The 57,671-nt window shown below is 47.9% G+C and carries 38 protein-coding genes, 1 pseudogene and 1 riboswitch (2 of these 40 only partly in view); of the genes and pseudogenes, 18 read left to right on the top strand and 21 right to left on the bottom strand.

From position 1 onward, the window contains the following. The 6 genes from trpC to M1D30_RS09390 form a co-directional block, all read right to left on the bottom strand. Positions 1–266: the start of an indole-3-glycerol phosphate synthase TrpC gene (gene trpC, locus M1D30_RS09415; protein ID WP_248503333.1), read on the bottom strand. Its footprint begins 469 nt before the window's first position; 266 of the gene's 735 nt are visible here — the first part of the coding sequence; its start codon is at positions 264–266; its stop codon lies off the left edge, out of view. Positions 267–269: 3 nt separating this feature from the next. Further along, on the bottom strand, positions 270–1,268 hold the full coding sequence (gene trpD, locus M1D30_RS09410) for an anthranilate phosphoribosyltransferase (protein ID WP_248507805.1): 999 nt from the start codon (positions 1,266–1,268) through the stop codon (positions 270–272). Positions 1,269–1,292: 24 nt separating this feature from the next. After that, the gene (locus tag M1D30_RS09405; RefSeq protein ID WP_248503332.1) at positions 1,293–1,856 is read right to left on the bottom strand and encodes an aminodeoxychorismate/anthranilate synthase component II; all 564 of its coding nucleotides are present in this window, start codon (positions 1,854–1,856) and stop codon (positions 1,293–1,295) included. 20 nt (positions 1,857–1,876) lie between these two features. Continuing rightward, positions 1,877–3,283, bottom strand: a complete 1,407-nt coding sequence (locus tag M1D30_RS09400) for an anthranilate synthase component I family protein (RefSeq protein WP_248503330.1) — start codon at positions 3,281–3,283, stop codon at positions 1,877–1,879. Between the two features lie 2 nt (positions 3,284–3,285). After that, on the bottom strand, positions 3,286–4,476 hold the full coding sequence (trpB, locus tag M1D30_RS09395; protein ID WP_248503328.1) for a tryptophan synthase subunit beta: 1,191 nt from the start codon (positions 4,474–4,476) through the stop codon (positions 3,286–3,288). 272 nt (positions 4,477–4,748) lie between these two features. After that, positions 4,749–5,648, bottom strand: coding sequence for a diaminopimelate dehydrogenase (locus M1D30_RS09390; RefSeq protein WP_248503326.1), 900 nt, complete (start codon positions 5,646–5,648; stop codon positions 4,749–4,751). A gap of 199 nt (positions 5,649–5,847) precedes the next feature. On the opposite strand from M1D30_RS09390, the gene ruvA reads away from it, so the two are divergent. From ruvA to mutY, 3 genes are all read left to right on the top strand, one after another. Then, positions 5,848–6,450 carry a Holliday junction branch migration protein RuvA gene (ruvA, locus tag M1D30_RS09385; protein WP_248503324.1) on the top strand — a complete coding sequence of 201 codons (603 nt, stop codon included), beginning with the start codon at positions 5,848–5,850 and terminating at the stop codon, positions 6,448–6,450. A gap of 120 nt (positions 6,451–6,570) precedes the next feature. Then, positions 6,571–14,010, top strand: coding sequence for a cell surface protein SprA (gene sprA / locus M1D30_RS09380; RefSeq protein ID WP_248507803.1), 7,440 nt, complete (start codon positions 6,571–6,573; stop codon positions 14,008–14,010). 33 nt (positions 14,011–14,043) lie between these two features. After that, entirely contained in the window at positions 14,044–15,063 is a 1,020-nt protein-coding gene (gene mutY, locus M1D30_RS09375; RefSeq protein WP_248503318.1) for an A/G-specific adenine glycosylase, read from the top strand. Here the strand turns inward: mutY and M1D30_RS09370 are convergent. Further along, positions 15,060–19,757, bottom strand: coding sequence for a C10 family peptidase (locus M1D30_RS09370; protein ID WP_248503317.1), 4,698 nt, complete (start codon positions 19,755–19,757; stop codon positions 15,060–15,062). The genes mutY and M1D30_RS09370 overlap by 4 nt on opposite strands. A 378-nt stretch (positions 19,758–20,135) precedes the next feature. On the opposite strand from M1D30_RS09370, the pseudogene M1D30_RS09365 reads away from it, so the two are divergent. The 4 genes and pseudogenes from M1D30_RS09365 to M1D30_RS09350 all read left to right on the top strand — a co-directional run bounded on the left by M1D30_RS09365 (position 20,136) and on the right by M1D30_RS09350 (position 22,998). Then, positions 20,136–21,365: pseudogene (locus M1D30_RS09365) on the top strand (tyrosine-type recombinase/integrase). A 4-nt stretch (positions 21,366–21,369) separates the two neighbouring features. Then, on the top strand, positions 21,370–21,741 hold the full coding sequence (locus M1D30_RS09360; RefSeq protein ID WP_248503315.1) for a hypothetical protein: 372 nt from the start codon (positions 21,370–21,372) through the stop codon (positions 21,739–21,741). A gap of 323 nt (positions 21,742–22,064) precedes the next feature. Continuing rightward, positions 22,065–22,334: a hypothetical protein gene (locus tag M1D30_RS09355; protein ID WP_248503313.1), complete on the top strand. Its 270-nt coding sequence runs from the start codon at positions 22,065–22,067 to the stop codon at positions 22,332–22,334. Positions 22,335–22,713: 379 nt separating this feature from the next. Beyond that, the gene (locus tag M1D30_RS09350; RefSeq protein ID WP_248503312.1) at positions 22,714–22,998 is read left to right on the top strand and encodes a hypothetical protein; all 285 of its coding nucleotides are present in this window, start codon (positions 22,714–22,716) and stop codon (positions 22,996–22,998) included. A 251-nt stretch (positions 22,999–23,249) separates the two neighbouring features. Here M1D30_RS09350 and M1D30_RS09345 read toward each other — a convergent pair whose 3' ends face one another. Continuing rightward, a complete protein-coding gene (locus tag M1D30_RS09345; protein WP_248503310.1) occupies positions 23,250–23,885 on the bottom strand; it encodes a hypothetical protein in 636 nt (211 codons plus the stop codon). 424 nt (positions 23,886–24,309) lie between these two features. On the opposite strand from M1D30_RS09345, the gene M1D30_RS09340 reads away from it, so the two are divergent. Next, positions 24,310–25,233, top strand: coding sequence for an Abi family protein (locus M1D30_RS09340; RefSeq protein ID WP_248503306.1), 924 nt, complete (start codon positions 24,310–24,312; stop codon positions 25,231–25,233). Positions 25,234–25,852: 619 nt separating this feature from the next. Further along, on the top strand, positions 25,853–27,403 hold the full coding sequence (locus M1D30_RS09335) for a carboxylesterase/lipase family protein (RefSeq protein WP_248503304.1): 1,551 nt from the start codon (positions 25,853–25,855) through the stop codon (positions 27,401–27,403). 59 nt (positions 27,404–27,462) lie between these two features. Here M1D30_RS09335 and M1D30_RS09330 read toward each other — a convergent pair whose 3' ends face one another. Beyond that, positions 27,463–28,188 (bottom strand): SDR family oxidoreductase, encoded by a 726-nt coding sequence (locus M1D30_RS09330; RefSeq protein ID WP_248503302.1) that lies wholly within the window; start codon positions 28,186–28,188, stop codon positions 27,463–27,465. Between the two features lie 457 nt (positions 28,189–28,645). On the opposite strand from M1D30_RS09330, the gene M1D30_RS09325 reads away from it, so the two are divergent. Next, a complete protein-coding gene (locus M1D30_RS09325; protein WP_248503300.1) occupies positions 28,646–30,484 on the top strand; it encodes a zinc ribbon domain-containing protein in 1,839 nt (612 codons plus the stop codon). 55 nt (positions 30,485–30,539) lie between these two features. On the opposite strand, the gene M1D30_RS09320 is transcribed toward M1D30_RS09325, so the two are convergent. The 3 genes from M1D30_RS09320 to M1D30_RS09310 all read right to left on the bottom strand — a co-directional run bounded on the left by M1D30_RS09320 (position 30,540) and on the right by M1D30_RS09310 (position 32,270). Beyond that, positions 30,540–31,472: a bile acid:sodium symporter family protein gene (locus M1D30_RS09320; protein ID WP_248503298.1), complete on the bottom strand. Its 933-nt coding sequence runs from the start codon at positions 31,470–31,472 to the stop codon at positions 30,540–30,542. A gap of 120 nt (positions 31,473–31,592) precedes the next feature. Continuing rightward, positions 31,593–31,802 (bottom strand): helix-turn-helix transcriptional regulator, encoded by a 210-nt coding sequence (locus M1D30_RS09315; RefSeq protein WP_248503297.1) that lies wholly within the window; start codon positions 31,800–31,802, stop codon positions 31,593–31,595. A 6-nt stretch (positions 31,803–31,808) separates the two neighbouring features. Then, positions 31,809–32,270, bottom strand: coding sequence for a DUF2975 domain-containing protein (locus M1D30_RS09310; protein WP_248503295.1), 462 nt, complete (start codon positions 32,268–32,270; stop codon positions 31,809–31,811). 418 nt (positions 32,271–32,688) lie between these two features. Here M1D30_RS09310 and M1D30_RS09305 point away from each other — a divergent pair, with 418 nt between their 5' ends. The 3 genes from M1D30_RS09305 (at position 32,689) to M1D30_RS09295 (ending at position 38,254) form a co-directional block, all read left to right on the top strand. After that, positions 32,689–34,248: an alpha-galactosidase gene (locus M1D30_RS09305; protein WP_248503293.1), complete on the top strand. Its 1,560-nt coding sequence runs from the start codon at positions 32,689–32,691 to the stop codon at positions 34,246–34,248. A gap of 532 nt (positions 34,249–34,780) precedes the next feature. Beyond that, entirely contained in the window at positions 34,781–38,026 is a 3,246-nt protein-coding gene (locus tag M1D30_RS09300) for an Ig-like domain-containing protein (protein ID WP_248503291.1), read from the top strand. A 42-nt stretch (positions 38,027–38,068) separates the two neighbouring features. Continuing rightward, a complete protein-coding gene (locus M1D30_RS09295) occupies positions 38,069–38,254 on the top strand; it encodes a hypothetical protein (protein WP_248503289.1) in 186 nt (61 codons plus the stop codon). On the opposite strand, the gene thiD is transcribed toward M1D30_RS09295, so the two are convergent. From thiD to clpB, 9 genes are all read right to left on the bottom strand, one after another. After that, positions 38,251–38,985 carry a bifunctional hydroxymethylpyrimidine kinase/phosphomethylpyrimidine kinase gene (gene thiD, locus M1D30_RS09290; protein ID WP_248503288.1) on the bottom strand — a complete coding sequence of 245 codons (735 nt, stop codon included), beginning with the start codon at positions 38,983–38,985 and terminating at the stop codon, positions 38,251–38,253. The genes M1D30_RS09295 and thiD overlap by 4 nt on opposite strands. Next, entirely contained in the window at positions 38,976–39,512 is a 537-nt protein-coding gene (locus tag M1D30_RS09285; RefSeq protein ID WP_248503286.1) for a thiamine phosphate synthase, read from the bottom strand. The genes thiD and M1D30_RS09285 overlap by 10 nt, the downstream gene beginning before the upstream one ends. Further along, positions 39,509–40,642 (bottom strand): 2-iminoacetate synthase ThiH, encoded by a 1,134-nt coding sequence (gene thiH, locus M1D30_RS09280; RefSeq protein ID WP_248503284.1) that lies wholly within the window; start codon positions 40,640–40,642, stop codon positions 39,509–39,511. Before thiH ends, M1D30_RS09285 begins: the two co-directional genes overlap by 4 nt. Before the next feature lie 6 nt (positions 40,643–40,648). Then, the gene (locus M1D30_RS09275) at positions 40,649–41,449 is read right to left on the bottom strand and encodes a HesA/MoeB/ThiF family protein (RefSeq protein WP_248507801.1); all 801 of its coding nucleotides are present in this window, start codon (positions 41,447–41,449) and stop codon (positions 40,649–40,651) included. Next, positions 41,449–43,035 (bottom strand): phosphomethylpyrimidine synthase ThiC, encoded by a 1,587-nt coding sequence (gene thiC / locus M1D30_RS09270; RefSeq protein ID WP_248503282.1) that lies wholly within the window; start codon positions 43,033–43,035, stop codon positions 41,449–41,451. Before thiC ends, M1D30_RS09275 begins: the two co-directional genes overlap by 1 nt. 20 nt (positions 43,036–43,055) lie before the next feature. Continuing rightward, on the bottom strand, positions 43,056–43,829 hold the full coding sequence (locus M1D30_RS09265; RefSeq protein WP_248503280.1) for a thiazole synthase: 774 nt from the start codon (positions 43,827–43,829) through the stop codon (positions 43,056–43,058). Beyond that, positions 43,822–44,442 (bottom strand): thiamine phosphate synthase, encoded by a 621-nt coding sequence (locus M1D30_RS09260; RefSeq protein ID WP_248503278.1) that lies wholly within the window; start codon positions 44,440–44,442, stop codon positions 43,822–43,824. Before M1D30_RS09260 ends, M1D30_RS09265 begins: the two co-directional genes overlap by 8 nt. A gap of 5 nt (positions 44,443–44,447) precedes the next feature. Then, on the bottom strand, positions 44,448–44,645 hold the full coding sequence (gene thiS / locus M1D30_RS09255; RefSeq protein ID WP_248507799.1) for a sulfur carrier protein ThiS: 198 nt from the start codon (positions 44,643–44,645) through the stop codon (positions 44,448–44,450). Beyond that, a riboswitch (TPP riboswitch) is annotated at positions 44,635–44,734 on the bottom strand. It overlaps the preceding gene by 11 nt. A 163-nt stretch (positions 44,735–44,897) precedes the next feature. After that, positions 44,898–47,432, bottom strand: a complete 2,535-nt coding sequence (clpB, locus tag M1D30_RS09250; RefSeq protein WP_248503276.1) for an ATP-dependent chaperone ClpB — start codon at positions 47,430–47,432, stop codon at positions 44,898–44,900. A 272-nt stretch (positions 47,433–47,704) separates the two neighbouring features. On the opposite strand from clpB, the gene M1D30_RS09245 reads away from it, so the two are divergent. The 5 genes in view from M1D30_RS09245 to M1D30_RS09225 are tightly spaced (at most 30 nt apart) and all read left to right on the top strand, a layout consistent with a single transcriptional unit that may run on beyond the window. Then, a complete protein-coding gene (locus M1D30_RS09245) occupies positions 47,705–53,233 on the top strand; it encodes an alpha-2-macroglobulin family protein (protein ID WP_248503275.1) in 5,529 nt (1,842 codons plus the stop codon). After that, positions 53,230–54,294, top strand: coding sequence for a DUF1573 domain-containing protein (locus M1D30_RS09240; RefSeq protein ID WP_248503273.1), 1,065 nt, complete (start codon positions 53,230–53,232; stop codon positions 54,292–54,294). Before M1D30_RS09245 ends, M1D30_RS09240 begins: the two co-directional genes overlap by 4 nt. A gap of 30 nt (positions 54,295–54,324) precedes the next feature. Then, positions 54,325–55,425, top strand: a complete 1,101-nt coding sequence (gene meaB / locus M1D30_RS09235; protein ID WP_248503272.1) for a methylmalonyl Co-A mutase-associated GTPase MeaB — start codon at positions 54,325–54,327, stop codon at positions 55,423–55,425. Beyond that, entirely contained in the window at positions 55,422–56,279 is an 858-nt protein-coding gene (locus tag M1D30_RS09230) for a 4-hydroxy-3-methylbut-2-enyl diphosphate reductase (protein ID WP_248503269.1), read from the top strand. The genes meaB and M1D30_RS09230 overlap by 4 nt, the downstream gene beginning before the upstream one ends. Then, positions 56,269–57,671, top strand: partial view of a S8 family serine peptidase gene (locus tag M1D30_RS09225; RefSeq protein ID WP_248503267.1) — the 5' portion only. 775 nt of this gene lie beyond the right edge of the window; only the first 1,403 of its 2,178 coding nucleotides appear in the window; its start codon is at positions 56,269–56,271; its stop codon lies off the right edge, out of view. Before M1D30_RS09230 ends, M1D30_RS09225 begins: the two co-directional genes overlap by 11 nt.

Genomic DNA, 57,671 nt, shown 5'->3' with positions numbered 1-57,671 from the left:
TGACGGATAAAGTCATCGCTGCCTCCAAAGTAATGCTCATCGGTAAGGATGCTCAGGGCAGCAGCGCCATTTTGCTGGTATGATAGCGGGATGATGTCGGCGCGTCCTTCTTCTTTAATCCATCCTTTTGATGGAGAACGGCGTTTAAACTCGGCAATGATACCCGTGTTGCTTTGGAGCAGAGCCTCGCGCAAAGAAGGCTTCTTTGCGCAGAGACGCTCTAGTTCTAGATGCTTATAAGCAACAATTTCTTGAAGAATATCCATGTCTTATGAGTTTAGTTCCACGAACTTCTTGAATGTGCGTAGGGCAGCTCCACTATCAATACTCTCGCGTGCTATCTCAATGCACTCTTCGATGCTCTTCTGTCCTTTTTCTAGCACTTGGATGCCAAAGGCAGCATTAGCTAATACAATGTTTTTCTGAGCTGGTAGGGCACGGTTTTCGAGTACCGAATCAAAGATTTCTGCGGCCTCCTCTTCTGTTGCACCGCCAACGAGCTCCTCTGGCTTTGCAATCTCAAATCCTAGGTCTTGTGGCTTGAAGATGCGCTCGTAGTCCTTCGTTGTTACTTTGAAGTCGCCGGTAAGCGAAATCTCGTCATAGCCATCAATGCTGTTCACAATACCATAGTCGATGCCTAGTTTCTGATACACTTGATGATAAAGACGCATTTGGTTTAGATTAGCTACACCAAGTAATTGGCACTTAGGTTGACTAGGATTGACAATGGGGCCTAGAAGGTTGAATATGGTGGGGAAGGGCAGGGCCTTGCGGATTGGTCCCACAAACTTCATAGCCTTGGCAAAGAGTTGGGCATGTAGATATACGATGCCAACTTCGTTGAGTGAACGGTTCAACTTGTCAATGTCATCTGTGAACTTAATACCGTGATGGGCAATTACGTTAGAGGCACCGCTCACCGATGTGGCTGCATAGTTGCCGTGCTTAGCAACCTTATATCCGGCACCGGCAATCACGAAACATGAGGTAGTCGAGATGTTAAATGTGTTCTTACGGTCGCCACCAGTACCGACAACGTCGATGTAACGGTCGCAGTCGAGAATGGCTGGTACGCCAGTCTCCAGAATGCCGTCGCGGAATCCTAATAACTCCTCGACGGTTACACCGCGCATCTGCAGGCAGGTGAGCAGCGCTGTAATCTGCTCGTTGGGATATTCACTCTGGGTAATACCAATCAGGATTGTTTTCATCTCCTCTCGGGAAAGCTCTTCGTGGTTTAACAGGCGGAAGAGATAGCCTTTCATTGTCTGTTCCATAATCGTGCTGTGTTATAGGAATAAGAAGTTTTGAATCATTTTTCTTCCATCGGGTGTAAGCACACTCTCAGGATGGAACTGGATGCCTCGGATGTTGAGCGTCTTGTGACGCAACGCCATGATTTGTCCCTCGTCACTGACGGCAGTAATCTCTAGACATTCGGGTAATCCTTCCTTAGCAACCACCCAGGAATGATAGCGGCCAATAGTGATGTCGCGTTCGACACCGCTGAAGATAGGGTCGTCAACGACGATGTGACAAGGTGTTGCCACACCATGAAAGACGTCCGATAGGTTCTCTAGTTTTCCGCCAAATGCTTCTCCGATAGCCTGATGCCCTAGGCAGACACCCAGAATGGGCTTCTTGCCAGCATAGGTGCGAATGACATCGAGCAGGAGTCCTGCTTCCGATGGAATGCCAGGACCTGGCGAGAGCACAATTTTGTTGTAGGGCTCAAGGTCTGAGAGCTTAAATTGGTCATTGCGCAGTACGGCGACTTCGGCTCCCAGCTCTTTTATTAGGTGACTCAAGTTATAGGTAAATGAGTCGTAATTATCAATAATGACTACTTTCATTGTTCTGTGGGTCTAATGGGTTATAGAATAGCTGCCTTCTCAATGGCTCTGCGAAGTGCACCCAATTTGTTGTTCACCTCTTGCAACTCATATTCCTCGTTGCTCTTGGCCACAATGCCACCGCCAGCTTGGAACCATAGTTCACCGTTACGACTGACGAAGGTACGGATAGTGATGGCCTGATTCAGACTGCCATCGAGACCGATGATGCCAATACAACCACCATAGGCACCACGGTTGTGTGGCTCATAGTCGCTGATAAGTTGCATGGCGCGAACCTTAGGCGCTCCAGAGAGTGTTCCGGCAGGGAAGGTGTCGATAAATGCCTTGATGGAATCGGCCTCTTGATCCAGTTCTCCTGATACACGTGACACCAGGTGAATCACATGCGAGTAGTACTGGATATCTTTGTAGTAGTCTACTTTTACATCATGACAGTTTCTCGATAAATCATTGCGAGCTAGGTCTACCAGCATCACGTGCTCAGCATTCTCTTTCGGATCGTTACGCAGAAACTCAGCGCCTTTGCGGTCGGCCTCGGCATCACCCGTACGTTTTGTTGTTCCTGCTATGGGGTCAATGTAGGCCTTACGTCCTTCTATGCGGCAGTGCGTCTCGGGACTTGAACCAAAGATGCGGAAACCGCCAAAATCGAAATAGAACAAGTAAGGACTTGGGTTGATGCTCCTCAATGCACGATAAAGTTTGAAATCATCTCCTTCGTACTTCTGGATGAAGCGGCGCGAGAGTACAATCTGAAACACATCGCCACGCAAGCAGTGCTGAATGCCTTTGCGGATATTGGCCTTGTGTTCCTCGTCCGTCAAGGGCGATGTAAAAGAACCCACAGGGTGGAAATCGTAAGCCTTTACAGAAGCCTTATTCATGGCTTTCAAAACGTCTGAGATATCAGAAATACTCTCATTACTTTCGGAGATACTCACTACCTTCAGCATGTTATTGTGATGATCGAATACGATGACCACCTTATATAATATATAAAGCAGGTCAGGAGCATCGTTCTTTATTTGTGTCTCGTCCTTCACGTTGATATCTTCAAAATAACGTACGGCGTTAAACGACGTGTAGCCAAAGAGTCCGCAGACGTTCGCATCCTCGCCTTCCACCTTAATATGGTCTATGAGTGCATGTATGGCCTTGTCCGAACGATAGTCTTTGTTTACCTCGTGCTTGAATGTCGTGCCATCTGGGTAACTGACAGTTGCGATGCCATGTCCGATGGCTACGCTGGCAATAGGGTTAATGCCAATGAAAGAATGTGAGTTGCTCTGGTCGTGATAGTCTGAACTCTCCATCAATGCGCTCTGCGGATATAGGTCGCGCAGACGCATATACACGCCTACTGGCGTATAAAGGTCAGCGAGAATAGTCTTGCTGCTTGTATGATAATGAAAGATTTTCTCCATGATTATTGTACCATTTCTTTGTTGTTCAAGTAAGTCTCAATGTCTTTGTCGCCGCGTCCACTCACTGTGAGCACCACCACATCATCCTTCTTGAAATTGAGTCTCGATAAGGCTGCGATGGCATGAGCGCTCTCGATGGCAGGGATGATGCCCTCCATACGTGTCAACTCGTAACCTCCACGAATAGCCTCGTCATCGTTAATTGACAGTACCTTTGTGCGACCTTGTTTTGCCATGTTGCAGTGCATGGGGCCCACGCCAGGGTAGTCCAGACCGGCACTGATGGTAAAGGCCTCCTCTATCTGACCGTCCTCGTTCTGCATCACCAGCATCTTGGCTCCATGCAGAATGCCCACCGTTCCTTTGTGAATGGTGGCAGCAGTGTGGTTCGTTTCCCAGCCGTGTCCGCCAGCCTCAGCCAACACAATCTTTACGCGTTCATCGTCCATGTAGTGATAAATGGTGCCGGCAGCATTTGATCCGCCACCGATACATGCAATAAGATAGTCAGGGTAGTTACGGCCAATCTTCTCTTCAAGTTGCCATTTGATTTCCTCCGAGATAACACTCTGCATCTTAGCCACCAGGTCGGGGTAGGGATGCGGTCCCATTGTAGAGCCAACAATATAGAAAGTATCGGCAGGATGACAGCACCAGTCGCGAATGGCTTCACTGCATGCATCGCTGAGTGTCATATTGCCTGTTCGGACAGGATGCACCTCGGCACCAAGCATCTTCATGCGCTCCACGTTGGTATGCTGTCGCTCCACATCTGTCGCGCCCATAAACACCTCGCATTTCATGTTCATCAGAGCACAAACAGTTGCTGTGGCCACACCATGCTGACCAGCTCCAGTCTCAGCGATGATGCGCGTCTTGCCCATCTTTTTTGCTAATAGAATCTGACCAATGGTGTTGTTGATCTTGTGTGCGCCTGTGTGGTTCAGGTCCTCGCGTTTCAGATACAGCTTGCAACCATATTTCTCGCTCATTCTGCTAGCATAGTACAGAGGTGATGGTCTACCCACGTAATCCTTCAGCAGGGCATGATACTCCTGCTTGAACTCCTCGCTCTCAATGATAGGCAGATAAGCCTTCTGCAAGTCCTTTACGCACTTATACAGAATCTCGGGCACATAGGCACCGCCAAACTCACCGTAAAAACCGTTTTCGTCAACTTGATACTTACTCATATTTTTAAATGTCTTTGTGTTAAACCTACTAAAACTTTTGAGGGGCCTGTCGCAAGAACGACAGGCCCCTCATCTTGTATCCTTATGCATTTGCTATAGGTACGTGGCTATCTTCTCACGATCTTTGGAATCTTGAGTTGCGCCACCACCAATAGTTGTTTGCAATCATTGTCATTTTTACAATTGTTTTTTAATTCGTCAGCAAAAGTAGATATTTTCTTTTAATCTGCCAAATTTTTAAGCAATTATTTTTCTTTTTGTGATAATATTCATTATACCAAGTGACTAATCAAGTCCTCGCGGTCACCAGGAAGCATGTCAATGACAGGAATCTCAATCATTGTGTAGCAACCAGGCTGCAGACGCATAGAGGCACGAGCCACATTTACTAGCACCTGACCAGTCAGGGCGGGGTTATTGATGCTCATATTGAACTCCAAACGCTGGTTCTGAGTCTTACCGCTCACACCCTTGCGTACCAAGTTTACACCATGACCCATGTCACGAACGTCATCTACGCTCTCAACTTGGAAAACGTGTGTTTCATCGCTAGCAAAGTATGGGTCGGCCTTGATAGCCTTAGTTACCTCTTCCAACTTAGCACCCTCTTCCAACTCAACATATACCATACGACGGTGGATACCTTCACCCAAGGGGATAGTCATTGAAAGTGCGTTCTTAACGCCCTCCTTAGAGCGAACACACACGCTGTGTCCCATTGACATGCCGGGGCCAAAGTTAGTATATGAGAGGCCTTTAGGAGCCAGACTCTGCATCAGTGTGCGAACAATGGAGTCTGAACCTGGATCCCATCCAGCGGCGATTACACTTACTGTGTTGGTTTTCTTATTCAAATCCATCAAAGTACGACGATAGTCGCGAATAAGTCCGTGGATATCAAAAGAGTCTACAGTGTTGATGCCCAAGGGAAGAATCTGCTTGGCATATTCCTCGCACGAGCGGGTAGGAGTAGCCAGAATGGCCACGTCTACGTCCTTCAACTCCTTGATGTCCTTGACTACCTCGTATGGAGCCAGTTCTGCGGGCTTGTTCTCTGCGCCGTTACGACGTACAATGCCTGCCACTTCAAAATCGGGAGCTGTTTCCAGTGCCTCGAGTGCATACTTACCAATGTTGCCGTAACCAACGACGGCTGCTCTTATTTTTTTCATTTTTGCTTAGTGTTTTGTTGTCCCATTAATCATTTGCGGTTGCAAAAGTAATGCTTTTATATTAATTATGTTACTATCTGACGTATAAATTATCTAAAATCCATCACTTTGTGATAATTTGCAATATTATGGCCTACAAATACAATAAATTGTTATTGTTGGTCGTTTAAATAGATGTATATATACAAAATTGAAAGTTATGATAGAATACATTAAGGGCGAACTGACCGAGTTGACCCCCGCTTTGGCCACCGTAGAGGCTGCGGGCGTGGGCTATGGTTTGAACATATCGCTCAATACGTTTAGTGCCATTCAGGGTAAGAAGGAAGTCCGTCTCTATGTCTATGAGGCTATTCGCGAGGATGCTCATGTGCTTTTCGGTTTCTGTAATAAGAAGGAGCGCGAGATGTTTCTGTTGCTCATCACTGTTAGTGGTGTAGGTGCCAATACAGCGCGCATGATGCTTTCGGGCATGAGTGTCTCAGAGCTCTGTTCCGCCATCAGTACTGGTAATGCGAAACTTATTCAGAGCATCAAGGGCATTGGTAAGATGACGGCACAGCGCATCATCGTCGACTTGCGTGATAAGATTGTAGCTCTCGGTATTGCCGATGAGATTCCTGCAGGAGGCATAGTCTCTGCACCCGTCAATAATGCTGTTCGTGACGAGGCTGTCGCTGCTCTCACAATGCTGGGCTTTGCGCCTGCACCCACCCAGAAAGTGGTTGTCCAGATACTGCAGGAACAGCCCACATTGCCTGTTGAGCAAGTGGTGAAACTGGCGTTGAAGCAAATAAAATAAGACTAATATTCAGTAAAAAACAGGCGCGGATGCAATATCTGTGCCTGTTTTTCGTTATGTATACGAACAAGAATCTATAGAACAACGTTGAAACGATTCATATATTTACTCCTCATAGTGATGATAGGGGTAGGGGCGACGGCCCAGACACCCGATTCATTATCACATCCACGCTGGAAGATTCAGAAGACGGCCCCTGTGATTACGGCCGACTTGGATACCAGTGCGCTCGACCTGCGTATGCCCGATAATGTGCGGCAGCAGGTGGAGTATAATGACTCTCTTAATCTTTATTATATTGGTTCGAAGTTGGGTGACAGTTATCTGAACGCCCCCGTCGTGATGACTCCTGCCGAATATATGCGCTGGAGCGAACGTCGCGCCCGTCAGCAGTTCTTCCGTACCAAGGATGCCGAGACCGCCCGTGCTAAAGGTAAGGAGAAGTTCGATTTTAGTGATATGCATTTCGACCTCGGTCCTGCCGAGAAAATCTTCGGTCCAGGAGGCGTTCGCGTAAAGACACAAGGAACGGCCGAACTGAAGTTGGGTGCCACGTTGAAGAATATCGAAAATCCCTCACTGCCTATTCGTAACCGAAAGACCACAGCCTTCGACTTCGATGAGAAAGTGAACCTGAGTGTCACGGGTAAGGTGGGCGATAAGGTTAATTTGAAGCTCGACTACAGAACAGATGCTACCTTTGATTTCGATAGCAAGAACCTCAAGTTGAAATATGAAGGTAAGGAGGACGAGATTATTAAACTTGTTGAGGCTGGTAATGTGACCTTCCCCTCTAATAACTCCTTGGTTCACGGCGCGTCGGCCCTTTTTGGCATCCGCACCGATATGCAATTTGGAAAGTTAAAGCTGCAAACGGTCATCTCTCAGAAGAAGTCCACTTCAAAAAGTGTGTCCTCGCGTGGTGGTACACAGACCAATCCTTACGAGATTAATGTGGCCGATTATGAGGATAATCGCCATTTCTTCCTTAGTCATTTCTTCCGTCAGAATTACGACAAGGCTATGAGTACCCTGCCCAACCTGACAACTGGTGTGAAGATTAATCGCGTGGAGATTTGGGTAACCAACAAGACGGGAACGACTTCTAATTCTCGAAACCTTGTCGCCTTCAGTGAACTGGGTGAAGACAGTTATATTATCAACCCCAACTGGCATCCCACGGGTATGAAGGTGTCTAGTAACCAGGCCAATGACCTTTATTCTACACTTGTTCAGAACATCGACTCCGCATCGCGTAGCATTGATCAGGTGACGGTGTTCTTAGAGGGTTTTGGTAATAAACTGGTAGGCGGCGTCGATTACGAGAAACTGGCCTCAGCTCGCTTACTCTCATCGAGCGAGTATACGGTAAACACAGCCTTGGGATACGTGTCGCTGAAGACAGGTTTACAAACCGATCAGGTGTTGGCTGTGGCCTTTGAGTATACCTATGGCGGACAGACCTATCAGGTGGGTGAGTTCTCTACGGATGTTACGCAGACCAGCAAGTGCCTCTTCGTGAAGTCGCTGAAGAATACTTCTAACTATCCGGAACAAGCTAACTGGCGCCTCATGATGAAGAACGTCTATTATCTGGCTTCGACTGTCGAGAAGGAGAAGTTCAAGATGGACATCAAGTATCAAAGCGACACCACAGGTACCTATTTGACCTATCTCCCAGAGGAGCAACTGAAGCAGACCACCCTATTGAAAGTGATGGGTTTGGACCGCTTGGATGCCAACATGAAACCTCATCCCAACGGACAATTCGACTTTGTTAGCGGTTATACCGTAAGCAACGGTCGCATCTTCCTGCCAGCCGCTGAGCCTTTTGGTAATTATCTGCGCAATTATTTGGAGTCGAAAGGTATGGGTGATTTGGCTGATAAATATTGCTTCGACCAACTCTACGATTCTACAAAGACCGTTGCCAAACAGAATGCCGAGAAAAATAAGTATATCCTCACTGGTCAGTTCAAGGGAACCAGTGCTAACGTTATCTCGCTTGGAGCTGCTTTTGTGCCAGAAGGATCGGTCGTCGTTACCGCAGGTGGTGTCCGTCTTCAGGAAGGTAGTGACTACTCCGTCGATTACTCGGCCGGTGAGGTCACTATTCTCAACCAGAGCATCATCGATGCAGGAACAAATGTCAGCGTGTCGCTCGAGGATAATACCAGCTACGGCATGCAGCGCAAAACCATGCTCGGTATGAACTGGGAGTACGACTTCAGCAAGAGTTTCCAGTTGGGTGGTACGCTGATGCATCTCACTGAGCAACCCATGACCACCAAGGTGAATATGGGTGATGAGCCTTTGAACAACACTATATGGGGCTTGAATGTCAACTGGAAGCAGGAGAGTCAGTGGTTGACGAACGTTTTGGATAAACTCCCATTGCTTCACGTCACCCAGCCCTCGCATGTCTCCTTCACTGGCGAGTTTGCTCATCTCATTGCTCGTAATGCCAGCGGTACGCAGGATAATGCCTCGTATATCGACGACTTCGAGAATACCAAGGACTTGCGTGGCGTAGGTGATCCTAAGGCTTGGGTGCTGTGTAGTGTCCCCTCCATGTTTGCCAATCACAATGATAAGACCACTGTGAGCAGTGGCTATGAGCGTGCCTTACTGGCATGGTATAATGTCGACCCTATTTTTACGCGTCGTTCGTCGAGTCTGACACCTTCACACATTAAGAACGACTTGGATCAGCTGTCTAACCACTATGTTCGTGAGGTCTATGTGCGTGAGCTCTATCCCAACCGTGACCAGTCAAGTTATAATGGTGCTGTGTCCACACTGCCCATCCTCGACCTGGCATACTATCCCCAGGAGCGAGGTCCTTATAATCTGACTCTCGACTATAATGCCGATGGTACCCTGCGCAATCCTAAGCAAAAGTGGGGTGGCATGATGCGTCGGCTTGAGACCACCGACTTCGAACAGGCTAATATTGAATATGTGGAGTTTTGGTTGCTCGATCCCTTTATTTATACCCGTAAGGAAGGTACGGCTGCAAAACATAGTGGTGACCTGTATATCAACCTGGGTGAGGTGAGTGAGGATGTACTGCGTGATGGCAAGAAGTTCTACGAGAGCGGCATGCCTGTTGACGGCACCTCACAGTTTGAAGAGACTCAATGGGGTAAGATTCCCGTGCAGGCCACACAGACCTATGCCTTTGCCACCACCAGTGGCTCACGCGAAAAGCAGGATGTGGGTTTAAACGGACTTACCGACGAAGAAGAGCGCCACTATGGTGGCTATGCCAACTGGCTCAACAGTGTTAGCTCTGTTGTGAGCAATGATTCACTCCTTCAGGCTTGGCGTGAGGATCCTGCTGGCGATGACTATCATTACTTCCGTGGCTCCGACTTCGATGCTAAGCAGACCAGTATCCTCGAGCGCTACAAGCGTATCAACAACCCCCAAGGTAACTCGCCTGCTAACGATAATCAGACCGAGGGCTATGACACCTCTTATAAAACGGGGCCCGATGTTGAGGATATTAATCAGGACTACACCCTCAATGAGTATGAGCGCTACTATCAGTATCATATTCCCATCAACGATGATGAGCTCCAGGCCTACAACCATGGCGTTAAGTCTGATAACTCGCACATCGTAGACCACCGTGACTACACCGCCAAGTTGCGCAATGGCGACACCCTCACCGTACGTTGGTATCAGTATCGCATTCCCCTGGCGGAGTTCGACGATAAGATTGGTTCTATCAATGGCTTCACCAGCATCCGCTATATGCGCATGTTCCTTACCAACTTCGAGGCTCCTATTGTCCTCCGTTTCGGTTCGCTCGACCTCGTTCGTGGTGAGTGGCGCCAGTACAAACAGAACCTCATGACCTCGGCAGGTGCTGAGACAGGCTTGCTGGAGATGAGTGCCGTCAATGTCGAGGAGAATACCGACCGCCAGCCTGTGGCCTATGTGCTGCCTCCAGGCATCACTCGTATGACCGACCCCAACCAACCTCAGCTCACCGAGAGCAATGAACAGGCGCTGTGTCTCACTGTAAAGAACCTCTCACAGAACGAGTCGAAGGCTGTCTATAAGAATCAGAATCTGAACCTGCGTCAGTACAAACGCCTACAGATGTTTGTCCATGCCAATCATTTGGTGCCCAACAACACCCAGTTGGAGGATAACCAATTAGCCGTTTTCATCCGCTTGGGTTCCGACTACAAGAATAACTACTACGAATACCTCATTCCCTTGAAGCTCACTCCTCAGGGCAACTACCGATGGAACGTGCCTTCCGACCGTCCTTTGGTATGGCCCGAGGAAAATATGCTCGATATTGATATGAGCATCTTCACAGCAGTGAAGAAAAGCAGAAATAAAGCACGTGGTCAGGGCTTGGCCAGCTATAATGCGGTGTATTCTGAATACGATCCAAACAAACCTAATAACAAGGTGAGTATCGTGGGTAACCCCTCCTTAGCCGAGGTGAAGACCATGGTCATTGGTGTGCGCAACCTCAGTAGTTCTATCAAGTCGGGCGAAGTGTGGGTCAACGAGTTGCGCCTGCGTGAGTCGAACAACGAAGGCGGTTGGGCTGCCTCTGGCGCATTGAACGTACAACTTTCTGACTTCGGTAGTGTGAACATGACAGGTCGTTATATCACCGATGGCTTTGGCGGACTGGAAGAGTCTATCCTTCAGCGCTCCACTGATACACAGAAGTCATATGCCGTGACGGCCAACCTCGAACTTGGAAAACTGTTCCCTGAAAAGGCCAAGGTGTCTGCACCTCTTTATTATTCTTATACAAAAGAGGTTATCAGTCCTAAGTACAATCCATTGGATACCGATATGGAACTCGACGATGCTCTTGAGTCGGCTGCCGATAAGCGTGAGCGCGATTCTATCGAGTCTATCGCTGTGACTAAACACACCTCGCGTAATTTCTCGTTGAGCAACATGCGTGTTGATATCAAGAACAAACGTTTCCCGTTGCCCATCGACCCTGCCAACTTCTCGTTCTCGTATAGTCATGCCCATCGTAACACCACGGGTCAGACCACCGTTTATGAAAACGATGACCAGTGGCGCGGCTCTGTCAATTACAACTATTCGCCTGTCTATAAGACCTGGGAGCCCTTTAAGAACTCTAAGAGTAAGTCTAAGTGGATGCAGTTCCCCAAGGCTCTTGGCTTCAATTACTTGCCACAGAACATCTCATTCAACTCAGAGTTGATGCGTAACTACTATGAACTTCAGGAGCGTGACCTCGAGAATACCGAGAATCCAAGTCTCCCGTTGACGTTCAGTCAGCAGTTCCTTTGGAACCGTGAGTTTCAGTTACGTTGGGATTTCACCAAGAACCTCCACATGAGTTTCCAGAGTGCCACCCATGCCGAGATCGAAGAGCCTTATACTCCTGTGAACAAAGACCTCTATCCCGATCGTTATACCGCATGGAAAGACTCTGTTTGGACTAGTATCAAGCACTGGGGAACACCGCTCGACTATCAGCAGTCGTTCTCGGCCAGCTATCAGTTGCCACTTGATAAGTTGCCCATCCTCGATTGGGTGAAGTCGGACGCATCCTATACTGCTACCTATTCATGGCTGCGTGGCACAGAACTCGACGATGGCACATCATTGGGTAATACTATCTCGAACAACCGCAACCTCACAGTCAATGGCACGTTCAACATGGAGACGCTTTATAACCACATACCATTCCTCAAGAAGACTAATGAACGCTTCAAAAAGGCAATAAGCACGCAGCCCAAGAAACCTGCTAAGAAGACAACAACAACTTCTAATGAATCAAAGGATTCCAAAGATACGAAGAACCAGAAGGATCCCAAGGATGCTAAGGCTCAACAAAAAGAAGCTGCTGAACTGCCCAAGAACAAGAATACCTTCCAGAAGGAGATTACTCTTCTGCCCGATACGCAGATTGTGGTTCAGCACGGCAAGAAGTCAAAGCGCCTGTTAGTATCGGCGCGTAATAAGGATGGACGCAAGGTGAATGTGAAATGGAAGGTTGTTGACGAGAATAAGATCAAGGTCTATGGTGCCGACTCGCTGCAGCTGAAACTTAGCATCACACCTAAAGAACCTCTCGATAAGCAGTGGTGGTATAATCCAGCCCAGCAGGCTGCTCGCCTGTTGATGATGCTGCGTAATGTCAACTTCTCCTATCGTAACCAGTATGCCATGACCCTGCCTGGTTTTATGCCTAACGTTGGCGATGCCTTTGGACAGAGCAATGGTAGTGTGCTGGCACCAGGCTTAGGTTTTGCCTTTGGTCTCACTGGCGACAGTTATGTGGAGACCGCCCGCGAAAACGGATGGCTCATGTGTGATGATAACGTGGCTACGCCCGCCACTACCTCGGCCACCGAGGACTTCCAGGTCCGTGCCACCCTCGAGCCCATGCGCGACCTGAAGATTGACCTCAATGCTTCACGTACTGTGAACAAGGCCCGCAGCATACAGTTCATGTATGTCGGTTCGCCTACTACCTATAGCGGTTCGTTCAACATGACCACCATCTCTATTCGCAGTGCTCTTGAGGGTATGGGCGACGCCAATAATGGCTATAGCAGTCATACGTTCGATGAGTTCTGTGGCAAGGTGGCTGCTTTCCGCGATAGGGTGCAGGCACAGTATCCCACGGGCGAAGCCGCCTCGAAGGTAGTGGGTGGCGCTGGCGTGAATAACGTCGACCCCTATAGTGCCGATGTGCTTATCCCTGCCTTCCTCGACACTTATACCATGGGTGCGGGTGGCTCACTTGATGTGTTCCCAGCTATTACGCGTCTGCTACCCAACTGGTCCATCCGTTATTCTGGCTTGTCAAAGCTTACGTGGATGCAGGGCGTCTTCAAGAGTTTCAATATCAATCACAGTTATAAGAGCATCTATTCCGTAGGTTCATACGCCTCATACAGCTCTTGGCTGGAGTATATGGGTGATTTGGGTTATGTGAAGGCAGCCGATGGCTCTTACACCCCCTCTTCGCGCTATAACATCTCAACAGTGAGTATCAACGAGGCCTTCTCGCCCCTACTTGGTATCGACATGACATTTAATAACAACATGACCTGTAAGGTGGAGTATCGCACTACGCGTGTGCTGAACCTCTCGATGACTAGCGTTCAGATTAACGAGTCGAACTCTAAGGACTGGGTTATTGGTATGGGCTATAAGATTAGTGATTTCAACTTCTTCGGTGCCACTAAGTCACGCAAGGTGAAGGGCAGTAAGAAGAATAATAACGACGACAGTAAGAATAAGCAGCAGACCACTAAGAGAAAGGGCGTGAATCACGATCTGAACACCCGCTTGGATATCTCGTTCCGTAAACAGGCTGCCATCACCCGTGATATTGCCTCTGGCGTATCGTCGGCCAGCAGTGGCAACTCTGCACTGAAGATTTCTCTTGCTGCCGATTATACCTTGTCACGTCTGCTCACCGTGTCGGCCTACTACGACCGTCAGACCAACACCCCGTTACTCTCGTCGAGCAGTTATCCCACCACCACACAGGACTTTGGCGTATCCATGAAATTCTCGCTGACACGATGAGGGGAATGTTCAATGAACGATGAACAATGTACAATGAATAATTTTTTTTCGCTGACATTACTAAACTGGTTCCATGACAATGGGCGCGACTTGCCTTGGCGCCAGACTCGCGACCCATATGCCATCTGGCTGTCGGAGATCATCCTCCAGCAGACTCAGGTGAAGCAGGGATGGGCCTATTGGGAACGCTTCATGCAGAAGTGGCCCACGGTAGAGCAGTTGGCTGCTGCCACAGAGGATGAGGTTCTTCGCCTCTGGCAGGGGCTGGGCTATTACTCCCGTGCTCGCAACCTGCATTTTGCAGCCCGCCAGATAGTAGAGATGGGTGCCTTCCCAACCACCTTAGAGGGTATAAAGAGTCTGAAGGGCGTAGGCGACTATACTGCTGCCGCCATTGGCTCTATTGCTTTTAATCTGCCTGCAGCCGTGGTGGATGGTAATGTCTATCGTGTGCTCAGCCGCCACTTTGGTATCAGTACTCCCATCAACTCGACGGAAGGCAAAAAAGAGTTTGCTTTGTTGGCACAAGAATTACTTCTTCCCTCTCTTGATAGAGATGGGATAGGGGCGGGACTTTATAACCAAGCTATCATGGACTTCGGTGCTATGCAGTGCACACCAGCCAGTCCCAACTGTGTCAGTTGCCCCTTGATGGAGACCTGCGTTGCTTTCCGTGAAGGAAGGGTCGGCGATTTGCCGGTAAAGCTCAAGACCTTGAAGGTGAAGGAACGCAATCTGACCTATGTCTATGTGCGCTATAACGACGAGACGGCCATCCGTCGGCGTGGTAGTGGTGATATCTGGCAAGGTCTCTACGAACCACTTTTAATAGAGGATGGATCCGATATCTCGAATCTTACTCCACGCCCCTTGCTCCTTAAAAAGGGTGTTAAGCATGTACTTACCCATCGCATCCTTAAGGCCGACTTCTGGTTATGGCAACCCACTGAGCGTCCTGCATTGCCTGCCGATTATATCTGGATAAAAGAAGCGGAGCTCGACGATTACGCCAAGCCCCGCTTGATAGAAATACTCTTAGAGTCGTTGTCCTAGTTACGGACAACGACTTTTTTATTTCCTTTGATATAGATGCCACGCTGAGGCTTGCTCACGCGACGTCCTGTCATATCGTACACAGGCGCATCGATATCATCGTTCTTGGCGGTTGTGATTCCTGAGGGATCGTCGACCACCGTCAGCACACCGTTCACATAGCTTATCTCGTAGTTCGAAGCCACTGCTCCTGACACACGAATCTCGTATTCACCGGCAGGACTGTCGATGGTGGCGTCGCACTCAATCACAGGACGTACCACGAATACCGTGTCAGTCTCCTTGTTGCGGAACGACTTATAGGTCAGCTCAAACTCTGGATTAGCTTCGCCCACCTTACGGGAGTAACTCTTAGCTGTGATGGTAAGCGGAGCAGGTGTGATGGTGAGCACACCCTCGCGCAGTTCCACACCGGTTGTAGTGATGGTGCCTAACTTTACGGTGATGGGGTATGTACCCACGGGCAAGGTGGCAATGCTCATCGACTCACATTCTGTTTCAGGTGTGCCAACAACGGGTGCGCCCATTACCTTGGTGCTGATGGTACCAAGGGTACGGCCATAGATACGTGTTGCCTCGGCAGTTACCACTGGCTTACCCGTATATTCAATGACATTCTTGGTGCTCCAGTTTTCGTCTGCCTGGTATGCGGGCAGAACGGCAGCGGGCACAAAGAAGGTGGTCTGTGGACGCAACGACATGTTGCAGTCGAGTTTGGTTTGGTCGTTGAGGATAACCATGAAGTCCAATTTACTGCAAGCCACGAAAGCTGAGCCACTCACCTGACTGACACTTGCTGGCAGATAGATACTCTGCAGGTCGCTGACGTTGCGGAAGGCATTGTCAGGAATGGCTGTGATAGAGGTGAAGTACTTGAACTCCTCAAAGAGACTGAAATCTTGACCACGGAAGATCTCTGCGATGTCTGTCACTGCCTGAGCTTCCTCGAAGGTCAACTCGCCATCATTGTTGACGTCCCAGTTCTCCAAACAGATCTTCTGTACCTTGCTGTCGGCAAAGGTGATGAAGTGCAACTTGGCACGCACTGAGCTGAGTGCCTCCATCAGCTCGCCTAATGTGCTTTGCGGGTTATTGTAGATAGCCTGTTCGTCGTTGACGTCCACGTTCTGCTCCTTAGCCACAGCCAGATACGTCTTCAACTTTGCCACCACTTCGTCGATGGCCTGCGCGTTTTTATAGTCGTTCTCAGTGACGAATGCCCACATGGTGTTCTCCTTTACACCCTGTACGTCCCAATAGATGCCGTGTGTGGGCGAGGCTGCCGCACTAGTGTGGTTGGCGTCTGTGCCCAGGTATTCACCCTCGACGTAGTCAGAGCCCGATGCTGCCAGTGTATAGATGTTCTCGCCAACGAGTGTCGTTGTCCAGTAGGCCACCGATGTCTTAGAACTTTCGCCGTCTCCGAAGCAGGCCTTTACACCTTCGCCCACCTTCTTGTCAGCTGAGGTGCGGAAGAGTATCTTTCCTGTGGTGACGTCAACCAGTGCATACACACCCTCGTCCTTAGCCGCGTTCTTCATCCACTGATACAGACGGCCCTTCGAACCAACCACCGACTGAGTGCCGTATGCTTCGCCCATGGTAATCATCTGGCGCGTGCCAATGTTGTAGATATAGCCCGGCTCGGTGGTGACAATGGGTGAGAACTTAGGCTGACTGTGTGTGGGACGAACCTCGATGATGGTGCCAAAATCCTTCCATACGTCGGCCTGCTCGTAGAGTGCCTTAGTGCCGAAGGGTACATAGAGTGTACATTGGGCAAGTGGCACGTTCTTAAAGATGTCTGCTCCCATGTTGATGGCTGCTGGTGTGGGGTTCATGATAGTCACCTCGCGCAGTGCCGAACATCCCTCGAAGGCTTGTTCGCCAATCAGGTTTACATACTCAGGAATATTGATGCTCGTGAGTTTCTTACAGTTCTTGAAGGCATAGTAGTAGATGTTCTCCACGCCCTCGGGTACGATGACACTCTCAAGGTTGATGCAGTTCTGCAGGAAGGTGCCTGGGATTGCCTGCACGTGTGTGAAGTACTGCAACTCGTTGAAGCTCACAATGGTCTTGTCACCGTTGAAGTTGTAAAGCCAGCCGAAGTCAGTAATGTCCGAAGCCTCCTTATAGCTCATCTCACCGTCGCCGTCCGAGTCGAAATACAGGATGGTTTTCTCACGAATGTTCTTATTGCTGAACTCAATGAACTTCAACTTCTTGCGCAGCGAACTTTGGGCTGCCAGCAGTTCTTCTGTCGTACTCTCCAGATTGTCGAACACCGCCTGCTCCTCATCGCACTTGACGTTACGTCTCTTGGCTGTCTGTAACAGTTTCTCCAGTGTCTGCGCCTCGAGGAACTTCTCGGTCTGTGCCTCATCATAGAGCACAAACTGCCACTGACAGTTCAGTTTATGCGTATTGTATTCCACATCGTAGTATGCACCATAAGTGGGTGCGGCCGCATTACTCTGATGGTCGGTCTGAATACCCAGCATCTCGCCCTCCTTGTAGTTGGTATCCGTTGCTGGCATCTGGATGGTATAGAGCAAGTCGCCTACCTGCTTCACACTCCAATAGGCGTTGGTGAGCGCTGTTCCGTCTACAAACACTGCCTTCACACCCTGTCCTACGTTGCCGTCGCTACTGGTGCGGAATAGGAATTTACCGTCCTTACCCGTGTCGGGCGAACTGAAGTAGAACACATCCTCTGTATTGGCCTTGGCCACAGCCTTGAAGCGCATAGGCTCCTTGCCAACTACGGCTTGCGTGCCATAAGCTTCGCCCTTGGTCAGATATCGACCCGTTCCCACATTATATATATAATAGGTCTTGCCTGCTTCTATTGCCGTAAACTGTCCACCCGATATGTCACGTATCTGAGCAATCGTTCCAAAGTCCTTCCATTGGTCGGCTGCCTCGAAGAAACTCTTCGTGCCCTGCATCACGTTCAGGGTGGCTTCGCTCAGGCTTACATTGCCAAACACATTGTCGCCCAGTGTGATGTCGGCAGGATGATACGTATTGACAGTAACGGCCTTGAGTTTGGCGCAACCAGCAAACGCCTCACTGCCAATGCTGCTCACACTGATAGGCAGATTGAACTCCTTCAGTGCCGCGCAGTTCTTGAACGTGCCGTTCTCGATGGCTGTCACCTCGTTCGATAAATCCATCTCAGACATCAGGGCGCAACCAGCAAAGGCTTCCTCGCCAATAGCGTTGACGCCCGTTGGCAGACTCACTAGCGGCAGTTTCTTACAATCTTTTAAAGCGCGTGCCCCAATGGTCTTTAGTGTCTTAGGCAGTCGCAGTGTGTTTAGGTTTGTGCAACCGTTAAAGGCATCATCGTTCAGGCTCTTTATGCCAGTGAAGTAATACAGTTCAGGGAACTTCTTGATGGTAGTGTTGCCTTTGAACACCTCACCCAGCGATGTTACTGTAGCCGCCTCGTTGTAGGTCAGTTTGCCATCGCCGTTGGCGTCCCAGTTCTCTACGCAGAGTCTCTTAACCGTGGCATCGGTGAAACTCATGGTCTTTTCTCCAAAGTTTTCAGGTTCGAAGCCGATGATGGCTGTGCGTCCTATGTTATAGCCATCATCACTGCCACCGATGCCCTGTCCGTTGCCAGGCGTCAGGTTGGTCAGGTAATAATAGCCATCGCTCTGTCCGCCCCAGCCCCAGTTAATCCAGTAGCGCTGGTTTTCGTAGCCGCAGGTTAGGAAGGCGTGGCCTGCACTCCAGTCACCTGTATAGCCTCCTAGGTAAACAGGGCGACCTGCAGCCAGTTCGTTATACACCATCTTGTCCCACTCGTCCTCGTTGCCGCTGTTCTCAACGAACTTCAGTGAGTTGCCATAACCAAAATACTTCTGACAGGCAGTCACCACCTCATAGATCTGGGCTCCAGACGATGAGTTGGTGTAGTCCATCTTGACTGACACACCACAGTAGAGCATCAGTTGCGCCACAGCCTGCTTCTGCAGTTCAGTGGCCGAACTATAGGTGTCCTTCATGTTGTCCCAGTCGATGGGGGCACCGGCCTCGATACCAGGCACTGCAATACCCTTTGTGTTTGTGGTAAATCCAGGGATATCAGCCATTGTCTCGGTCACTGATTTTTCGCGGTTGTAGTAAAGAATCTGAGCCATGGCTGTAGCTACACAACCTGTTACAGAACGCTTGCCATCGTCCAGCGGACAGAGATTATTGTAGGGCGCCCCCTGACTCCATTTGCAACTCATAAACGTTTCCACCTTGGGGTGGTTGGCGGGGGCCTTCAGCACAGGTGCTCCAGCCTGGATGGCCGTAATCTGACGTTCGTAAGCCTCAAGCAAATCCTGCAGTTGTGGCGGCAGTTGCTCATAGTCGAACGAACCGCTGGTGGTATAGCCCAGCACGTCGATGGTCTGGTCATCTCCCGATGCGATGACATAGCCCTCATTATTGCCGCGATCAAACACGTAGTAGGGTTCCGTTACCGTTGTGGTAGCAGCATTTCTGTGTGGTGCCAGTCGTTTTTCGCTGACCACTGCTTTGATTTGGTGAGTGTCGCCCAGTTTTTTCTGGAATGCCACGACTCTCTGCTTGGCCTGTTCACGGGTGATGGGGTCGGCCATCATCTCAACAGACACCAAACATGCCACGAATGTAGCGAGCAGCATTCTAAGATGAAAGTACATTTTTCTCATTATAATTCGTTTTAGTTAGCATTTCTGTGGCAAAGTTACAAAATAATGCTGACATACGGAAGCTATTTTGGAAGATTAACGCAGTTCACCCCATAAATAAAGGCATTTGAGCGCATAACGAGGAAAATTCGTAAGAGGCCAATAAGCAAATCAAGGCAGATTGCGGAACGAATTAGGTTTCTTATTCGTAACCCGATAGGGCTAACTCTGAAAGTTAAACTTTCTTAACGACCTACGCAATCCGTGACATATCGCAGCAGTACAAACCACTTTAACACTTCCTGTTCCAACTTCCGAAATTTGACGTGATTTGCGTAGTGATTTATTCCCAGAAAGGTATTACTTTTGCAGCCCGAATTTTAAAACTGAGAAAGAAGAATGAGAAGAGCAACATTTTCTGTTTTGTTCTACGCGAACAAGAGTAAGGTGAAGGACGGTATCGTGCCAGTGATGGGCAGAATCACCATCAACGGCACACAGAGCCAGTTCAGTTGTAAGCGCAGCATCCCGTTATCACTATGGGATGCCAAGGGCAACTGCGCCAAAGCCAGAACGAGGGAGGCACTGGACTTGAACCGCGACCTTGACAACATCAAGGCACAGATTATCAAACACTACCAGCACTTGTCAGACCGTGAGGCATTTGTTACGGCTGAGATGGTGCGCAACTCCTTTCAAGGCTTCGGCAGTGAGTATGAGACACTGCTTCGTGCCTTTGACAAGGATTGTGAGAGTCTGAAGTGACGTGTCGGCAAGGACAGGGCTTTGGGAACATACAAACTGCAAATGAGGTCGAGAAACTACGTGGCCGACTTTCTACAGATGTACTACAGGCGTTCGGACATATCCATGCAGGAACTAACACCCGACTTCATCAAGGAGTTTGCGGTGTACCTTGCCAATGACCGCCACTTAGCCAAGTCCACCATCTGGCTGTCGTGTATGCATCTGAAAGGTGTCGTAGGCAGAGCACACGACAACGGCAAAATTCAGCGCAACGTGTTCGCGCAGTTCCACATCAGCCCCAAATGCAAGGAACGCCCGTTTCTGACAGAAGAAGAACTGAAGACGGTGATGGCACATGAGTTTGCGGATGCTAATCTTGCCTTTGTCCGTGACCTGTTCGTGTTCATGAACTTCACCGCCCTTTCTTTCGTGGACTTGAAGGAACTGACTACTGACAACATCGTTGAAGTGAATGGTGAGAAATGGATTGTCGGCAAGCGTCATAAAACGGGAGTACCCTATCAAGCGAAACTGCTGGAAGTTCCCCTGAAAATTATCGAGCGTTACCGTGACTACCCAAAGGAGAATCCGAAATCAGTCTTTGGCGAGGTCAACTATTGGAGTGTCTGCAAGAAGTTGAAGCCAGTAATGAAGGAGTGTAGCATTGACAAGCCCATTTCGGCTCACTGCGCAAGGCATGGATTCGCTACGATGGCTCTAACCAATGGGATGCCCATTGAGAGCGTGAGCCGAGTATTGGGGCACACCAATATCGTCACGACACAGATTTACGCTCGCATCACAACGCAGAAGTTAGACAACGACCTGACGATGCTGGGTAATAAGTTAAACGCATCATTCAACAATATCAAAATAGCATAGAGACATGGAAGAGAGAAATATCATCAAGTGGAGTGAGTATAGTGAGTACACAGAACTGACTATACCGAGTGGAGAGATTTGGATGAGCGAGTCCGAACTGGTGGACTTGTTCGGAGTGTTCATCCCCAAGTTGAGAAACATCATCAAAGCCCTCTACAAAGAGGAACTCATTAAGCCATACGAGGCAGAGAAAACTATCAAGAAGAGAGACAACCTATATGTCACCGTATATAATATGGAGGTCGTTCTTTTGCTTGCCTTTCGCCTTAACACCTATCAGGCAAGGGAAGTCCGCAGGGGACTGATGGAGCGAATCAGCCGTGACCACAAGCCGTTTGAGGTGATACTAACAGCAATCAATGGCATAACAAGTTAGTCAAAAAACGGTTCTTGCAAAAGATGGTACGTTGGAACGCTCTAACGCTGGAACGTACTAACGTTCTAACAATCCAACGTACCTTCTAATAATTGCATGATTGATAGAACTACCGATTGATTGATTTGTTGATTAAACGTTTTATCAATATACTACTTTCATAACCAATAAACGAAAGAAACTGGGCTCTCTATGTGAATTTTATTTTCGAATGAACATAGCAAGATGTCTTTTGAGTTACTCGAAACGGTTCAAGTAACTCAAAAGGAATTGCCTCCGAAGTTGGCAAGAAGGATATTAAAAGCTCAATACATTTTCAATGCATGATAACCATTGTATGGTTACGCAGGGAAGATTTATGCAAGGGAAAGAAACAGGCAGACAGACTGCTACACGGGCAGACTATCAATTATCGTGGATGGCTTCACTCAAACGAGTATAGGCGTAATGTACTTGCCAATAACATCACGGCACAAGTGATCATGGACGAGAAACAAAACTTGTTCCTACGTATCAACCAAACACCCATTGCTCATTGGTTCAAGGAAAAGTTCTTAATAAGGCAAGAACAACAGAGAGGAAGTCGACGTTAAACTGGTAAAAGGTACGAGATTTTTATAAATTGCTCCCTTCTTTTTGTTCCTACTTGGGCTTATAGATCCCATTTTTGCATTTTTTCCTTATGGAATGCCTGTCATCTTGGAAACTTTTTGTAAATTTGCACCCGAATAACAAGTGATTATGATTCCAGTATTCCAAGTGGCTGCGAAGCCATGAGTGACCCGAACTTGACGTAGACATTGAAATCGACAGTCTCCGTCACTCTGAGCGTTTCCCGCTTATTATCAAGTGGAATCAACTGGACATCATAAGGGTAACATAGCACGGATTGGAACACAAATGTGTAACACTGGCCTTGCTACGTCCCATTGGGAAAAGAAGAAACGACAACGACCTAATTATATAACAAATATGGAGAAAGAATACAAAGAAGAGGGTGAGATTCTATTAGAATATAGAACTCGATATTATTTTATTAGTTGTGCAATTGAAATAATGATTTATAAGCTTTATTTTGAAAAGAAGGAGTGGGTTGATGGAAAGGAAATATCAGCAGTCTTTTTTGAGAATTTTTCAAACTTTGACACTGAAAGTAATATGACTATTGCACAGGTCGAACTTAATTTGTTATTTATGAATTGGATGGGATTACTTGAAGCAAAAAAAATGAAGACAACAAAGTTCTTTATACTCTAACAGAAGATGGTAAATATGCTTATAAAAACCAATCATTTCACGCAACAGCAGCAAATTTGTATTATGCAAAACAAAATAGAAGGTTTGCCAAATGGGCATTTGTTATTGCTGTCTTTTCGATGCTAATAACCCTAATTGCCCTAATAATCGATATCTGTAAATGTTAATAGCGAATCCCTGATGAGATAAGTGCAATTTCCGAACTTTAGATTTCAAATTTTAGTGCAAATTTCTAACTATTTTGAAAACCATTATCTGTATATAAGAGGATTATTGAATGAGACTACAACAGCCCATCTTTCTGTTCTAAGAAGGCCTTCGGTTCTTTCATCTACAGAAGTTGCCTTCACAGAAACATTTTTATTTAGGAAAAACCAATTATCTCCATTATTAGGCGCTCCAAATCTTTTTATTAATTCATTTCTGACGGCTTCTACTTTTTCAGAGCCATCATCGTCACCGTCAATATCATCATATTCGAAACAATCAGTATAATAATACCTTGTCCATGTGTTTGCAGAAAATAACACAAACTGATAAAGTCTATTCTCGTAAAAGTCTTTGTATTTAATAACGAAGTCCTGATTGCCTATTTTTATCAAACCTGAAGCAGTTTTTGACAAGTCAACTACGGCGCTGTCAAAATCCTCATGCGACATTCCAAAATAGAAATTATTAATAATATGATCACCTTCTTTCTCATACAAGACCTTAGACGCTTCTGAGAATTTAAGAGAATCTTCTATCCAGATAGAATCTTTTTCTGCCTTTATTCTTTCCTTTTCTGCTTGAAGGTCAAGCCTAATTTTCTCGACTCTTTTCTGGGACCCACTCTTGCATGAAACTATCACTATGCACAATGTTAATAGGTATAAAACTTTCTTCATATTACAAATTAAAATGTTTGATTTGGGAACTGATTAAGGATTACGGTTTCCCTTGTTAGAAGCATAAGTCCAACAACAATACTATATGACATAACAATCGCTGCCCATCCACAATCATTACCAGAGTCCCCAAATATCAATGCAATAATCACCAACAGAAACTTAGTCAAACTGTCCATTGTTACTTATTTCTTCTGTAAAATGAGTCTCTTATGAAACACGCTGCAAAAATACAAAAAAAATAGCATATTCGATGCTGTTTCTTCAAAAAACCGATGAAAATCTTGCATAATTCAAAAATTTATGTTATTTTTGCCCACGAAATTAAGTAGATTCTCGGATAAGACAGTCCGAATCAAACGATAACAGAACCCGTCGGCATCCCGTAGATCTGCTGGCGGGTCACCTTTTTATTTAGAAAGCAATGAGCAATCAGAAACCACGAACAATAGATGAGCAAATCCGCCTACTCCGTTCAAGGGGAATGGCGTTCAGCAATGAAGAGGATGCCAAGCAGTGTTTGGCGCACATCAGTTACTTCCGTCTGAAATACTATTGGACGGATATGCGAGACGAGGAAACAGAGCACGACTTCAAGGATGGTGCATTGTTTGACAATGTGATAGCCCGATACAACTTTGACCGCAGTCTTCGGCTTATACTCTTTGATGCCATTGAGATTATTGAGGTGGCACTTAGGGCTAAGATTATCAATCATCTTTCACAGGCAAAGGATAGTGGACTTTGGTATTTGGATGCTTCTCTCTTTGAACGGTCAGACTATTATGAGGAGTTCGTGCTTGACCTCAAGTATGAGTTTGACCGCAGCACCGAGCCATTTGCCAAAGAGTATATTGCAGAGCACTCCAATTGGGATTGGGAGTCAATGGAGGGAGATAATCCTGATGCATGGATGATACTCGAAAGCGCAACCTTCGGAACACTCTCGAAGATGTACAAAAACTTGAAGAGCCAGTTGCCTGAGCGTGCTGCCATTGCCAACGACTTCGGACTGTATTCTGCAAAGGAGTTATCAAGTTGGTTGGAGGCTATTTCAGTGCTTCGTAACATCATAGCCCACCACTCACGCCTCTGGAACAGAAGCCTTGCCAAACAAGTGACCAATCCCAAAGGTCATCGAGACAAGTGGTTGCAGAATCCTTTGACAGACAATCAGAAGAAGAAACCGTATGGTGTCATTACCGCTATGCTCTATCTCTGCAATGCCGTGTATCCAGACAACCAGATAAAGGAGAAACTACTTGCCTTAATTGATAACAGTGCAAGCATTCCCTATTACAAATACGGATTTACAGGCGACTGGCGTAAGGAGCCGATATGGCGGTAAAATCGCGTTAATTTGTGTGTATAAGATTTGGTGATTCCAAATAAAAGCATTACCTTTGTCCCCGACAACGAGCCATTGAAACAGGCTGGTGGCTCAGCGTCGGGAGTTCTTTGATACGCAAATCATAGCAGAATGAGGAAATTAGAAAGGTCTCTTATTCGTAACCCCGATTTTTCTCAATCCCTCAGACTGCCTTTATTTACAAAGGTTTGCTAATTCTTCCAATTTTACGAAATATTCCTCTCACGCACAAATATTTTTCATCTTTATAACGAAGTTTCAGAATGTCCGATGCTGTTGTGTTCGTAAACAGCAATTTTTTTGCATAAAAGTAGAAAAAAATATAGCAAAACGTTTGGAAGATATTGAAAAAAAATCTATCTTTGCCACATAGAATGATGGTACATCCAACTTAATATACTACCTTAAATTATATATACTTCACAAAAACACCAAGCAAGTGCGAATCCGTCCGGAGTCGCACTTATTTTTTTGTCCTATTGCTTGGAAGTTTCAAGTATTCTTTTTATCTTTGCACCCGAGGTTCGGAAAAACGCCGAATGTCATGCAAGACAATAACGAGGAAACCCCTTAACTATATGCATTATTACAACTTAGTATGAAAAAGCTATTTTTGCCTCTACTGCTCATGTTAGCAGTGTCTGCCCAGGCAGCAGACAACAATCCAGTGTTAACCATTGAAGGTGGTCAGGTGCAAGGCGTCTTGGCCGACGATCATCCTGAAGTATTCGTTTATCGTGGCATTCCCTATGCTGCTCCTCCCATCAAGGAAAACCGTTGGAGAGCCCCGCAGCCCGTTGTACCCTGGAAGGGTGTGAAGGTGTGCGACACCTTCGGTCGTCCCAGCTACCAGGCCATCCAGTATACAGGTGGCTACTATACCGAGTGGGGCTACGGCAAGGAGGCTGCTTTCAGTGAAGACTGTCTTTACCTGAACGTGTGGACCAAGGCGCCTGGCAAGGTAGGTAAAAAACTGCCCGTGGCCCTTTGGATTCATGGTGGTGGCTATCGCGAGGGCTTCGGTTCAGAGCCCGAGTTCGACGGACAGGAGTGGGGTGCCAAGGATGTGGTACTCGTCACCATCAACTATCGTCTGGGTATCTTCGGCTTCCTTACGCATCCTGCTTTGAAGGAAGAGAGTCCCAACCATGTTTCAGGTAACTATGGTATCCTCGACCAGATTGAGGCGCTGAAGTGGATTAAGAAGAATATTGAGCAGTTTGGCGGCGACCCCAATAACGTGACCATCTTTGGTCAGAGTGCTGGTGGAGGAAGCGTGCGCACCCTTTGCGAGAGTCCTTTGGCTCGCGGTCTGTTCCACAAGGCTGTCATCATGAGTGCCCAAGGTCTCAGCATTCCCAATCCCAATGGTGGTGGTATGATGGGTGGTCGCTACAGTGGCGGCTCTATCGAAGATGCTGAAGCCAATGCCAAGAAGATGTTCGACTGGGCCGGCATGACCGACCTGCAGAAGATGCGTCAGGCATCTACCGAGACCGTCTTTGCTTTGCCCACTCTCTATGGTCAGGTGAACAGCGCTGGTCAGCAGGGCGGCATGGGTGGCATGATGCGCATGGGTATGGGTTTCATGCCAATGATTGATGGCTATGTCAGCGAAAAGAGCTTTGATGATGCCACACGACAGGGCACCCTGGCCGATGTGCCTTATATGATTGGCTTCACCCTGAACGATATGGGCAACATGGCTCCTAATATTGCAGAGTTCTGTAAGGTACGCGCCGAGAAGGGTGGCAAGGCTTGGGCCTATCAGTTTGCCCGTCCTCTGCCCGACGATGGTTCACATCCTGAGGTCACCCAGCGTCTGAAGGGTGCTTTCCACTCAAGCGACCTTTGGTTTGTGTTCAAGAGTCTGAAGCACTGCTGGCGTCCTTGGACCAAGGGCGACTGGGATCTTTCTGAGAAGATGCTCACCGCATGGACCAACTTCGTGAAGTATAGCGACCCCAATGGTCCTAAGGGTGGTCAGTGGACACCTTGCACAGAGAAGAGTCCTAAGTTCATGGTCTTTAAGTTGAACGACAAGGATGCTGAGGCTTCGTTCCTTGGCGAACCAGAGAAGGCACCTCAGAGTCAGGGCTTCGGCTTTGGCGGTTTCGGCGGTGGTGCTCCTGGCGCTCCCAGAAGATAATCACATTTGAAGATACACATAAAAAATCCTCTCGTCCAAAACGGACGAGAGGATTTTTGTTATATCTTGAATCTTCGCCACAGCCAGTTGGGAATCAGTCGCCATACGAAGGTCAGCACCCGATAGCGCCAGTCGACGATTCGCACGTGGCGGCCACAATGAATACTCCTCACAATATCGCGTGCCACCGCCTCAGGTCTCATCAGCATGGGGTAGGGGAAGTTATCGTTCAGCAGGGCCGTCTTCACGAATCCAGGACGGATATCTGTAAACCTGATATTGAGTCTGCGCTGACGTGACTGCTGCTCCAGTGCCTGCAGATAAGTGCTTTGCATGGCCTTGGTGGCAGAATAGGCAGGCGCAGGACCTAACCCCTTGGTGCCTGCTATCGAAGTGATGGCAGCAATATGCCCCTCGCCCCGATTGGCGAAATAGCGATAGGCCGTGCCAATCATTCTTGTGAAGCCCACGGCATTAGTGTCCATGGTGCTCAGTTCGATGTCTTCTGTCAGCATGCGGTTCTGCTTACCGATTCCTGATGCGTGGAAATACAGGTCCATGCCGCCCAGTTGCTCTATCAAAGCCAGCAGTCGTTCACCCGCATCCACCTTTGTCACGTCGATGGTCTTCACCTCCACATGCTCTGGTGCCACGGCTTTCAGTTCCATGAGCGACTCCTCTCTGCGGGCCGCTACACCTATATGCCAGCCTTCGGCCAGCAACAATAGAGCCACTTCCCTGCCAATGCCCGAGCTGGCCCCTACGATAATTGCTCTCTTTTCCATCTCTGCAAAGGTATGAAAAAGTGAGTAAAATGCAAAAGGAATTAGGCCCAAAATGGCAACTCGACAGACAAAAACAGTATTCGTTTTCAGTACCAACCCCCTTGGTATTTTCAGTACCAACCCCTCTGGTACTCTCAGTACCAACGCTTGGTAGCCTCCGTACCAAGCGTTGGTAGCCACACTACCAAGCCTTGGTAGCCAGGCTACCAAAGGTTGGTAGTCACGCTACCAAATGGTGGTAGTCATGATACCAAATGTTGGTAGTCATGATACCAAGCCTGGGTAGTATGGTAAAATAGATAAGGATGATTGCAAAGTGCTGATATATAGAATTTTATCATAATTTATTTGGCTGTTTAAAATAGTTTATCTATATTTGCAATGTCTTAGTTGCTTGTGCATATATAACAACCATTTAGCGACAAACAGATTTTTGATTTATAACGTTTTATAGAGTATGAGAACATGTAGAAATTGTGGTGCACAATTAGATGATGATGCACATTTCTGTACAGAATGTGGCACAAAAGTGGATGTGTCTCCTGCCCAACCAATGGAATCGCCTGTTGTTGAGAATCAGGTTGTGACTCCTGCCGTACCTGCCATAGAGGTTGATAAGACATCTTGGTTCTCGAAGAACAAGGCATGGGTGTTGCCTGTTGGTGCAGTGGCTATCTTGGTACCTATCATCATTTGCGCAATAATGTTTTTGGGCTCCGATAAAAAGGGTAACGGGCTCTTGCCAGTACAAAAGCCGGCATGGGAGAAATTCGTGGTTGTTCTGAACGATAATGTTCCTTTGTTCAAGGAGGCGAATACTTTAAGTCCCCAATTGCAGATTATGGATGAGAACCTGGAAACAGATGCTGTCGTTCAGTATTTCAAGTGGAGTGATACGGCAGATAAACGAGGCTTTTCTTCTTTTAATTATGTACTTAGTCGAAACCGAATATTGCCCGTTGTCAGTGAAGAAGGTGATTGGTATAAGGTCACAGTGTCTGAGGATTATTTGCAACCTGTAGATTGCTATATACAAAAGCATTATTGCAGAGAGATTAAGCCAGAACCCATTACACCAGAGCTTCTACAAGAAATGAATAACTACAAATGGCGTACTGCTTTCTATGGACTACAAACAGACGATATATTTAAGAACCTTTGCTTTATATCAGTATTGAGTGAAATGGAGGGTGAGTGGCTCGACGTGGCTGTCCTGTATGATGGTGTTTTGATTAATCCACGAACCAAACGTATTTCTATTCAGGCAAATCAAAACGAAGATGCTGAACCGCTTGAGATATCCTACGATGATGGCTATCCTAACTTGTATTATAGTTCATCGATGGCGGAAAACTATACGCTCGACACCAGAAAGATTTCTCAGGAAGCTAAGAATAAGAGCATCAATTTGACATACTTGTTCGAATCTATTCCTACTTCTCAGTCGTATATTCAGGAGGTTTCTTATTACTTCCCTGAGATAGACAAATTTCATTTGATCACCTTTGACCAGAATGTTTCAGGTAGTCAGTCGTCTGCCAATATCGACGATGTAGAGGATCAGAAAGAGTTTACTGGGTTCAGTTTCGAAGTTGAGCAGGACGATGAGTCTATGTATCTTTATGCTGTGATGGATGGCGAGAAGAGAAGTACTGGAATATCTGGCGCACAGGTGGTAATTCTGAATCAGGCTGACTATGATGATGATGGTGAACGCGAAGCTTTGGTGTTTGAATGGGGTGGTGGAAATTCCGTAGAGCCTCCATATATCGTGTACTTTGATAAAGAAGCGCAGGAGTTTAAAAAAGCCCTGGGCTTCGAGGACGCAATCATGAACCCTAATATCATGGTGGAAAACTGGGAAGGAAAAACATCTTTCAGACGAGATATTGGCTTGCGAAAGGATAGGTATATTTACGTAAATCACGAGGTGAAATTGGCTGAACGCATTGCTCCTGAAGTCGGCACGATTCTTTCTACTATAACTGTCGACAAGGTGTTTGGTTCAAGTGAAGAGATGGAGGAAAAGACTATACATATTGATATAGATATTGATGGCGTGAAGGACGAGGTGGTGTTCTATCACGACAATAGTCATGTCCTCGACTGGGGCAAGAAAATGCTACTGAAGGATATGACAGGTTCTTATTGGTGTTTCCCTCTTGGTCATGAGGAGTTAGGACTGGTGGCTACAAAATTTGCCTTTGTAAAGCCAGAAGAGGGCGAAATTCCTTTGGTGTTATGCGATGATGCATGGCTCTATAAATGGAATGGAGAGAAATATTTATTGCAATAAATGACAAAAGGTGCCGAGCAATTGTTGCTCGGCACCTTTTGGTTGGAATCTAACTTTATTTATCCTCCTTTTTCAGTGAATACAGCTTAGCCACAAGGGCGCCACTGATGTTATGCCAAACGCTGAAGACGGCACCAGGGATGGTGGCCAGTGGATAGGCAGCGAAATGCAGTACGGCCAGCGATGAGGCCAGGCCGCTGTTTTGCATGCCCACCTCGATGCTGAGCGCCACGCACTTGGGCTTCTGAAGATGAAGCAGGCGCCCAACGGTGAAGCCGAAGGCCAGTCCCAGGAGGTTGTGAACCACGACGACGGCCATCACCAGCAGACCAGCTGTCAGCAGTCGGTCGGCATTATGTGCCACGATGATGCCCACCACCAGTGCTATCACCACTGACGAGAAGGCAGGCAGATAGGGCATCACGCGCTTGGTCGCCTTGGGGATGAATCGCTGGCAGAGCAGTCCGCCAACGATGGGCGCGATGACCACATAGACGATGCTCATCAGCATGCCCAGTGCATTAACGTCGACCATGGTGCCAGCCAGTGCCCATACCAGCAAGGGTGTGAGCAGTGGGGCCAGCAGGGTAGAGGCGGCCGTCATACCAACAGAGAGGGCCAGGTCGCCCTTGGCCAGATAGGTGATGACGTTTGATGCCGTGCCACCAGGACAGCAACCCACGAGTATCACGCCGATGGCCAGTTCCTCGGGCAGTGAGAAGGCCCACGTCAGTCCTAAGGCCAGCAGGGGCATCACGGTGAACTGCGTGAGGCAACCAATCAATATGTCCTTGGGTCTGCTCAACACAATCTTGAAGTCCTGCGGCGAGAGTGTCAGTCCCATGCCAAACATGATGACGCCTAGCATGGGGTTGATGGCCCAGGTGCCAATCCACGAGAGCGATGTTGGCATCATCAGTGCCAGTGCAGCCACCAGCACCACCATCGCTCCCATCCATCGGGCTATGAAATCACAAATGCGCTTCATTGATAGGAATTCTTTTATGTTCATTAAAAGATTGAAGACATCAGTATGGCACAGCAAAATATGGAGGCGGTGCAAATAATGGTAATCATAATCATTGATTTTAAGTTGTTGATAATCAGTTTATTCTTCGCGATATTCCAAGATGTCGCCAGGCTGACAACCCAACTCGTGACAGATGGTCTCAAGTGTGCTGAAGCGTATGGCCTTGGCTTTGCCCGTCTTAAGGATCGACAGATTGGCCAGTGTGAGTCCCACACGCTCGGCTAACTCGCTCAGCGACATTTTGCGCTTGGCCATCTCCACGTCCAGGTTTACAATAATCTTTCCCATAGGCACTTAAATCGTTAGATCCTGTTCTTCTTTCAACTTCAGACCGATAGAAAAAGCCTCGGCCATAATCAGAATGAAGATACCTTCAGCAATGATTCCGAAGGCGTCAGACCACACATCCAGCAGGTTGCCCAGGTCGAACGACATGGAAGAAAACGTTACGATTGTTGTGAAAACGATGCATCGGCCCACCGTTCGCAGCAAATCGACATTGGTCCAGGTGAACACCTCGCCATGATTAACGCAGAGGATGAAGCGTACGAAGCAGGCGAAAGCGTAGAGATACACTACTGCGCCACCAAGAATAATCAAGGCTCTGACAATATCAAAAGCTGTGGTTTCTGGGGTCTCAGCACCATCTTCCCAACCTTGTCTGAAGTCGCTAGCTCCTGCCATAACTGCCAACACGGCGCTTACAATCATCAGTACCAGCAGCATAATGCAGAGAAAATTGAGTTTCTTTTTCATCGTTTTTATTGTTTTAATTTATAGATTTATCGATTTTCGATATGCAAAAGTATATCTTTTTTCGATATCGTGCAAGGAAAAACAATAAAAGTTTATCGAAAAACGATATATTTAACACTTTGAAACATTTCAGGCCTCCCTATACCTTATTATATATAATATGATCGTTTCTTTCTTTCCTTCCTCGTCACTCGCATCGGCTGTGGCATAGCTGGTTTCACCAACGAACAGATCTCTCCCCTCTTCAAGGCCGCTCATGGCATAGAGAACATCGTCCTGCCACCAGGGTGGTGATGTGAAATATTTTTCCTGAATTATTTGGCTCTTTCGGTTTTTCTCTTTACCTTTGCGCGCAAGTCTGAAAACTATAAATCGACAAATTATAACCTTTTAATTGATTATCGCTATGCGTAGAACAATGATTTTGGCAATGCTGACTTGTTTGGCAGTGGTTGCTTTTGCCCAAAGGACTCCAACAATGGGATGGAGTTCGTGGAACACGTTTGCACTGAACATCAACGAGGAACTGATTAAGGGACAGGCTGATGCCATGCACAAGAATGGCTTGCAGGAGGCTGGCTATCTGTATGTGAACATCGACGATGGCTACTGGGATGGACGTGGTGACGACGGTCATCTGCGACTGAACACGAAACTGTTTCCAAACGGTATGCGCTCGTTGGTGGATTATATTCACATGCTGGGACTGAAGGCTGGTATCTATAGTGATGCTGGCGACAATACCTGCGGCAGTGGCGGTAAGCATGCGTGGGGCCTGGGCGTGGGTTTTGCTGGACACGAGGAGCAGGACTGCAAACTCTATTTCATGGACTGGGACTTCGACTTTATCAAGGTGGACTACTGTGGTGGTGCGCACATGCGACTGGATGAGCGCGAGCAGTATACGAAGATCTCTAATGCCATCAAGAACTGTGGTAAGAAGGATATTGTATATAATATGTGTCGCTGGGCCTTCCCTGGCACATGGGGTGCCGATGTGGCCGACTCATGGCGCACAACGGGTGACATCTATGATGCCTGGAGGAGTGTGAAAGGTATTTTGGCTGAGAACCTCTACCTGAGTGCTTACTGCCACGATGGTCACTATAACGATATGGACATGCTGGAGGTGGGTCGTTCGATGACGCAGGTGGAGGACGAGACGCACTTTGGCATGTGGTGTATCATGGCTTCGCCCTTGCTCATTGGCTGTGATACAAGAAATATTCGTCCTGAGGCACTGAAGTTGCTGTGTAACAAAGACTTGATTGCACTGAATCAGGATAAGTTGCACCTGCAGGCTTATGTGGCCGAGAAGCAGGGTGAGTGCTTTATCTTGGTGAAGGATATCAAGAAACTGCAGGGCAAGGAGCGTGCCGTGGCTATCTATAACCCCAGCGATGAGGCTCAGACGGTGAGACTGGATCCATACACCCTCGAACTTGGTGGTGCTGTGCAGTACTATGACTGTTTTGCTCAGGCCAACTATCTGTATGATATGAACCCCATTCCTGTGAAGGTTCCTGCCCATGGCACCAGAATTTTCCGTGTGAAGGGTCAGAAGCGCTTGGAGCGTAAGGTTTATGAGGCTGAGACGGCTTATATTCCTACCTATCAGGAACTTCGCAATAATCAGAATGCGAAGACCGGCATGTACAGCGCCAATGAGAAGTGCTCAGGAGGCTATGCTGCTTGTTGGCTGGGCAGTGGTCGCGATAACCAGTTGCAGTGGAACGATGTCTATGTGAAGAAGGCTGGCATGCATCGCGTCACCATTACTTATTTCTGTGCAGAGGATCGCGACATGGACCTGATCGTGAATGGCGAAAAGGTGACAACGCTGCAGACTCACTCGCACGACTGGAACCGTGCGGCCACTATTTCATACAACGTTAAGCTTCGCAAAGGACGCAATAGCATCTGCCTGAGCAATGACGTGGCATGGATGCCTGACATCGATAAGATGGTGGTGGAATAATGAATTAGAATTGGAACAAAAAAAAGAGAAAGACTCGTTTCACAACGAATCTTTCTCGTACTTAACTAAATTAATCAACCATAAACCTTAACCATTAAAATTCTTTTCTGATGCAAAAATAGAACTAAAATCTGAAATGGAGGTCGAAAATCCGTTATTTATGGTTTAAAAAGCATTTTTTATCGCAGTTTAAACCATTTCGAACGTTTTTTAAACGCTTTGGCCAATTTCTCGTCTTTTTCTCCATTCTTTTGTTTTTTATGGCGTCTTCTTTTTGCTTTTTATACTCAAAATGAACAATTATATTATACATATCTGTAGAATCTAATTGTAATAATCGACTGATTTTTAACTCTTTTAACAATGAGGCGACGTTTCTGAAAATTTGTCGTCCAATTTGTTTGGCCAATTCACCAATATATTATAACTTTGCATCGAATATTCATTTTATCGGATAACATGTGTAGTTTAACTATGCATCAATCATAAGGTAACCTGAAATTTAACTAAATAGTCAATAATAATAATCAAAATGAAACATTTCAACTTAATCAAAACGTTTCTCCTACTATTTGCCCTAGTAGTGGGAGGGGGAAGTAGTGCTTGGGCAGATACATATGAGCAATTGACTTCAATTGCAAATATTGATGAATCTGCAGAGTATGTTTTGGGAATCGATGGGACTGGATTCCATTATGAAGGAACTTCCTCTTGGGGTAAGACAGCGTTACCTTCTGCGCAGACACCAATCTATTATACCTTAAAGAAAGCTAATGATGGTAATTCATTCACTGCTGAGGCTACAATTGGTGGTAAGAAATATTATCTGCAGATTCCTACTTCAAATACTTTTAGTATGGCAACTTCTGCGGGTACAAATACTGATCTTATCATTGGTACTACGCAAGTTTCTGGAACAAATTATGCAGTTGCTAATAAAACGACAACAGCACGACATCTTCGAATAAACGGAACAAGTGGACTGCGTTCTTATGCCGGTACAACCGGTACCATGGCTTTTTTCTATAAAGTTGTAAAAGCAGTTAGTTTTACTCTTACTGGTGAGTCGAATAATACTTCTTTGGGTACAGTTTCGGTCGAGAATAACATAATAACTGCAACTCCAGCAGCAGGATGCCGTATAAGTTCAGTGACACCTTATGAAATAATCGCTGGTTCTGCAACAGTATCACAGTCTGGTAATATATTTACTGTCACGGCAACAGAAGATTGTACGGTTCGAATTAACTTCGAGGAAATCCCAACGTATACAGTTACAATCACAGCTCCAACAGGTGGAACTCTTCTTGTTAAGAATGGAGATGATGTGGTTACTTCTGGAGATAAGTTTGTTGCAGGTACTGTACTTTCTGTTACTGCTACTCCTGCTGATGATTATAATTTTGTGAATTGGAAGGCTGTGGATGTGTCAACTCATACCTACACGTCAGTTACTTCTTATACAATGACGGATCATGATGTTACGTTAAGTGCAACATTTGCTGCTAAAGTATATCATAATGCAATTTTCAAAAAGAATGGTGGTGAGATACATGCTACTGTACCTACAGAAGTCGGAAAAGCTATCGTATTCCCTGCTACAAAGCCTGCCGCTGTTGAAGGAAAAGTGTTTATGGGTTGGGTTGCTGCAACCATTACAGGTACAACAGATGAAGCACCAACATTTGTTTCTTCTGCTACAATGGGTGAAGAAGATGTTACTTATTATGCTTGTTATGCAGATGTAACTCCAGGAAGTTCGACGACAAAGACTGATGAACTGACTAAAATGACAACAGGAGTTTCTGGAACGTCTTATTCTGGTTGGTCAGGTAAAACTGTTGTTTCAAGTGCTGTATATGCAGGAAATAGTGCAGCAGGTAACAATGCAATACAGTTGCGTTCGAAAGATAATAGTGGTATAGTTACCACGGTATCAGGTGGACAGGCCAAGAAAATAACTGTAACTTGGAATAGTAATACATCCACAGGTAGAACATTGGATATATATGGTAAGAATACAGCATACGCTAGCTCGTCAAATCTTTATTCTTCAGAATCTGCTACCTTGGGAACAAAAATAGGTAGTATTGAATATGGGACAAGTACAGAATTGAATATTGTGGGAGACTATACATTTATAGGAATTCGTTCTAATGATGGTGCCTTGTATCTTGATATGATTGCTATAGATTGGACTACAGGTACTCCTGATACATATTCAGACTATTGCACCACCGTTGCAGCTGACACTCGTGAGGCAGTTAATATCACAAGTTTTACTGCAACTGAGACCACGTTGATTAAGGGTAATACGACTGCTACTGCTGTTGCCAACGACCAGGCTGGCTGGACTGCTGCTTATACCTATGCTTCTGATAATACAGATGTTGCTACTGTAGCTGCTGATGGCGTGATTACTGCCGTTGGAAAGGGTACTGCAAACATTACTGTTACATTGAATGTAGATAAGGATGATGCTAACTATAAGAAGGGAACAACCTTCAGTAAGAGCATTGAGATTACAGTGAATAATCCTTCTCATACCGTGGCTTTCTATGATAATGGTACAAAGATTAGTGAAGAAAATGTAGAGGAAGAGGCTGCTATAGTATTCCCAACTAATCCTACTCCTACTGTAGGCGGATTTATGTTTGAGGGATGGGCATCTGCTGCTATTGATGGTACTGCAAATGTCAAGCCTTCTACAGTAACTGAGGCTAACATGGGTGATGCAGACATTAACTACTATGCTGTTTATGGTGATGTGCAGAAGAGGGAAGTCACTGCAACATTCGATGCTTCTGACATTTCTAACCTTACTTCTGTAGGAACAAGAACTTGGAAGGAAAATGATACAGAAATTGAAATTTATATTTCTTCTGGTCAGCATTATACTAATGGAACACCAAATACTTGGACTGTAAATAATGGTGCTTCGAACTATCTCCTTGTTAGCCGAGAAAATGCTAGTATTAAGAGAGTTGAAGTTACTGTCTCTGGCTCAACATATGCAGTGGCAAAGTATAAGGCATATGCGAATAATAACGATAATACAGGTGTAGATTTGACTTCTTCTGTAACGACTTCAGAAACTGTTTCTGAATTAAATGTTGAAGGAGCATATGAGCAGGTCTCTTTATTTGCTGGTAGCAATCAGATTCGTGCAACCAAGGTCGTTGTAGATGCGATAATATATTCAATAAGTGGTTATGTGACAACACTTCCTACGGATGCAAAAATCACTATCTCTTCTGCAGGTTATGCAACATATTGCTCTAATCATCCTCTTGACTTCACTGGTATCACAACCCTGACAGCTTATACTGCTTCTGTGGAAGACAATGTAATTAAGTTCAATAAGGTGGAGGGTAAGGTGCCTGCTAACACTGGTCTGCTGGTGAGCGGCGAGACAACGAATGTGCCTGTGTGCGCAAGCGCTGACCCTGTGGATAATCTGCTGGTTGGCGTGACTACAGAGACTGTGAAGGATGCTAACACCATCTTCGTACTGATGAATGGCTCTAAGGGCATTGGTTTCTATAAGAACTCGAATGCGTTTACGCTTCGTGCAAACTCTGCTTATCTGCCTGCTGAGGCTGTGGGAACTGCTGGCGCTCGTGCCTTCATCGGCTTCGATGACGAGGCAACTGGTATCGCTGAGGTGAATACTCAGAAGGAGGATGCGAAGCGCATGTTCGACCTCCAGGGGCGCAAGGTGACTAAGGCTGCAAAGGGGCTCTACGTCGTGGATGGCCGTAAAGTGGTGGTCAAATAAGTGAGCAGAAACAAAGTATTTGAACTAAATAAACAAGGAAAAATGAAAAAGACATATAATTCGCCCAAAATGAATGTGGTAACAATTGGTGCCCCTCAGTTGCTGGCAGGTTCGCTGCTTAGACACAAAGGTTTAATCTTTGATCAGCAGGACTTTGATGAAGCAACAACAGAAACGGGCAATAACCTTTCTCGTGACTTTGATTGGGACGAGGATGAGGATTATTAAGGGATAATCAATGGACCGTTGCCATGGCCAATGTTGGTGCAGACGGAACGTCGAATGGCTGCGGTGATATATTCCTTCGCTTTGGATATGGCCTTGGGCAGACTATCGCCCAGGGCCATATTTGATGCAATGGCGGATGAGAGAGTGCAGCCTGTGCCATGGAGGTTGTTGGTGGCAATCTTCTCGGTGGTGAACTCGCTGACGGTGCCATCGGGCATGATGAGCCTGTCTGTCATCAGCGTGGAGTGGGCATGGCCGCCCTTGATGAGAAAGGCCGTCTGTGGATAGGCCAACTGTGCTTGCAGTCGCTCGGCCTCTGGCAGGTTGGGCGTGACGAGCGTGCAGATGGGGAAAAGATAGGAGGTGATAAAGTCGATGGCATCTGACGACATGAGTTGATAGCCACTGGTGGAGATCATCACGGGGTCGTAGATAATGGGGACATGAACATCCTTTATGGCCTCGACAATGACCTGGGCCACGTCCTCGTTGGGTATCATGCCAATCTTTATGGCTGATAGACGGAGGTCGCTGATGACGGACTGCAGTTGCGAGGCTACCACCTCAGTAGGTACAGCCATGGACGACTGTACGCCTTGCGTGTTTTGCGAGGTGAGAGCGGTGATAACAGTGGCACCATAGCAGCCGTGGGCCGTAATTACCTTGAGGTCTTGTTGGATGCCAGCGCCACCCGATGGGTCGCTGCCGGCTATGGTCAGTACTATTTCCATGCGTCGCCGAGGATCATGGCTCCTCCGAAGCCCATTTGTTTTACTTCTTCTATCTTGTTGAACGTGACGCCGCCAAGGGCCATCACGCGATTGTTGATGAGACCCTGCTGACGGGCTTCTTCAATCTGTTTGCGAGTGAAAGCTGAGTGGTAGCCTTGCTTCGAGATGCTATCGAAGATGGGACTAAGACTCATATAGGTGTATGGCTGACGAAGACAATCGGCCAACTCGTCGAACGAATGGCACGAGATGCTGACGGCTCCGTTCCAACCTGCTGGCGGCTCAGGGTTGCGGCTGTTGAGATGTACGCCGCGAAGTCCGTATCGGATGGCCAGGGGATGATGGTCGTGTAAAACCAAGCGAGGATAGAGCGTTGCTGGGAGTTCTTCAAGCAACTGCTCTACCTCGTATTGGCTGGATTGAGGTTTACGGATATGTATCAAGTCGGCCTTTCCACTGGTGAGCAGGGTGGTGATACGCTCAGCTTCGCCAGTAAAGAAGTCGGGGCGAGTAATAACGATGGTCATACGCATTTTTTAAAGAGATCGAACGAGGCGTCCCAGTCTTTCCAAACAGGCTCGCGACCCAGTTCCTTGAGGCGGGCGTTGATGACCTTGGCAGTACGCTCGTCGCTGACGGTGAACTGCTCGAGTGCCTGGGGGTAGGTGTGATAGCCGCCTGGATTGACATGACTCTCGGCCGACATGGTGGTGACACCCAGCGTGCACATGTTATCGCGGATATAGGCGGGCTCGCGAGTAGAGTAGGAGATATCGACATCGTGGTCGAAGATACGCATGGCGAATGTGGCCTGCGCCAGTTCACGGTCGGTCATGAAGCAGTTGGGCTGGAATCCTTCGTTCTGTGCAGGGCGCATACGTGGGAAGTTGATGGAGTACTTGGTGCGCCAGTAGTGCTTTTGAAGATAGCGCAGGTGATAGGCCATCATGGTGACATCCGTGCGCCACTCCTTTTCAAGTCCGATAAGCACACCCATGCCGATGGAATGGACGCCAGCCTGCCCCATGCGGTCGAAGCCATCGCAGCGCCATTCGAAGCGACTTTTCATGCCACGTGGATGGTAGAGCTGGTAGTGCTCGCGGTTGTAGGTCTCCTGGAAACAGATGACACCGTTCAGTCCGTGGTGGGTCAGTTCCTTGTACTCCTCCATCTTCAGTGGCATCACCTCAATCTTAATATTCGAAAAATAGCGCTTGGCTATGTCGATGGCCTTGGCCAGATAGGGCACACCGGCCTTGGCAGGATTCTCGCCTGTGACCAGTAGGATGTTCTCGAAGGGGGCCAACTGCTTGATGGCTTTGTACTCATCTTCTATCTGTTCAGGGGTGAGGATGGTGCGCGCCATGGGATTCTCGCGATGGAAACCACAATAGACGCACGAGTTGGAACACGAGTTGGTGATGTAGAGGGGAATGAACATCGACATGGTGCGGCCGAAACGTTCCTCTGTATATTTGCGCGAGAGACGGGCCATCTGTTCCAGATATGGCTCGGCAGCAGGCGAGAGCAGGGCCATGAAGTCGTTGACGTCGCAATGACTCTTACCTAAGGCGCGACGCACGTCGGCATCGGTCATCGAGGCGATACGTTCTGTGGTCTCCTGCCAACTGATATTTTTTAGTTCGTCGGAAAACATATCGTTTTATTTGGATTTACAAGGTTGGAAGGCATATTCCTTCAGTTCGTGAATGGTGGGTTCTTTGCCACAGAGGGCACAGTCGGAACGTTGAACGAAGTCGAAGCGCTGCCACTGCATCGAGAGGGCATCGAAGGTGAGAAGACTATTGGTGAGCAGTTGGCCAACACCAGTTAGGTATTTGATACATTCCGTGGCTTGAACGGTGCCCAGCATGCCAGCGATAGAGCCGAGTACGCCTACGGTGGCACAGGTTTCGACGTCCTCCTTGGCAGGAGGCTCAGGGAACAGACAACGATAGCAGGCCGTGCCTGGTACGTGGGTCATCAACTGACCATTATAGCGACTGATGCCGCCCATGGAGAAGGCTTTGCCCAATAGCACGCAGGCATCGTTGACCAAGTATTTCGTGGCGAAATTATCGGTGCCGTCGATGATGAAGTCGTAAGGACGAATCAGGTCGATGGCGTTGGCTGCGCTGAGGTAGGTCTCGTAGGTCTCTACCTTGACATCGGGGTTGATGGCCTGCATGCGCTCTTTAGCCACTTCAACCTTGGGACGTCCCACATCGGGTGTGCTGTGAAGCACCTGGCGCTGCAGGTTGGTGATGCTGACGGTGTCGCCGTCGATCACGCCGATGGTGCCCACGCCTGCTGCTGCCAGGTAGAGGGCGATGGGAGAGCCCAGGCCTCCAGCACCCACTAACAGCACTTTCGACTGCAGCAACCGCTCTTGGGCATCCATGCCGAAGCCATCGAGAATGAGGTGACGATTATAGCGCCTGCATTGTTCACGAGTGAGTATCATCATTTCTTTAGTTTACGTAGGTCGTGCGTGAGTTTTGCAGCGCAGAAGTTAGGTCCGCACATGGTGCAATACTCGCCATCGGTATGACCAGCCTCAGTGAAATACTGCAGGGCCAACTCTGGGTCGAGCGACAGGTGGAACTGGTCGCGCCAACGGAACTCGAAACGTGCCTTCGACAGAGCGTTATCGCGGATGGTAGCACCAGGGTGTCCCTTGGCCAGGTCGGCAGCATGGGCAGCAATCTTATAGGCAATGATACCTGCGCGTACATCGTCTTTATTAGGCAGGGCCAGATGTTCTTTGGGAGTGACATAACAGAGCATGGCAGTGCCCAGCCATGCTATCTGCGCACCACCGATGGCACTGGTGATATGGTCGTAGCCAGGGGCTATATCGGTGACGATAGGGCCGAGGGTGTAGAATGGTGCCTCGTGGCATTTCTCCAGTTGGCGCTCCATGTTCTCGCGAATCTTTTGCATGGGCACATGACCAGGGCCCTCGATGAAGGCCTGCACGTTCTTATCCCAAGCACGAGTAACCAGCTCGCCCATGGTGTCAAGCTCGGCAAACTGGGCGGCATCGTTGGCGTCGGCCGTGCAGCCAGGGCGCAAACCGTCGCCCAGCGACAAGGCAACATCGTACTTGGCAACGATATCGCAGATATCATCAAAATGCTCATATAAAAAGCTTTCCTTGTCGTGCAGCAGGCACCACTTGCTCATGATGCTGCCACCACGACTGACAATGCCGCACAGACGACTGTCGGCCAAATGGACGTTATGGCGACGGATGCCGGCATGGATGGTAAAGTAGTCCACACCCTGCTCGCACTGCTCAATCAGTGTGTCGCGATAGACTTCCCAGGTGAGGTCTTCCACCTTGCCATCTACCTTTTCCAGAGCCTGATAGATGGGTACGGTGCCCACAGGAACAGGACAGTTGCGCAGAATCCACTCGCGTGTCTCATGGATATTATTGCCAGTAGAGAGGTCCATCAGTGTGTCGCCTCCCCATTTGCACGACCATACAGCCTTGTCTACCTCCTCGTCGATTGACGATGTGGTGGCGGAATTGCCGATATTGGTGTTGATCTTAACAGCGAAATTACGACCGATGACCATCGGCTCGCTCTCAGGGTGATGGATGTTGGCAGGGATGACGGCACGGCCGCGAGCTACCTCTTGGCGAACAAACTCTGGGGTGATGTGACTCTTGATGCCCAGTGCTTCGCAGTTCATATTCTCACGGATAGCCACATACTCCATTTCTGGAGTGATGATGCCAGCCTTGGCACAAGCCATTTGGGTGATGCCCTGACCTTTTGCTGCACGGTCGTCAATCCACTGCTGACGCAGGTGGGGCAAACCTTTTTTGAGGTCGACCTTGTAGTTGGGATCGGTATAAGGACCGCTGGTGTCGTAGATAAAGACAGAGTCGTTTTTCTCCATGTGCGAATTGCCCTGCTCGTCGCGGGTTACAGTAGGGGTGAGGTTGACCTTGATCATACCCACCTTCAGATCAGGGTATATATTGCCCTGCATATAGTGTTTCTCACGCTGTGCGTAAGCTTTGTGATCGTTTATCATGAAAGATGAAAAATGTAGAATTAAACATTAAGGAATGCGGTGAGTGGACTGGAAGCCTCGGCACAATCGGCAATGGCACCTAGGCCGGCTTCGTAGGCCATACGGCCCGACTCAACGGCCATGCGGAAGGCGTCGGCCATCTTGACGGGGTCGCCTGCTACGGCAATGGCGGTGTTCACCAAAACGCAGTCGGCACCCATCTCCATGGCCTCGGCGGCGTGACTGGGTGCGCCTATGCCGGCATCAACGACTACGGGTACGGTGGCCTGGTCGATGATAATCTGCAGGAAGTCCTTCATGCGCAGACCCTTATTGGTACCGATGGGGGCGGCCAGGGGCATCACAGTGGCTGCACCAGCTTCTTCCAGGTGTTTGCACAGCGTGGGGTCGGCCTGGCAATAGGGCAGCACCACAAAACCGAGTTTTACGAGTTGCTCGGTGGCCTTTAGTGTCTCTACTGAATCGGGCAACAGATAGCGAGGGTCTGGATGAATCTCGAGTTTGAGCCAGTTGGTGCCAAAGGCCTCGCGTGCCATCTGGGCGGCAAAGACTGCCTCTTCGGCATTGCGCACGCCCGAGGTGTTGGGTAACAACTGAATGTTCTTGTGCTGGGTGATATGGGTGAGGAGGTCGTCCTCTTTGTCGTCGAGTTCAATGCGCTTCATGGCTACGGTGACCATTTCGGTGCCAGAAGCTTGAATGGCCTGAGCCATCAGTTCATTGTTATTGAACTTTCCTGTGCCTAAAAAAAGACGAGAGTTGAACTCCCGTCCAGCAATAACTAGTTTACTCATGATTGGTGATATTTATGATTCTTTTCATTTCTTCTATGGGGTTGGCGGCACGTAATACGGTGCCACTCAGAGCTATTCCTGTGATGCCTGTTTGCAAGATGGCTGGGATGTCCGATTCGGTGATGCCGCCAATGGCTACAATGGGGATGTTGATGTTGGCGGCACGCATCTGACTGATGATGTGGCGATAGCCGTCAAGACCAAGAACGGGGGCTAATTTCTGTTTGGTGGTGGTAAAGCGGAAAGGACCGCAGCCGATGTAGTTGGCTGATGCTTCGTAATGGGCTTTCACATCTTCGAACGTATTGGCAGTACCTCCGATGATATAGTCGGGCCCCAGAATCTGTCGGGCCTCACGGATGGGCATATCGTTCTTGCCCAAATGAACGCCGTCGACCTGCAGTTCGTGTACGAGAAAGACGCGATCGTCGATAACAAACGTGGCTCCATAGGTACGGCAAAGCTTTTGGGCTTCGATGGCTATGGGGCGCACCTCATCGTCGGTCGCGTCTTTCATACGTAACTGTATCCATCGGCAACCGCCATCAAGGGCCAGTTGGATGGAGTCCAGATAATTATATCGCTCGGAATAGTGGGAAATAAACTGTACCATCTGCCTCACCCCCCACATGCTGCTTTGATAATAGTGATACTGGCGCCTTCATGGAGCGGTGTGTCGTCCCAGGTACTGCGTGGTTTCAACTGATTATCGATGGCTATTGCCACACCTTTGGGCGGCAACTGCAATAGGGTGGCAAGCTCAGATACAGTAGAGGCTTGCGTCTCTTGTTGTTTGTTGTTAATAATGATGGTCATATTACATTCCTCCGACGGCATTACCCGTGTCAGGTCCTATGGGTATTTTCTCAGCTTTGGCACATGCCTCAGCACCCCGAATATTTGTTTTTGCGGTGCAAAAGTACTGCTTTTATTTCAATCTGACAAGAAAATGGTGAGAAAAATAACAATATTTTCGAAGATTAGTTGGAAATAAAAAAGTCCCAGACACGAAACCAATTCGTACCTGGGACATTACTTATGGGGTGTGGGCACCGCTGTGCCGATAGGTTAGTTCCTGAATACCAGTCCGTCGCCAAACGAATCGACGATGATGGGCTTCTCGCGATTTACCTCGTCGGCCAACAACTTCTTCGACAGGTCGTTGAGCAGATACTGCTGGATGGCACGTTTTACTGGACGCGCACCATAGTCGGGGTCGTAGCCTTCCTGAGCCAACCAGTCGATGGCTTGAGGTGTGACTTCCAGTGTGAAGCCCTGTGGCTCCAACATCTTCTGAACACGTGTGAGTTGCAGTTTTACAACATCGGCAATCTCCTGTTTTGACAGTGGCGTGAAGGTGATAATCTCGTCGATACGGTTCAAGAACTCTGGACGCATAGTCATGCGAAGCTGTTCGCGAGTGGCGTTCGAGGTCATGATGATGATGGTGTTCTTGAAGTCGGCCGTACGTCCTTTATTATCCGTGAGTCGACCGTCGTCCAATACCTGTAAGAGGATATTGAAGACATCGGGATGTGCCTTTTCAATCTCGTCGAAAAGAACCACGGAGTAGGGCTTACGTCGTACAGCCTCTGTGAGTTGTCCTCCCTCGTCATAACCTACATAGCCTGGAGGCGCACCAATCAGACGAGAGACGGTATGCTTCTCCTGATACTCCGACATGTCGATACGCGTCATCATCGTCTCGTCATTGAACAGGTATTCGGCCAGTGTCTTGGCTAGCTCTGTCTTACCCACGCCTGTAGTGCCTAAGAAGATGAACGAGGCGATAGGACGCTTGGGATCTTGCAAACCTGCACGACTGCGGCGTACAGCATCAGAGACGGCTGTGATGGCTTCGTTCTGACCGATGACACGGCGATGGAGTTCCTCCTCGAGGTGGAGCAGTTTTTCACGTTCGCTCTGCATCATACGGGTGACAGGAATGCCTGTCCAGCGAGAGACTACCTCGGCGATATCATCGGCAGTGACCTCCTCGCGAACGAGGCGGGAGACTGAAGCGGACATTCCAGACTCTCCGGATTTTCCGGCGCTATCGAGTTGGTGTTGGATGTCAGTGATATGGTCCTCAAGGACCTTCAACTTTGAGTAGCGAATCTCGGCCACCTTGCCGTAGTCGCCCTCGCGCTCGGCACGCTCGGCCTCGAGTTTCAGGTTCTCAATCTCTTGTTTGTCCTGCTGAATCTTATTGATGAGCTGGCGCTCACCTTCCCATTTTGCACGGAACTCACGTTCCTGATCCTTCAGTTCTGCAATCTCCTTGTCGAGTTGGGCAATCTTAGGCTTGTCGTTTTCGCGTTTGATGGCCTCGCGTTCAATCTCGAGTTGCGCCAGACGACGAGTAATCTCATCGAGTTCTTCAGGCACTGAGTCGCGCTCCATACGGAGTTTGGCGGCGGCCTCGTCCATCAGGTCAATCGCCTTGTCAGGCAGGAATCGTTCTGTGATATAACGCTCGGAGAGTTGGACGGCAGCGATACAGGCATCATCCTGGATACGCACCTTGTGATGGTTCTCATAGCGCTCCTTCAGACCACGGAGGATAGAGATGGCACTGAGTTCATCGGGCTCGTCAACCATCACCGTCTGGAAACGACGTTCCAGGGCTTTGTCCTTTTCGAAATACTTCTGATATTCGTTGAGCGTGGTGGCACCGATAGAGCGTAGTTCGCCTCGTGCTAATGCGGGTTTCAGAATGTTGGCGGCATCCATGGCCCCCTCGCCTTTGCCGGCACCAACCAGCGTGTGAATCTCGTCGATGAAGAGGATGATGCGTCCCTCAGAGGCTGTCACCTCGTTGATAACGCTCTTCAGGCGTTCTTCGAACTCACCTTTATACTTGGCGCCTGCCACGAGTGCACCCATATCAAGCGAGAAGAGTTGCTTGTCCTTTAGGTTCTCGGGCACGTCGCCGCGTACAATACGCTGGGCCAGTCCCTCAACGATAGCCGTTTTACCTGTACCAGGCTCACCAATCAAAATGGGGTTGTTCTTCGTGCGGCGTGAGAGGATTTGCAGTACACGACGAATCTCATCGTCACGTCCGATGACGGGGTCGAGTTTACCCTGACGGGCTAAGTCGACGAGGTTCTTGGCGTATTTCTCCAACGGCTGATAGTTGTCATCGGCACTCTGACTCTGTACGCGCTGTCCCTGACGAAGTTCAAGGATGGCCTGACGCATGTCCTTCTCGTTGGCTCCTGCATCTTTCATCATACGACTCACGGTAGTGTTGACAACGAGAAGAGCCAACAATATTGGCTCACACGAAACGTACTCGTCGTTCATCTCGTGAGCAAGGTCTTCGGCCTTCTGCAAAATCTTTTGTGAGTCATTTGAAAGATAGGGCTCGCCGCCCTGAACGCGAGCCAGATGCTGCATCTCTTGTGAGGCCAACATGTCGAGTTGTTGGACGTTGACGCCCAACTTCTGGAAAATAAATGCGGTAATGTCTTGCGCCTTGTCCATCAGGGCCTTGAGCAGATGTACTGGCTCGATGGACTGCTGACCGTTCTGGCGGGCAATGTTGACTGCCTGCTGTACGGTCTCCTGCGCCTTGATTGTAAATTTGTCGATAGTCATAATTAACTCCTTTCTTTTTTGTTTTGTTCTGACCATGAGCGAACAAAGAGTGTGCCGCAGAAATAAATCTGACAAAATGACGGGTAGTGATGACAGAATGGCAATATGTAAAAAGCGTTAATTCTTTGATACGGGAGTATTGGATTGAGGCATTGGATGGTCTTATGAATAGAGAAATCTGAAAAAATGCGTTAAACTTTCATATTTATATGATGTGAGACGCCCGTATGTCACTAATATTTGTTATCTTTGCTTTCTAAAATGTATCGCGTATGAAAAAGATTGCTTTAGCCATCCTGTTGATGATGCCGGCGTTTCTGTTTGGACAGACTTATGAGTCCTTATGGAAGCAGGTTGAGAATGCTCAAAAGAAGGATTTGCCGCAAACGGAACTACAGGTGTTAAACAAGATAGCTGACAAGGCACAGAAGGAGAAAAACTATGGTCAGTTGCTGAAAGCAGAACTGCTGTCGGCACAATCTCAGTGTAGTGTGAGTCCTGATTCACTGAAACCAGCGGTGGCACGATTGCAACAGCGCGAGCAAACGATGAAAGACCCAGTGCTGAAGGCTATTTATCAGACCGTATTGGGTGCTGTCTATGAGGATAATCCTGCATTGGATGATAATCATCGAGAACTGTCAAAACAGTATTATCAGCAGGCTCTGCTGCATCCGGAGCAACTGGCTGCGGTGAAGGCAGTGGATTATAAACCCTTCGTAGAACAAGGAAAGGATAGTCGTATTTTCAATAACGACTTGCTGAGTGTGATTGGATATGAAACCAAGCGCTTTGACGTGCTGAGAGACTATTATCTAAAGAAAAACAACCGCGTGGCTGCGATGATGAGTAGTCTGGAATGGTTGCGTCAGCAGGCCTCAGAGGAGATTGAAGATTATTCCAATTCAGCCTATTTGGCTCGCTTGGACTCCCTGGCTGAGGCTTATGCCGACCTGTCTGAGGTGGGTGAGGTGGCCATCGCCCGCTTTAATTACATGGAGTCGTTCACCAATGCTACCCTTCGTGACCAATGGGAATATATTGAATATGCCCTGAAGCGTTGGGGAACATGGGACCGCATGGATATTCTTCGTAACAAGCAGAAAGAGATGAAGGCGTTGGAGTTTGTGATAGCATCGGATGCTACGATTCTTCCAAACAAGGCGTTCCCCGTTAAATTAAAATTCTTACGCGGCATTCAGTCGCTCACCATGCGTGTTTATCGTGTGAATGCTACTGCTAAGGAACTGAAGGATGTTTATGTCAATACAGAAAAAGGCTATAACAAGATTAAGCATAAGTTAACGGAACAGACGGGACTGAAGCAGACGCGAACCTACAAGATGCATGCTCCCTATGAGAGTTTTGAGGACTCGCTGGTATTGTCTGCTCTGCCTGTTGGTGTTTATATGCTGGAGTTTGAGAGCTCGCCAAAAACCAAGGATAATGTGCGTGTATTTTATTATGTGAGTGATCTTCGCTTACTCACCATGATGATGCCAAACAATATCATTCGTTATGCGGTTGTTAATGCTACAACGGGACAGCCCGTTAAAGGCGCGCAGATACAATTGAAGTCTAACAATCAGGATGTGACACTGACAATGGATGATAAAGGAGAGTATATGTTTAACTCCGGTTCCCGTCGTCCTAATGCAATCTTTGTGACCACAGCTGATGATAAGGCTTGCCCGCAAATGAATGGCTACGGCTATTTCTCATATTATAAGAACAACAGACCGCTTGAGTTGGCTACCATCCTTACTGATCGCGCTATCTATCGCCCTGGCCAGACGGTCAATGTGTCCGTCGTGGCCTATAAGATGCAGAATGGTTATGAGAATCATGTGTTAAAGGGTGAGGAACTGGAGGTAGAACTTCGTGATGCAAACCATGAAATAGTGGAGGAGAAGGAATTGATCACAGATGATTTCGGTTCTTGCACCACCCAGTTTACATTGCCGCGCAAGGCTTTGCCGGGGCAGTATATGATTAATGTTGATGCTAATCGATGTTTCTTCCGCGTAGAGGAATACAAGCGTCCGACATTTGAGGTGGATATTCCCAAGGTGACTGTTGATTATGCCGATGGCGACACACTGCAGGTGAAGGGCACGGCCCGTACGTATGCTGGTGTCTCTGTGCAGGGAGCTACCGTGAAATATAAGGTGGAGCGTAGACGCGCACTCTGGTGGATGAGTTACTCGTATTATTGGAATCAGGGTGTTGTTACTCGCGATTTGGAAAACGAACTGGTGGCAGAGGGCGAGTTGACAACTGGCGACGATGGTAGCTTTACGGTGCCCACGCCGATGGTGCTGCCTAAGACACGCTATCCGATGTTCTATAACTTTGTTGTCTCGGTAGATGTGACAGACCAGGCTGGCGAGACCCATCATGGCGAGATATCATTGCCATTGGGTAATCGTAAGACTGCCCTTAGCATAGATATGTCCGACAAAGTGCTGGTTGAAAAAGGTGGGCAGATGACCTTCCATCTATATAATGCTGCCGGTATAGATGTTGATGCGCAGTTGCGCTATCGTATTGACAAAGGTAAATGGCAGAATGTAAATACGAATAAGAAGATTGTTCTGCCTAAGTTGAAGAGTGGACGCTATAGTATCGAGGCTATTTGTGATGAGGATACACTGAAGCACGATTTTGTGGTGTTCTCACTGGATGATAAGCGCCCCGCTGCTGAGACGGATGACTGGTTCTATGTATCAGATCGCCAGTTCCCCAATGATGGCACACCTGTTACGGTGCAGGTTGGCTCGTCGGCCAGTGATGTGCATGTGGCTTATAGTATCATTCACGACCAAACAGTGATGGAAAGTGGTACGTTTGACTTGTCTAACGAACTGTGGAATAGGAAGTTTACCTATAAAGAGGAGTATGGACATGGCGTGTTACTTGCTTTCGCATGGATGAAAGAGGGAAAAGCCTATGAACATCAAGTCACGATTACTCGTCCTGTTCCCGACTCGAATCTTACATTGAAGTGGCAGACCTTCCGCAATCGATTGGAGCCTGGACAGCAAGAGGAGTGGACATTATCGGTGATGGGGCCTGACGGCAAACCGGCAAAGGCTCAACTGCTGGCTACGCTTTATGACAAGAGTTTGGATCAGTTGACTCCGCATTACTGGTCGCTGAATCCTTATATCTCGTTGATAGTACCCCACACGCAATGGTCGTTTGGTAGTTATCAGTTTATGGGCGGTCAAGGCACATGGATGGAGAACTTGCTCGATGTGCGTGATTTGGAATTCAATCGTTTTGACCATACCATCTATCCAACAAGTTACACCTTTGGAAGAAATGGCAGAACAAGACGTCTTAGTGGACTTCCTAAAGTAACCTATGCTACCGCTACTGTTAATATGGCGGAGTACGAAGGTTTGGATGTGACTTCTGTTGATGAGAGTTTGCAAGGAAGAATTGCTGGACTTGATGTGATTAAAGTTAAGAGTTATGAAGCTCCATCTTCTCTATCGACGTTGACGGGTTACGATGATGGTTCTGAAGAAGAATTGGCCATAGAATCTGCTATGGGCGAACAGACACAGATGCGTGAGAATTTGCAGGAAACGGCATTCTTCTATCCGCAGTTGATGACGGATAGCGAGGGTAGGGTGACAATGAAGTTTACTTTTCCTGAGAGCTTGACCACTTGGCGCTTTATGGGTGTGGCTCATACGGAGGACATGAAGACCGGTTTCTTGGAGGATGAGGCTGTGGCAAGTAAGAATGTGATGATTATGCCGAATGTTCCTCGTTTCGTTCGTGAAGGTGACCATGCTACTATCTCGGCACGTATTGTGAATACTGGAGATAATACAATTAGCGGTAAGGCTCGCCTGGAGTTGATTGATTCCGAGACCCTGCAAGTTGTATATGCTCAGGAACAAGATGTAACGCTTGCTGCAAACAGTACATTTGGCGTTGCTTTCCCCTATGAATGCAATCACGAAACATATGGTTTGCTGATTGCAAAGATGATGGTTAGCGGCAAGGACTTTAGTGACGGCGAACAGCATTACCTGCCCATCCTGCCCAACAAGGAACGCGTTACCAAGACCGTTCCATTCACACAGACAAAGCCGGGTACAAAGACTATTGACTTGGCTGCATTGAGGAGCACGGGCAAGAATGCAAAACTGACCATCGAATATACGAACAACCCTGCTTGGCTGATGATTCAGGCATTGCCAACAGTGGGACATCCCTATGATAATTGTGCTGTCTGTCAGGCAACGAGTTATTATGCAAACACCATTGGTAGTCATATTCTGGATCAGAACCCTCATGTGGAAGACATCTTTGAGGCATGGAGCAGAGAACAGAGCGACGAGACTTCTTTGATGAGCAGTTTGGAGAAGAATCAGGAGCTGAAGGATCTGGTGCTTGCCGAGACTCCTTGGGTGGCTGACGCTAACCGTGAGAAGGAACAGAAGGCACGCTTGTCGGACTTCTTTGACGAGAATCTGATAAACCAGCGCATAAATCAATCGCGCGAGTCTCTTGGTAAGTTACAGAATGCTGACGGCTCGTGGAGCTGGTGGCCTGGTATGGAAGGCTCAATGTATATGACGGTGGAGATTAGTGAGATGCTGGTACGCCTGAATAGAATGACCTCTCCACAGAAAGATACCAAGGAGATGCTCAATAATGCCTTTGGCTATATGGGTAAGGAGATAGTGAAGTTGGTGGACGAGATGAAAAAGAACGCCAAGAAGGGTTGGACACCTACGTTCCCCAGTCACATGGCCCTACAATGGCTCTATATCTGTACACTCGATGGACGACTGTTGCCTGCTAATGTGCAGAGTGCTAATGCTTATCTGAAGAACCTACTGAAGAAGGAGACACGCAACCAGACTATCTATGACAAGGCGATGTCGGCCATCGTGCTGAACAATAAAACCTATGCCAAGAGCTTGAAAGAGTATACCGTCTATCGTGAGGATATGGGGCGCTACTATGACACACCACGTGCACTCTATTCATGGCGCGACTATCGTATTCCTACACAGGTGGCAGCCATGGAGGCTATCCAATTGTTGACTCCTGAAGAGACTCAGACCATCGAGGAGATGCAGCGTTGGCTACTTCAGGAGAAGCGTAACCAGGCATGGGACACGCCTATCAATAGTGTTAATGCGGTATATGCATTCATGAATACACCCAGTTCTCAGAATGCGCTGAGTGCGATGACCTCTCTTACTACTTTGAAGGTGGACGGACAGACAGTAGAGACCTCGAAGGCTACGGCTGGCATTGGCTATGTGAAGAGTTCTATGGATGGTGATGATAAGCAGACCTTTACCGCCGAGAAGACTTCTGAGGGTACGTCGTGGGGTGCTGTCTATATGCAGTTTATGCAGCAGACCAGCGAGGTGGAGGCTCAGAGCAGTGGTATTCAGGTGAAGCGTGAGATACTTACCTCAAGCCTCAAGCCTCAAATCTCAAATCTCTCAGTGGGCGACCGCATCAAGGTGCGCATCACCATTGAGGCAGACCGTGACTATGACTTCGTGCAAGTCGTCGATAAGCGTGCTGCCTGCATGGAGCCTGTGAATCAGTTGAGTGGTTATCGCTGGGGTTACTATATCACGCCCAAGGATTGTTCTACGAACTATTATTTCAACCGTCTGTCGAAAGGCAAGCACGTGATTGAAACAGAATATTATATTGACCGCGCGGGAACCTACGAGACAGGCACCTGTACTGCCAGTTGTGCCTACAGTCCTGAGTTCCGTGGCGTGGCTAAATCGCAAATTATTGAAGTGAAATGAAAAAACTCTTTATTATAATGGGCCTCAGTATGGCCACCATTGCTATTAATGCTCAGAGAATAGTTACCAAGACACCAGTCATCAACGTAGGAAAAACGGGTTTCGAAGTTCCCGTAACAGCCACGTTTGAACTGAGAAACAGGGGCAGTCGCCATCTGACTATTCGTGAGGTGAAGACTGATTGTGGCTGTACGCAGGTGGATTATCCGAAGAAAAGTATTAGTGGCGGTGATCGGTTTACAATCTCGATGACCTATGATGCGCGACTGCTGGGCCACTTTACGAAACAGATGGCGGTGTATAGGGTAGGGTCTGAAGAACCAGTTATCTTGAAAATGCAAGGCATTGTGGTACCCGAGATGACGGACTATTCGAAAAACTATCCTTATGCGTTTGGCGATTTGTTGGCCGACGTGAATAACGTGGAGTTCGATAATGTGAATAAGGGAGATCATCCAGAGGTTGAGATTCGTGTGCTGAATAGTGGTAGTTCGGTGATGACGCCTAATATCCAGCATTTGCCTCCTTATCTCACAGCTATGGCTACCCCCGAGACATTAACACCAGGTAAGACGGGTAAGGTGATCCTAACATTGAACACCGAAAAAGTTCAGGACTTTGGACTGACGCAGACTACAGTTTATCTGGCAGAGCGACTTGGAGAAAAGGTTAGCTCTGAAACAGAATTGCCTGTGTCGGTTGTACTATCGCCTAATACCACGCTCTATGCGGGTGGAAACAAACAGTATGCTCCAAAGATGGAACTGTCCGTTGACTCGCTTTCATTGGGCAGGCTGGGAGGTAAGAATCGTAAGAGCGGTGTCATTACAATTACAAACACCGGTCGCACGGCTCTTAATATCTCATCGCTGCAGATGTTTACTAAGGGTATGAAGGTGACGCTTGATAAACGTGAGTTGCAACCTCGCGAAACAGCAAAGCTGAAGATTGCCGTGACCGATAGAAACCAGTTGTTGAAGGCCCGTCAGAAACCACGTGTGTTAATGATAACCAACGACCCAGACCATTCGAAGGTGGTGATAAAGGTTAATGTGAAATAACGCAGAATTTGAATTTCTCAGATATAGAATATGGAACATCCCGAGAATAGTAGTGAATATGCAGGTCTGCAGGTGAATAGTGGCGTCGAACAGCCTTCTATAGTCAATCCTTATCTGAAGCGTAACCGATTCCGTCGACGTGAATTGTCGGTGGCTGATATGGTTGAGGGTATCGTGAAAGGTGATGTTACTATTCTCAGTCAGGCGGTGACGCTGATAGAGAGCATGAATCCCAGTCATCAAGCCAAGGCTCAGGAGGTCATAGAAAAATGTCTTCCTTATAGTGGAAACAGCGTGCGTATTGGTATCAGTGGCGTTCCAGGCGCAGGCAAGTCTACTTCTATTGATGAGTTTGGTATTCATTTACTGAAGGAGAAGGGTGGACGACTGGCAGTATTAGCTATCGACCCTTCGTCAGAACGTTCCAAGGGAAGCATCTTGGGAGATAAGACGCGTATGGAGAAGCTGGCTATTCATCCCGATTCCTTTATCCGTCCTAGTCCGTCGGCAGGTTCATTGGGTGGCGTGGCTCGCAAGACACGTGAGACCATTATCCTTTGTGAGGCAGCTGGCTTCGATAAGATATTCGTTGAGACTGTGGGTGTTGGCCAGAGCGAGACGGCCTGTCATTCGATGGTTGATTTCTTCCTGCTTATTCAGGTGGCTGGCACTGGTGATGAACTTCAGGGCATCAAGCGTGGCATTATGGAAATATCGGATGGTATTGTCATAAACAAGTGTGATGGCGATAATGTGGACCGCTGTCAGATGGCGGCAACCAATTTCCGCAATGCCCTGCATTTCTTTCCGATGCCCGAGAGTGGGTGGTTGCCCAAGGTGTTGTGTTATAGCGGTTTCTATGGTACGGGTGTGAAGGAGATCTGGGATATGATTTATGAATACTTCGACTTTGTGAAAGCCAATGGCTATTTTGACTATCGTCGTAGTGAGCAGGCTAAGTACTGGATGTATGAGACCATCAACGAGCAGTTACGTCAGGACTTTTACCAGAACGCCCAGATACAGGAGCAGTTGAGAGTGGCAGAGCAGATGGTGTTACAAGGGCACAAGACGAGTTTCGTGGCAGCAGGTGATTTGCTGAAACAATACTTTGATAGTTTGAGAGGATGATACAAATAGAGATAGATACGGGTAGTGGTTTCTGCTTTGGCGTGACCACTGCCATCAAGAAAGCTGAGGAGGAACTGGCACAGGGAGAAACGCTTTATTGCTTAGGTGATATTGTTCATAATGGCATGGAGTGTGAACGGCTGAGGCAGATGGGACTTGTTACTATTAACCATGAGGATTTAAAGAATCTACACGATGTGAAGGTATTGCTGCGTGCGCATGGTGAACCTCCCGCAACTTATGAGCTGGCGCGGAAGAATAATATCGAAATTATCGATGCTACATGTCCTGTGGTGTTGAAGTTGCAGAATCGTATCAAACAACAGTATGAGCGAGGTGCCGCACAGATTGTGATCTTTGGTAAGAAAGGTCATGCTGAGGTGCTGGGACTCGTTGGACAAACGGAGTCGTCTGCCATTGTCATAGAGAACTTCGATGAGGTGAAAAGACTTGACTTCTCTCGCGACATCTATCTATATAGTCAGACAACGAAGTCGCTTGATGAGTTTCATCGTATCACGGAGTATATCCAAAGTCATATCTCGTCTGATGCTACATTCCAGAGTTTTGATACCATCTGCCGATCGGTGGCAAACCGCATGCCGAATATCTCGCAGTTTGCAGCGCGTCATGACTTGATTCTCTTTGTTTGTGGAAGAAAGAGTAGTAACGGAAAAGTACTGTACAATGAGTGCTTGCGCGTGAATCCTAATACCCATTTGATAGAAGGGCCTGAGGAGATAAAGCCGTTGTGGCTGAAGAATATTGAAACTGTTGGCATCTGTGGGGCTACTTCTACACCGAAATGGCTCATGGAACAATGCCGTGATAAACTGTTGAGCATTGAAAAATAGATATCTGATTGTCCTGTTGTGGTTGCTGAGCATGACTGTTTTTGCCCAGCGACCTCAGTATGCGAAGATGTCACCTTTATTACGCCGTTTGACGCATTCATCGACAAATGTCAGACGTCTTTCTCCTTCCGTTCAGCCTACCTCTGTCTGTGCCTTCGTGAAGGTGGACGATGGCGGTGATGAAGTTCTCCAGCAGAAAGGATGCCAGATACTGACTCGTGTCGGACAGATACGAATCGTGAATATACCGATTAGTCAGTTGGGTGCTCTTTCGCTCGATCGTCGCATTCTGAGAATGGAGGCCAGGCAGGGCACACAACTGACGAACGACCAGATGGCTGCCCATCTGAATGCCTTGCCTGCATACGTCGGTCAGAATCTGCCTCAGGCTTTTTCTGGACAAGGGGTTGTTGTTGGTGTGATGGATGTGGGGTTCGATCTGACTCATCCCACATTCTTTAGTAATGATACCACACAATACCGTATCCACCGACTGTGGGATATGGTGACACAGGACACTATTGGTAGTCAGTTGTTTGTCGGCCGTGATTATGTTGGTCGTGATGCGCTCTTATCATTAGGTCATTCGCGCGATGGTCTAGATCTGACTCATGGCACACATACTACAGGTACTGCGGCTGGTAGCGGCTGGCAATCAGCCTATCGCGGCATGGCGCCCGAAGCTGATATTTGTTTGGTGGCGAATGCTGTCGTGGACGATTATGTTTATATCGATTCTGCTGATATCTATAAATATACCTTTGCCACAGACGCATTGGGCTTTAAGTATCTGTTTGATTATGCTAACAGTGTCGGAAAACCTTGTGTGGTCTCATTTAGTGAAGGGTCTATGCAGGATTTTTGGGGCTATGATCAGTTGTACTATGAACTGCTTGATAGTCTTGTAGGACCAGGACGTATCATTGTGTCGGCAGCAGGAAACAATGCGTGGCTGAAGTCGTGGTTTCGAAAACCAGTAGGCCAAGTCTCTATGGGAACGTTCGTTATTCATCCTGAACAGGATATGTTGCTGACATTTAAAGCTTCACGTCATTTCCGTTTACGCTTCGTTACCTATTCTGCCCAACGTGATACACTTGAAGTGAGTACTTCCGATGTTTTGGCTCAGCCAGACTCCGTGCTTTACGTTGCCTCACAGAGTGGAGAACAGGTTCTCTCTGTTATGACGGAGGCTTATCCATCATGCTATGATTCCCAGGAAGTTTGTTATGATGTTACGTTGTCCTCGTCAAAAGGTGTCGGTATGGAGTGTCCTGTGTCTGTCGAAGTGCTCGGACGTGAGGCCGATGTGGAGTGCTATCGGATGAATGGTCAAATGGTGGCTAACGATTTGAATCCTTTGCTCAATGCGGGAGATGGATCACATAGCAT

Origin of the sequence: Prevotella sp. E15-22 (genome assembly GCF_023204875.1) — a bacterium.
Taxonomy (GTDB): Bacteria; Bacteroidota; Bacteroidia; order Bacteroidales; family Bacteroidaceae; genus Prevotella.
Note: the sequence above shows the minus strand (reverse complement) of the source record. Positions and strands in the feature narration are given on the sequence as shown.

Excerpts from the sequence above, each read along its gene's own strand:
- trpB (WP_248503328.1), bottom strand. The coding sequence starts at position 4,476 with ATGAGTAAGTATCAAGTTGACGAAAACGGTTTTTACGGTGAGTTTGGC.
- M1D30_RS09265 (WP_248503280.1), bottom strand. The coding sequence starts at position 43,829 with ATGAGTAAACTAGTTATTGCTGGACGGGAGTTCAACTCTCGTCTTTTT.
- M1D30_RS09295 (WP_248503289.1), top strand. The coding sequence starts at position 38,069 with ATGAAAAAGACATATAATTCGCCCAAAATGAATGTGGTAACAATTGGT.
- thiH (WP_248503284.1), bottom strand. The coding sequence starts at position 40,642 with ATGTTTTCCGACGAACTAAAAAATATCAGTTGGCAGGAGACCACAGAA.
- M1D30_RS09315 (WP_248503297.1), bottom strand. The coding sequence starts at position 31,802 with ATGGGAAAGATTATTGTAAACCTGGACGTGGAGATGGCCAAGCGCAAA.
- M1D30_RS09335 (WP_248503304.1), top strand. The coding sequence starts at position 25,853 with ATGAAAAAGCTATTTTTGCCTCTACTGCTCATGTTAGCAGTGTCTGCC.
- M1D30_RS09360 (WP_248503315.1), top strand. The coding sequence starts at position 21,370 with ATGGAAGAGAGAAATATCATCAAGTGGAGTGAGTATAGTGAGTACACA.
- M1D30_RS09355 (WP_248503313.1), top strand. The coding sequence starts at position 22,065 with ATGATAACCATTGTATGGTTACGCAGGGAAGATTTATGCAAGGGAAAG.
- M1D30_RS09330 (WP_248503302.1), bottom strand. The coding sequence starts at position 28,188 with ATGGAAAAGAGAGCAATTATCGTAGGGGCCAGCTCGGGCATTGGCAGG.
- M1D30_RS09370 (WP_248503317.1), bottom strand. The coding sequence starts at position 19,757 with ATGAGAAAAATGTACTTTCATCTTAGAATGCTGCTCGCTACATTCGTG.
- M1D30_RS09310 (WP_248503295.1), bottom strand. The coding sequence starts at position 32,270 with ATGAAAAAGAAACTCAATTTTCTCTGCATTATGCTGCTGGTACTGATG.
- M1D30_RS09340 (WP_248503306.1), top strand. The coding sequence starts at position 24,310 with ATGAGCAATCAGAAACCACGAACAATAGATGAGCAAATCCGCCTACTC.
- M1D30_RS09325 (WP_248503300.1), top strand. The coding sequence starts at position 28,646 with ATGAGAACATGTAGAAATTGTGGTGCACAATTAGATGATGATGCACAT.
- M1D30_RS09305 (WP_248503293.1), top strand. The coding sequence starts at position 32,689 with ATGATTTTGGCAATGCTGACTTGTTTGGCAGTGGTTGCTTTTGCCCAA.
- thiS (WP_248507799.1), bottom strand. The coding sequence starts at position 44,645 with ATGACCATCATTATTAACAACAAACAACAAGAGACGCAAGCCTCTACT.
- trpD (WP_248507805.1), bottom strand. The coding sequence starts at position 1,268 with ATGAAAGGCTATCTCTTCCGCCTGTTAAACCACGAAGAGCTTTCCCGA.
- M1D30_RS09390 (WP_248503326.1), bottom strand. The coding sequence starts at position 5,648 with ATGAAAAAAATAAGAGCAGCCGTCGTTGGTTACGGCAACATTGGTAAG.
- sprA (WP_248507803.1), top strand. The coding sequence starts at position 6,571 with ATGATAGGGGTAGGGGCGACGGCCCAGACACCCGATTCATTATCACAT.
- M1D30_RS09400 (WP_248503330.1), bottom strand. The coding sequence starts at position 3,283 with ATGGAGAAAATCTTTCATTATCATACAAGCAGCAAGACTATTCTCGCT.
- mutY (WP_248503318.1), top strand. The coding sequence starts at position 14,044 with ATGAATAATTTTTTTTCGCTGACATTACTAAACTGGTTCCATGACAAT.
- M1D30_RS09320 (WP_248503298.1), bottom strand. The coding sequence starts at position 31,472 with ATGAAGCGCATTTGTGATTTCATAGCCCGATGGATGGGAGCGATGGTG.
- ruvA (WP_248503324.1), top strand. The coding sequence starts at position 5,848 with ATGATAGAATACATTAAGGGCGAACTGACCGAGTTGACCCCCGCTTTG.
- M1D30_RS09285 (WP_248503286.1), bottom strand. The coding sequence starts at position 39,512 with ATGACCATCGTTATTACTCGCCCCGACTTCTTTACTGGCGAAGCTGAG.
- M1D30_RS09230 (WP_248503269.1), top strand. The coding sequence starts at position 55,422 with ATGATACAAATAGAGATAGATACGGGTAGTGGTTTCTGCTTTGGCGTG.
- M1D30_RS09345 (WP_248503310.1), bottom strand. The coding sequence starts at position 23,885 with ATGAAGAAAGTTTTATACCTATTAACATTGTGCATAGTGATAGTTTCA.
- M1D30_RS09260 (WP_248503278.1), bottom strand. The coding sequence starts at position 44,442 with ATGGTACAGTTTATTTCCCACTATTCCGAGCGATATAATTATCTGGAC.
- clpB (WP_248503276.1), bottom strand. The coding sequence starts at position 47,432 with ATGACTATCGACAAATTTACAATCAAGGCGCAGGAGACCGTACAGCAG.
- thiD (WP_248503288.1), bottom strand. The coding sequence starts at position 38,985 with ATGGAAATAGTACTGACCATAGCCGGCAGCGACCCATCGGGTGGCGCT.
- M1D30_RS09350 (WP_248503312.1), top strand. The coding sequence starts at position 22,714 with ATGGAGAAAGAATACAAAGAAGAGGGTGAGATTCTATTAGAATATAGA.
- M1D30_RS09240 (WP_248503273.1), top strand. The coding sequence starts at position 53,230 with ATGAAAAAACTCTTTATTATAATGGGCCTCAGTATGGCCACCATTGCT.
- M1D30_RS09405 (WP_248503332.1), bottom strand. The coding sequence starts at position 1,856 with ATGAAAGTAGTCATTATTGATAATTACGACTCATTTACCTATAACTTG.
- M1D30_RS09300 (WP_248503291.1), top strand. The coding sequence starts at position 34,781 with ATGAAACATTTCAACTTAATCAAAACGTTTCTCCTACTATTTGCCCTA.
- thiC (WP_248503282.1), bottom strand. The coding sequence starts at position 43,035 with ATGATAAACGATCACAAAGCTTACGCACAGCGTGAGAAACACTATATG.
- meaB (WP_248503272.1), top strand. The coding sequence starts at position 54,325 with ATGGAACATCCCGAGAATAGTAGTGAATATGCAGGTCTGCAGGTGAAT.
- M1D30_RS09275 (WP_248507801.1), bottom strand. The coding sequence starts at position 41,449 with ATGATACTCACTCGTGAACAATGCAGGCGCTATAATCGTCACCTCATT.
- M1D30_RS09245 (WP_248503275.1), top strand. The coding sequence starts at position 47,705 with ATGAAAAAGATTGCTTTAGCCATCCTGTTGATGATGCCGGCGTTTCTG.